General features: G+C 38.2%; 57 protein-coding genes. 11 read left to right on the forward strand and 46 right to left on the reverse strand.

Annotated features, from left to right (window positions below):
• Positions 1–28: 28 nt before the first annotated feature.
• From RBB45_RS18535 to RBB45_RS18720, 38 genes are all read right to left on the reverse strand, one after another.
• Positions 29–664, reverse strand: a complete 636-nt coding sequence (locus RBB45_RS18535) for a helix-turn-helix transcriptional regulator (RefSeq protein ID WP_306010109.1) — start codon at positions 662–664, stop codon at positions 29–31.
• A 107-nt stretch (positions 665–771) separates the two neighbouring features.
• Positions 772–1,356, reverse strand: a complete 585-nt coding sequence (locus RBB45_RS18540; protein ID WP_306010110.1) for a hypothetical protein — start codon at positions 1,354–1,356, stop codon at positions 772–774.
• Positions 1,353–2,048 carry a hypothetical protein gene (locus tag RBB45_RS18545; RefSeq protein WP_306010111.1) on the reverse strand — a complete coding sequence of 232 codons (696 nt, stop codon included), beginning with the start codon at positions 2,046–2,048 and terminating at the stop codon, positions 1,353–1,355. The genes RBB45_RS18540 and RBB45_RS18545 overlap by 4 nt, the downstream gene beginning before the upstream one ends.
• A 198-nt stretch (positions 2,049–2,246) precedes the next feature.
• Positions 2,247–2,837 (reverse strand): hypothetical protein, encoded by a 591-nt coding sequence (locus RBB45_RS18550; protein WP_306010112.1) that lies wholly within the window; start codon positions 2,835–2,837, stop codon positions 2,247–2,249.
• Between the two features lie 121 nt (positions 2,838–2,958).
• On the reverse strand, positions 2,959–6,306 hold the full coding sequence (locus RBB45_RS18555) for a helicase-related protein (protein WP_306010113.1): 3,348 nt from the start codon (positions 6,304–6,306) through the stop codon (positions 2,959–2,961).
• 43 nt (positions 6,307–6,349) lie between these two features.
• Positions 6,350–6,520 carry a hypothetical protein gene (locus RBB45_RS18560; protein ID WP_306010114.1) on the reverse strand — a complete coding sequence of 57 codons (171 nt, stop codon included), beginning with the start codon at positions 6,518–6,520 and terminating at the stop codon, positions 6,350–6,352.
• Complete coding sequence (locus RBB45_RS18565) at positions 6,498–7,421, reverse strand: ArdC-like ssDNA-binding domain-containing protein (RefSeq protein WP_306010115.1); 924 nt, start codon at positions 7,419–7,421, stop codon at positions 6,498–6,500. Before RBB45_RS18565 ends, RBB45_RS18560 begins: the two co-directional genes overlap by 23 nt.
• 204 nt (positions 7,422–7,625) lie before the next feature.
• Complete coding sequence (locus RBB45_RS18570; protein WP_306010116.1) at positions 7,626–7,889, reverse strand: hypothetical protein; 264 nt, start codon at positions 7,887–7,889, stop codon at positions 7,626–7,628.
• A 156-nt stretch (positions 7,890–8,045) separates the two neighbouring features.
• Positions 8,046–9,767, reverse strand: coding sequence for an adenine nucleotide alpha hydrolase family protein (locus RBB45_RS18575; RefSeq protein WP_306010117.1), 1,722 nt, complete (start codon positions 9,765–9,767; stop codon positions 8,046–8,048).
• A gap of 216 nt (positions 9,768–9,983) precedes the next feature.
• Positions 9,984–10,631 (reverse strand): hypothetical protein, encoded by a 648-nt coding sequence (locus RBB45_RS18580; protein ID WP_306010118.1) that lies wholly within the window; start codon positions 10,629–10,631, stop codon positions 9,984–9,986.
• 240 nt (positions 10,632–10,871) lie between these two features.
• A complete protein-coding gene (locus tag RBB45_RS18585) occupies positions 10,872–11,924 on the reverse strand; it encodes a DUF6094 domain-containing protein (protein ID WP_306010119.1) in 1,053 nt (350 codons plus the stop codon).
• Positions 11,921–12,307 (reverse strand): DUF3846 domain-containing protein, encoded by a 387-nt coding sequence (locus RBB45_RS18590; RefSeq protein ID WP_306010120.1) that lies wholly within the window; start codon positions 12,305–12,307, stop codon positions 11,921–11,923. The genes RBB45_RS18585 and RBB45_RS18590 overlap by 4 nt, the downstream gene beginning before the upstream one ends.
• 92 nt (positions 12,308–12,399) lie before the next feature.
• Positions 12,400–12,849 (reverse strand): single-stranded DNA-binding protein, encoded by a 450-nt coding sequence (gene ssb, locus RBB45_RS18595; protein WP_306010121.1) that lies wholly within the window; start codon positions 12,847–12,849, stop codon positions 12,400–12,402.
• A gap of 36 nt (positions 12,850–12,885) precedes the next feature.
• Entirely contained in the window at positions 12,886–13,197 is a 312-nt protein-coding gene (locus tag RBB45_RS18600; RefSeq protein WP_009790718.1) for a DUF6018 family natural product bioysynthesis protein, read from the reverse strand.
• A gap of 493 nt (positions 13,198–13,690) precedes the next feature.
• On the reverse strand, positions 13,691–13,858 hold the full coding sequence (locus RBB45_RS18605) for a hypothetical protein (RefSeq protein ID WP_306010122.1): 168 nt from the start codon (positions 13,856–13,858) through the stop codon (positions 13,691–13,693).
• Positions 13,848–14,396 (reverse strand): hypothetical protein, encoded by a 549-nt coding sequence (locus RBB45_RS18610; protein ID WP_306010123.1) that lies wholly within the window; start codon positions 14,394–14,396, stop codon positions 13,848–13,850. Before RBB45_RS18610 ends, RBB45_RS18605 begins: the two co-directional genes overlap by 11 nt.
• A gap of 198 nt (positions 14,397–14,594) precedes the next feature.
• Positions 14,595–15,467, reverse strand: coding sequence for a hypothetical protein (locus tag RBB45_RS18615; protein WP_306010124.1), 873 nt, complete (start codon positions 15,465–15,467; stop codon positions 14,595–14,597).
• A complete protein-coding gene (locus RBB45_RS18620) occupies positions 15,464–16,003 on the reverse strand; it encodes a hypothetical protein (RefSeq protein ID WP_306010125.1) in 540 nt (179 codons plus the stop codon). Before RBB45_RS18620 ends, RBB45_RS18615 begins: the two co-directional genes overlap by 4 nt.
• Before the next feature lie 321 nt (positions 16,004–16,324).
• Positions 16,325–16,693, reverse strand: a complete 369-nt coding sequence (locus RBB45_RS18625; protein ID WP_306010126.1) for a hypothetical protein — start codon at positions 16,691–16,693, stop codon at positions 16,325–16,327.
• Positions 16,694–16,928: 235 nt separating this feature from the next.
• Complete coding sequence (locus RBB45_RS18630; RefSeq protein WP_306010127.1) at positions 16,929–22,052, reverse strand: PKD domain-containing protein; 5,124 nt, start codon at positions 22,050–22,052, stop codon at positions 16,929–16,931.
• A gap of 216 nt (positions 22,053–22,268) precedes the next feature.
• On the reverse strand, positions 22,269–23,654 hold the full coding sequence (locus RBB45_RS18635; RefSeq protein ID WP_306010128.1) for an S-layer homology domain-containing protein: 1,386 nt from the start codon (positions 23,652–23,654) through the stop codon (positions 22,269–22,271).
• A 229-nt stretch (positions 23,655–23,883) separates the two neighbouring features.
• The gene (locus RBB45_RS18640) at positions 23,884–24,369 is read right to left on the reverse strand and encodes a peptidase M23 (RefSeq protein ID WP_306010129.1); all 486 of its coding nucleotides are present in this window, start codon (positions 24,367–24,369) and stop codon (positions 23,884–23,886) included.
• 18 nt (positions 24,370–24,387) lie between these two features.
• Positions 24,388–24,768 carry a hypothetical protein gene (locus RBB45_RS18645; RefSeq protein ID WP_306010130.1) on the reverse strand — a complete coding sequence of 127 codons (381 nt, stop codon included), beginning with the start codon at positions 24,766–24,768 and terminating at the stop codon, positions 24,388–24,390.
• 6 nt (positions 24,769–24,774) lie between these two features.
• Positions 24,775–24,954, reverse strand: a complete 180-nt coding sequence (locus RBB45_RS18650) for a hypothetical protein (protein ID WP_306010131.1) — start codon at positions 24,952–24,954, stop codon at positions 24,775–24,777.
• Positions 24,955–25,011: 57 nt separating this feature from the next.
• A complete protein-coding gene (locus RBB45_RS18655) occupies positions 25,012–25,191 on the reverse strand; it encodes a hypothetical protein (protein ID WP_306010132.1) in 180 nt (59 codons plus the stop codon).
• A 53-nt stretch (positions 25,192–25,244) separates the two neighbouring features.
• Complete coding sequence (locus RBB45_RS18660; RefSeq protein WP_306010133.1) at positions 25,245–25,424, reverse strand: hypothetical protein; 180 nt, start codon at positions 25,422–25,424, stop codon at positions 25,245–25,247.
• Positions 25,425–25,638: 214 nt separating this feature from the next.
• Positions 25,639–25,800, reverse strand: a complete 162-nt coding sequence (locus tag RBB45_RS18665) for a hypothetical protein (RefSeq protein WP_306010134.1) — start codon at positions 25,798–25,800, stop codon at positions 25,639–25,641.
• Between the two features lie 27 nt (positions 25,801–25,827).
• Positions 25,828–25,965 (reverse strand): hypothetical protein, encoded by a 138-nt coding sequence (locus tag RBB45_RS18670; RefSeq protein ID WP_009790702.1) that lies wholly within the window; start codon positions 25,963–25,965, stop codon positions 25,828–25,830.
• Positions 25,966–25,980: 15 nt separating this feature from the next.
• Entirely contained in the window at positions 25,981–26,889 is a 909-nt protein-coding gene (locus tag RBB45_RS18675) for a hypothetical protein (RefSeq protein ID WP_306010135.1), read from the reverse strand.
• 11 nt (positions 26,890–26,900) lie between these two features.
• Positions 26,901–27,899, reverse strand: coding sequence for a hypothetical protein (locus RBB45_RS18680; RefSeq protein WP_306010136.1), 999 nt, complete (start codon positions 27,897–27,899; stop codon positions 26,901–26,903).
• A 10-nt stretch (positions 27,900–27,909) separates the two neighbouring features.
• A complete protein-coding gene (locus RBB45_RS18685) occupies positions 27,910–29,397 on the reverse strand; it encodes an ATPase, T2SS/T4P/T4SS family (RefSeq protein ID WP_306010137.1) in 1,488 nt (495 codons plus the stop codon).
• A 17-nt stretch (positions 29,398–29,414) separates the two neighbouring features.
• The gene (locus tag RBB45_RS18690) at positions 29,415–30,626 is read right to left on the reverse strand and encodes a P-loop NTPase family protein (RefSeq protein WP_306010138.1); all 1,212 of its coding nucleotides are present in this window, start codon (positions 30,624–30,626) and stop codon (positions 29,415–29,417) included.
• Positions 30,627–30,641: 15 nt separating this feature from the next.
• The gene (locus tag RBB45_RS18695; RefSeq protein WP_306010139.1) at positions 30,642–31,622 is read right to left on the reverse strand and encodes an SAF domain-containing protein; all 981 of its coding nucleotides are present in this window, start codon (positions 31,620–31,622) and stop codon (positions 30,642–30,644) included.
• A 45-nt stretch (positions 31,623–31,667) separates the two neighbouring features.
• Entirely contained in the window at positions 31,668–33,128 is a 1,461-nt protein-coding gene (locus RBB45_RS18700) for a hypothetical protein (protein ID WP_306010140.1), read from the reverse strand.
• Positions 33,129–33,362: 234 nt separating this feature from the next.
• Positions 33,363–34,142 carry a replication-relaxation family protein gene (locus RBB45_RS18705; RefSeq protein WP_306010141.1) on the reverse strand — a complete coding sequence of 260 codons (780 nt, stop codon included), beginning with the start codon at positions 34,140–34,142 and terminating at the stop codon, positions 33,363–33,365.
• Positions 34,143–34,336: 194 nt separating this feature from the next.
• Positions 34,337–35,224: a 30S ribosomal protein S1 gene (locus tag RBB45_RS18710; RefSeq protein ID WP_306010142.1), complete on the reverse strand. Its 888-nt coding sequence runs from the start codon at positions 35,222–35,224 to the stop codon at positions 34,337–34,339.
• A gap of 252 nt (positions 35,225–35,476) precedes the next feature.
• Positions 35,477–38,128: a type IV secretory system conjugative DNA transfer family protein gene (locus RBB45_RS18715; protein WP_306010143.1), complete on the reverse strand. Its 2,652-nt coding sequence runs from the start codon at positions 38,126–38,128 to the stop codon at positions 35,477–35,479.
• A complete protein-coding gene (locus RBB45_RS18720) occupies positions 38,121–39,413 on the reverse strand; it encodes a replication-relaxation family protein (protein WP_306010144.1) in 1,293 nt (430 codons plus the stop codon). Before RBB45_RS18720 ends, RBB45_RS18715 begins: the two co-directional genes overlap by 8 nt.
• Positions 39,414–40,397: 984 nt before the next feature.
• Here RBB45_RS18720 and RBB45_RS18725 point away from each other — a divergent pair.
• The 7 genes from RBB45_RS18725 to RBB45_RS18755 all read left to right on the forward strand — a co-directional run bounded on the left by RBB45_RS18725 (position 40,398) and on the right by RBB45_RS18755 (position 46,966).
• On the forward strand, positions 40,398–40,766 hold the full coding sequence (locus RBB45_RS18725; RefSeq protein ID WP_306010145.1) for a hypothetical protein: 369 nt from the start codon (positions 40,398–40,400) through the stop codon (positions 40,764–40,766).
• The gene (locus RBB45_RS18730) at positions 40,747–42,105 is read left to right on the forward strand and encodes an FtsZ/tubulin family protein (protein ID WP_306010146.1); all 1,359 of its coding nucleotides are present in this window, start codon (positions 40,747–40,749) and stop codon (positions 42,103–42,105) included. Before RBB45_RS18725 ends, RBB45_RS18730 begins: the two co-directional genes overlap by 20 nt.
• A gap of 399 nt (positions 42,106–42,504) precedes the next feature.
• Positions 42,505–43,473 carry a hypothetical protein gene (locus RBB45_RS18735; RefSeq protein WP_306010147.1) on the forward strand — a complete coding sequence of 323 codons (969 nt, stop codon included), beginning with the start codon at positions 42,505–42,507 and terminating at the stop codon, positions 43,471–43,473.
• 365 nt (positions 43,474–43,838) lie between these two features.
• Positions 43,839–44,705 carry a site-specific integrase gene (locus tag RBB45_RS18740; protein WP_306010148.1) on the forward strand — a complete coding sequence of 289 codons (867 nt, stop codon included), beginning with the start codon at positions 43,839–43,841 and terminating at the stop codon, positions 44,703–44,705.
• Positions 44,706–44,810: 105 nt separating this feature from the next.
• A complete protein-coding gene (locus tag RBB45_RS18745; protein ID WP_306010149.1) occupies positions 44,811–45,413 on the forward strand; it encodes a hypothetical protein in 603 nt (200 codons plus the stop codon).
• Positions 45,403–46,128 carry a hypothetical protein gene (locus RBB45_RS18750; RefSeq protein ID WP_306010150.1) on the forward strand — a complete coding sequence of 242 codons (726 nt, stop codon included), beginning with the start codon at positions 45,403–45,405 and terminating at the stop codon, positions 46,126–46,128. The genes RBB45_RS18745 and RBB45_RS18750 overlap by 11 nt, the downstream gene beginning before the upstream one ends.
• A 1-nt stretch (position 46,129) precedes the next feature.
• Complete coding sequence (locus RBB45_RS18755; protein WP_306010151.1) at positions 46,130–46,966, forward strand: hypothetical protein; 837 nt, start codon at positions 46,130–46,132, stop codon at positions 46,964–46,966.
• Between the two features lie 60 nt (positions 46,967–47,026).
• On the opposite strand, the gene RBB45_RS18760 is transcribed toward RBB45_RS18755, so the two are convergent.
• The 8 genes from RBB45_RS18760 to RBB45_RS18795 all read right to left on the reverse strand — a co-directional run bounded on the left by RBB45_RS18760 (position 47,027) and on the right by RBB45_RS18795 (position 53,719).
• Positions 47,027–47,863, reverse strand: a complete 837-nt coding sequence (locus tag RBB45_RS18760; RefSeq protein ID WP_306010152.1) for a hypothetical protein — start codon at positions 47,861–47,863, stop codon at positions 47,027–47,029.
• A gap of 149 nt (positions 47,864–48,012) precedes the next feature.
• Positions 48,013–48,885, reverse strand: coding sequence for a ubiquitin-activating E1 family protein (locus RBB45_RS18765; protein ID WP_306010153.1), 873 nt, complete (start codon positions 48,883–48,885; stop codon positions 48,013–48,015).
• Positions 48,878–49,879, reverse strand: a complete 1,002-nt coding sequence (locus RBB45_RS18770; protein ID WP_306010154.1) for a cell envelope integrity TolA family protein — start codon at positions 49,877–49,879, stop codon at positions 48,878–48,880. The genes RBB45_RS18765 and RBB45_RS18770 overlap by 8 nt, the downstream gene beginning before the upstream one ends.
• A gap of 29 nt (positions 49,880–49,908) precedes the next feature.
• Positions 49,909–50,616, reverse strand: a complete 708-nt coding sequence (locus tag RBB45_RS18775; protein WP_306010155.1) for a hypothetical protein — start codon at positions 50,614–50,616, stop codon at positions 49,909–49,911.
• A gap of 4 nt (positions 50,617–50,620) precedes the next feature.
• Positions 50,621–51,115: a hypothetical protein gene (locus tag RBB45_RS18780; protein WP_306010156.1), complete on the reverse strand. Its 495-nt coding sequence runs from the start codon at positions 51,113–51,115 to the stop codon at positions 50,621–50,623.
• Between the two features lie 9 nt (positions 51,116–51,124).
• Positions 51,125–51,451: a hypothetical protein gene (locus tag RBB45_RS18785; protein WP_306010157.1), complete on the reverse strand. Its 327-nt coding sequence runs from the start codon at positions 51,449–51,451 to the stop codon at positions 51,125–51,127.
• A 61-nt stretch (positions 51,452–51,512) separates the two neighbouring features.
• Positions 51,513–52,619, reverse strand: coding sequence for a DNA polymerase III subunit beta (gene dnaN / locus RBB45_RS18790; RefSeq protein WP_306010158.1), 1,107 nt, complete (start codon positions 52,617–52,619; stop codon positions 51,513–51,515).
• A 107-nt stretch (positions 52,620–52,726) separates the two neighbouring features.
• The gene (locus RBB45_RS18795) at positions 52,727–53,719 is read right to left on the reverse strand and encodes a Rad52/Rad22 family DNA repair protein (RefSeq protein ID WP_306010159.1); all 993 of its coding nucleotides are present in this window, start codon (positions 53,717–53,719) and stop codon (positions 52,727–52,729) included.
• A gap of 386 nt (positions 53,720–54,105) precedes the next feature.
• Between RBB45_RS18795 and RBB45_RS18800 the strand changes: the two genes are divergently transcribed.
• From RBB45_RS18800 to RBB45_RS18815, 4 genes are all read left to right on the forward strand, one after another.
• A complete protein-coding gene (locus RBB45_RS18800; protein WP_306010160.1) occupies positions 54,106–54,378 on the forward strand; it encodes a helix-turn-helix domain-containing protein in 273 nt (90 codons plus the stop codon).
• Positions 54,350–55,783 (forward strand): hypothetical protein, encoded by a 1,434-nt coding sequence (locus tag RBB45_RS18805; protein WP_306010161.1) that lies wholly within the window; start codon positions 54,350–54,352, stop codon positions 55,781–55,783. The genes RBB45_RS18800 and RBB45_RS18805 overlap by 29 nt, the downstream gene beginning before the upstream one ends.
• 184 nt (positions 55,784–55,967) lie before the next feature.
• Positions 55,968–56,258 carry a DUF4258 domain-containing protein gene (locus tag RBB45_RS18810; protein ID WP_232288033.1) on the forward strand — a complete coding sequence of 97 codons (291 nt, stop codon included), beginning with the start codon at positions 55,968–55,970 and terminating at the stop codon, positions 56,256–56,258.
• A gap of 30 nt (positions 56,259–56,288) precedes the next feature.
• Complete coding sequence (locus RBB45_RS18815; protein WP_306010162.1) at positions 56,289–57,530, forward strand: DUF3854 domain-containing protein; 1,242 nt, start codon at positions 56,289–56,291, stop codon at positions 57,528–57,530.
• Positions 57,531–57,671: the final 141 nt, after the last annotated feature.

A 57,671-nucleotide genomic window follows, 5' to 3' on the forward strand; every position in this document is an offset into this window, starting at 1 on the left:
AAACTCAACAAATAATTGGAAATTTTATTTAAATATGTTGAAGCCAGCCATACATTAATCCCTTTGCAACCGCTCCTCTAATCGTTTTTGAGCCGGTTTTTTTAATAATACCTTTAATGTGGACGGATACTGTCGACTGGTTTATGGAAAGAGATTCTGCAATTTCTTGATTGGTCATATCTTTTGCAGTTAGTTGAAATATTTCCCACTCGCGTCTAGTTAAACCTGGCAGCTGCTGCTTTTCACGTTTATCAAAAGAAGGCATTATATCGTATTCCTTAACAATCATGGCGTCAAAATACATTCCACCTTCTCTAACGAACTTAATTCCATTACGCAATATATCAAGAGGTGAATCGTATCCAACAATTCCCTTCACGCCCTTTTTTAGAAGCTCTCCATTGATATTCCTAGCTTCTTTTCTTACAATGCATAAAACAGGCAGGGAAACTATTGCGCAAGCAGCCAATAGGTCATTCATTTCATTCTCGAATTCTAATGGTAAGAAGATTGCCAGGTTCCATTTATCGTAGTAATTATGTATTAATTTGTATGTGGTATCTAAATTACCGTCTACAATTAGAGCTTTGGGAAAAGCGAGCTCCAATAACCCTTTAAATTTTGTTTGATGCTCAGTGTTATCGCCGATTAGTAAAATGTTCATAGCCATGTCCTTTCTGATGAAAAAAAACACCCCTATAAAGCACATAAGGTTATGTGCTTTATAGGGGTACTCCCTTGAAGTAATTTTATGTTTTATTAGGCGAGTGCCTAAATTAAAGGAAATAGAAAAGGTACTACAAAAGAAAAAATCATCATCATGATTGAAACAGTCAGTAAGTTTTTTGACCACCGGTGGAAATCTGGATGTTCAATTAATCGAAAGCCAAAGCGGAACAAAAAGCTGGCTGCGATTCCTACCAAGCCTATAAAAACAGTAGAGTAGGATAATATTGAAATGACCTGATTAAGAAGGAGATCTACATCATTTGCCGAACGTATAGATAAAATAAGGATCGGCAATCCTCTCAATACAAGCATAACAATAAAAGAATAAAGCATGGTACCCTGGCCAAACTTTTGCCATTGGGCATTCTTAAATAATAGGGACATGATCATAACAACGGTCCCAACAATAAACAATGCGGTTATTAGGGTGACACCCCAGCTGTAAACAGGAGTTATCAATTCTTTGAAGGTACTTGTAATGCCGCTAAACAAGCTTTCTGAAGAGACTGGTTTAATCTCTCGATTTTCTTCCTTAGAAGGCATAAATGGCAAAGGTGCGGAAGCGTTTGCTTGCAATGGTACCAATAGCAGAATCAAAAATGTCAGACACACAAAGATCCGTCTCATCTTCCTTCTGCAACCCTTCTGGTCCTTCTTGAATTATCAAATAAAGTCATTTGAACTGTGCTCATCTTATGATCCCAATGCATTTCACCTTCAACACATGGAATAGATACCTCATATCGATATTCTTCCTTTGCTTCATTATATACAGTAAAAGCCATAGGATACCATTGTTCTTTTGTCCTCGGTGCTATAATTGGTAATTCAAGAGTTTCTAAGAGTTCATCAGCTGTGATTTTCAAATGTGCCTCAACTACTGCCACGTTGAAATTGTGACCTCTGATCTCGATGTTAGATATGTATAATGCAAATGGCATCAATATGCCAAAAGGTTCACGAAAGGCATCGTGCGTATTCGTCGGTTTTTGAGGGCAATCAATCTTTATAGATAGGTCAGCCTCCGGAGAGATACGCCCTTGAGCATTGACAGTGAAGTTTAGTATAAAATTAGTACGGCATTTCTCAATAAGTGGCCGTATATATTGCTTTTCAATAGCTTTCAATTGACTCTCTATCGTCATCAAATAATCTTCTGAAAGAATCATAGATTTAGCGCCTCTGAAGCGTACTAGAATCATTCCATTCTTTTTCCGATATTCAACTTCCAAAGACTTGAACCATATCCCCTTCACTCTCACGGCATGAATTAGTTGTGAAAAATCATTACCATCTAACTCAACAAATTTTGATTGCATATGGTGTTTACCTCCCTAATATAAGGTAATGATACACATTACCTACATATATTTCAATAACTTATCAAATATTGTCATAACATGAATTTTTTTCTTTATATTATAGTTTTTTAGACCTATAAAAATACAATTTTTACCTTGAAATTTAGTAAAATAGATGGGAGGGAATCACTCGATTCTCCCCCAATATATTAAGCGTCAAGCAATTTCTTCATGGAGAATATCCGTGAATTCATCATCTAAAATGATAAATTCAGTGGAACGCTGCTGAAGAATCTCAATTGCTATCACATCAATGCTCTGATCGTTAGATCGATCTACCAACAATGACAAGATATCTCCTTTAGAAAAGGCTCCAAATTTGTTTGCATCCACCCAGGTTCTAGAGGTTCCATCAGAAACATGAAGGTGACCTTGCTCTTCACCCACGACTTCGATTACCCATAATTGTTCTCCCACCGTGTGTTCAGCTATTTTAGATGATGCCTTTGCGGAGAGTTGTGGTGTAACAGCAACCGGCTCAGATTCTTCCATCCAAGATTCCATTCTAAGTACGTCATCTTCATGATTGAATGCAGCTGATATTTCCAGTTCCTGCTCCATAGGACAATCTTGATCGGTAAGTGATTCAGCAAATTCGAGAAAATAAGCGACCTGTTCCGGTTCTGGAACTGATTCTTTGTAATCCCACTCAAGCTCTCCTTCAATGATTGGTGTGGAGTTTATAACCTGTGGCATTCCCCATAAAGGGATCTCTTCTCTTTCCTGTTCACCTACTAGATGATTCATCTGAATCTTCCATGACCAATAACAATCTAATATTGTAACCAGGATAAAAAATAAACATATAGAGAATTGTTCTATTAACCCTAACAATGTATTGAAACCTCCTAAAGTTTTCTCTCGATTCTTATAAAAATAAGTCAAATGCAAGTTGACCATCCGATGTAATCGGCTTCTTAGACTTTTTCTTAGACTTACTTTTACTATCAATCGTAATTATTTTTACCGCTGCAGCTGCTTCAGTATCTGAGGACTCTCTCCGCTCTACATTATGAATAGCCAGTTGGGGTTTTGATAGGTGATATAATATGGCCCCATCAGCCACAAACTTTCTATCAAATCCAAAGGCATGTATTAAATCAATCTCAAGGATTCCATTATTAACGGCAAAGCCAGAAACAAGGCCGGCTTGAATGTTTTTAACAAGTTGTTCTTTCTCCCTAATCATTGCAGTTTTAGTGGTTTGACCAGAGATTTCAATCTCCACCCAGCGTACAAACTGTTCAAGTATCGTTGGATTCTGTTTTTTCTTTCCAATGCCCGCTAAAATCTCTCTTGCACGATCAGAAGTGTGATTGATCCAGTCTTCAGCAGAACCTTTTAGTATGCCTCCGCCCTTCTTCACACTTTCAATGAGCATGGATTGAAGGTCTCCTTCATCACCCAGCATGGCAGACAAACCATCAGATGATAGTTCACCATTTATGGCTGCAGTTGCGCGATTTTTCATAGCGATGATCTGCGCCATCTTTTCCTGGAAGGAATTTTCGTAGGCGAGATAGAAAAGTCGGCACTCTTCAGTCTGGCCAATTCTCCAGCTCCTTTTCGCACTTTGATTAATCGTAAACAGACTCCAAGAAAACTGATAATAAATCAGCGTAGGACAACATAATAAATCCAATCCCACTTTCACTAATTCTTGGCTAACAATACAGACATCGTAACCTTCGTCTTCTATTTTTTGTTTCAGCCATTCGCTCCTTGTATTAGTTGCAGTGGTGTTTGTATCAAGAATACATACCTTTGCTCCAATTTCCTCGAGCTTTTGCATTAATCGAGGCCGAATGTCCCGCTCAGAAACTGAAGAGCCTGTATCCCGAACATAAACAATGGATTTGCGGCCCTCAGCCATTTCTCCCTCAATGATTTCTTGTAATTTCTTTTCTTTTGGAAGCGTACAATTTGTGTCTAGATGAGTCGCTTCCCATACTAAATCCCGCTGTCCAGTAGCTGTTTTCATAGTGGCATCTGGAAAGGTAAATGGGTTGTCAGGGTAAGCAATGCCATAATCAGTCATTGGCATATAAAGCTTATGGCCATCATCCCATGTGTCTATAGCATGTTCAAAAGCGGAAATCATTCCTCTGTAATTGGATTCAAGCTCTTCCGATAACGGAACAAAAATGGTAGGGGTGTCAACCAGCTCCACTGGATCAGGCCATACATCTTTCAACCGAACATTAATTACATTTTGAACCATGTACCGTCCGAAAATGAATGGTGATATTCCGGGTAGAACCTTTTTGGTTGTCCTATGATTTCCGCCCCGAGAATTTGTATTTGTGTATTCAGCAGAGCTCTCTTTAGGTGTATACGTGGTTTCCTCGATATTCCCATATTCTTCATTAAACCGGCTGACTTCCTCGTATTTGTACCCACTGGCAACCATATCTCTCGGGAATAAGCGCCAAAGCAGATAATAGACATCTTCCGCCTTTCCTCCGAAGAGCGTCCCAGTTCCGGCAACCACTTTTTTGGATGCTTTTGCTAAGGATCCCAATGAATTTCCTTGGGCGGTCATGCCACCTTTTAATTCATGAACTTCATCAACTAGAGTTATGTCAAAGAAATTCTTCATTCTTCTACGGATGTACTCAATGGCTGCCAACCTTCTAGGCATTCCTACCACTTTTTTATAATCCGGCACCTCAGACTGTATTTGTCTTAAGAGACGTGGATTTTCTTGGTGAATGGCATGAATAATACGGGTTTCTAACTTAGCCCATTCGGCAAAACAACCAAATTTAGTCGGTGCTTTTTTAGTCCACAAAGACTCACCACAATGAAAGCAAAAAGCATTAGCGGGTTTTACGCTATTGGATAATCTTCTTGATTGGCCAAATTCGCTAGGAGTCATATTATGAGTCTCTTTTACTTCTAGCTCATTGCCTTCCTCATCTATATCAGTTGAGATGCTTTCGACAGTCTGATGAGGTTTCCCGCACTTTGGACAATAATATCCATAACGATAAGAAGTTAAATCTTCATCCAGCCGCTGCTGCGCGGTATTCTTGCTGACAAAATGGACGGCAGGAACTGACCTGGCATCTCCTCGCATCGTCGTAAAGGAAATGACAAAGAATGTTGGTTTGACAGGCTTGGGCTTTCCTTGCTGTATCCATTTATTATGGTAAGCGATTAATTGCTCTGTTTTATTTATGACGTAAACATCCGCTTCCGGTAGAAGGGACTTTATCTCTTCTGGCCACTTTTTGGTAAGGCTAGGAGGACACATTAAACATACATGGTAACCACTCTTATTTTTGGCTGCATGGTAACCATCAGCTATAGCGGTCATTAGCCGGCTTTTCCCAGTAGACATCTCTCCCTGAATAATGACAGCCTTCTGGGTACGTAATCTTTTTGATACGGCTGTAGCTGCATGTGCTTGTACAGGAAAGAGTTGTTGCGGGTATTGTTCAAAATGTTCTAGTGCCTCATCAGTTAATGGATTGTGTTCAGGTTCTATAGTTTCAGACAATTTTTTGACCATTGCCTCATTGTTTTCGAGTAGATACTTAGGTAGATCCTTGATTTGCTCTATATGGCTTCCATCTCCATGTTTAGGAAACTGAATCAACCGCTCTTTTAATAACCTTTCAATGAAGAGATCTGCTTCCTCCTCGGTTAAGTTAATCGAGAAAAGGAATAAACCGTTTGGAAACAATTCATTGTCTTTATATAATTGATGTTCCTCCAGGTGGCCTGTACGGATAAGTTCAGAGAGAACGATGTCTTCCCATTCCGGGAGGATATACAAGCCAAAAGAAGGCCCACCAAGCAGCTGAGCAATATCACGAGCAGGTTTCCCATCGAACGAAAGAACATATTTACTATTGTTCAATACATCTTCATGAACGATGGCCAGGGCTTTTCGGTTCTGACTGAGCGTCATCGCGAATTTTTGATATTTGCCCTTCTCCGCAAACAGAGCTTTTTCACTCTTGAATGAGTAACTGGTCAATTCCTTAGTCCCGTAACCAAATTTAAGGCCTCCATGTATTCCAATATCAATAGCGCCCTTTAAGGACTGCAATGCAGAGTCGCTTCCACTTACAATGGTAAAGAGAAGCTTATCTTCATGCCGGCCGCTTTCTTCAAACGCCAGGGCATAACAGAATACTTCATGCCATGCTTGTTTTAAATACACCTGGAATAATTTTGGGTTATCTTCTGTCTCTTTTAAAAAGTTCATCACTGGACTCCTTTCAATAAAAAAAGCAATTCACCATCTGATACTACCAATTTTGTAGTACATCAATTAGTTGAATTGCTTCCGCCTCATCTTTTGCGAAGCCGATCGAGTCGGCTACACAGACCTTTATTAAGTTTTCACTTGGATTCAATGGATCCTTTCCGAGAAAGACTACCTGGGCCTCCTTAGCTTCAGGCTGAGATTGGGCAGTCATTCTTTTCCCCTTCTCCAGCAGCTAGGGCCTGGCTTTTTTCTGCCACTCTTTCAAAGTCCTCAATTAGAAGGTTAGCTGTCTTTTGCATGATCTCTCCATATTTCATGAGAGATTCCCCTCCATCTTTAGACCATCCGTTAACATACTCAAATGAGTAATCAGATGTGTCTAATCCAAAATAGGAGCATACGATAAATGCCACACCCTCCGCCACACATTCTCGCTCTGTGGCTGTAGTACCATTAATATTCCGATGTACTCTGCTATGAACAAGCTCATGGACACCAGTTTTAGCCCGATGATTGATTGAGAGTTTAGAATCAACCACTATGGCATGATTGGTTATGCTATAGTAGCCATTTGCTCCGTCCGCATGTTTGATTGTAACGGGACAATCATCTTCTTTAGCCAGTTCTTTAACCCACTCAAAAATGTCTATCGCTTCCTGAGATTCTCCGTCTAATGTTAGCTGGATTCGATCTGCAGGCAATGGATCTCCTTCTGTTTGAGAAACATCAAATACAGGCACACCCAAAAAGCCTATTAGTTTAGTCTCTTCTTCTCCAGTCGTATCATCTTTGACTTTTTTAAATCGCGGGGCCAAAATCCTAAGGGATTTTTCCCCTTTCTTAACATTACGGCCCAACTCCTTCCAACGATTAAAAGAAGCGATGAATCGTGCTTCAGGCAATTGAATTCTAGCCAGCATGATGTTCCTAAAAGTATATTTAGGCATTAATGCTTGCATCTCCAATAGTGCTTTAAATCTCTCGGGGTTGTATGTAAAATTCTTTACACCCTCATCAAGCGATTGAAGCAACTTCTCCACCTGCTCTTTTTTTTCATCGACTGTACGGCGTTTAAACGCGGCTTTCGTCATTTTTCTAACACCCTTTCCCAAAGTTTTTACTCCTTCTTAAGACAAAATAAAAAGGCCTTTGGGCAAATTGCTAAAAAGCAGCAGGAGATAAACAGTTGCTGCTCTTTTCACAATAGCGCCCAAAGGCCAGATAGTATTCGTCACCGCAAACACATAAAGTGTTGCAACATAAAAAGAAAGAAGAAAGTATGATTTAATTATAATGGAAAAGCATAGAAAAAACTACTAAACTTCGACAGATTCTAGTGGACTGCTTAATTGGTATCCAGGAATGGGATTAAAATTCACTCCTTTCTCATTAAACCCAAATTGAATGGACGTTTCCAGAAGGAATTCGGCATCGTCCTCGTTCATACAAAAACCTAATGTACGAACCTGGCTGGTGTGATGATCAATCACAACAATTTCAATGTTCTCTTCAGTAAATAAGAACCCAAATTCAAAAGTGAATAGTTTTTCTACTGCAGTATAATGTGCTACTTTTTCCATACTCTCTTCCCCTTTCAAAAACAAAAAAGCTCTTTGAAAGTCCTCACGAATAAACGTGTGGCTCCCAAAGAGCTTTGAATTCTAATTCTTAACCCGCTGACACAAGATGTGTCGCATCTAGGATTATTATATCGATTCACTAGAAAAAGGGCAATATTAAACTTTGCCGACTAAAAGATGTTCAGTTACAGGTAAGATAGGTCCGTATCCTAATGTATCTAAGATTTTATTATACCTAGCCAGTAACTCCACATCGTGGTCAGGCTGAGAGATTAAGGTCTTGGCTGCGGCAATGTATTTCTTAGCATATGCGTCCCAATCCCACGCCTCTCCCTTATATCCGGGATAAAGCCAATTATCAATCACCTTTCCTGCAGCTTGTTCAGTTTGTATGCCGGCCTGGCAAACCAGAAACGCCGCTGTGTTATAAACAAATTCTTCCTCAGGACCGAAATCATAAAAAGTTAAATTATAGTAATATGATTTCCCTGTTTCTTTTTGCCGTTTACTCAAGTATTCAAGCAATTCATCTTTACCCAAATCAAATTCACGCGTAATCCAAAATTGAGGATTGCTATTAAGCGTTTCTTTTTCGTTAAGGCAAAACTGACTATCGAACACAACCGCGCCATCATATTCAAATTTTCTTGGCTGAATAAGTTGAACGTGGTATCCTTCTTCCCTCCACACATCCAGAATGGACTGGATCTCATCCTGATCGATTAATTTAAGCTGAGTAACTTGCTCAATATAGAGAAGATATTCCAACAGTAACTTTCTACATTCAAATGTAAGTGATCCAGTGGAATACTCTATTTCTTCTGCACGATCAAATGACTCATACTCATTTGTTTTCTTTGCTTGAATTCCATCATTCGAACAAGTACTTTCAAACAAAGAATACTGGTTAGAGCTTCTTCTCACATTATCTAATCTCTTCCTGCTTTGTTTAGCTTGAACTCGTTTAGTAGATTCTCTGTAACGAGCATCGTTGCGAATCGACATTAACAGCTTTTTGTATTCATATAGATGGTGCGCAGCAGAATTCCCCTTTTGAATTTCTTCCTGGAGCATTTTGTCCTCCTTTACGAAGGTACAAACCCAGCAGCCATTACGGCCGCCCCCACAGGAACCCTGTTGGCCGTCCGTTTTCAATGAACATTCATATACTCCCTCTGGGTAAAACTCTTCTAATTTTGACAGAGGCATCCCCCACGGCAGCGTCTCAAAATCAAACAAGTAAGCCCAAAGAGCGGAGCCGTCAATAAACCTTATGGGGTAATAAGCACAGACTCGATCATACCTGCTATGTTTTCCAAACTTCTCTCCGCTGCCAGAGAATTTATCCATTGAGTTTTTCCGTTGGATGGATTCAGCATCTCTTGTTCCAAGAAATAAATAAACATCATGCTCATAATTCAAGCCGAATGTTAGAGTCTTTTGGATGTTTTTAATAGCCCTATCGATAGGTGCTTGTTTAAGCTTTCCTGTGCACCAGCGAAACCGTTTCGATTTCGGAACAACAGGAGGATTTCCTTTTCCCAGGACATTCCACCAGAACCGTTCCTTCATATCAGGAACTACTTTAATTACTTCAATAGGAAGTTCATCCTTCTTTGCTTGCTGTGCAACCAATTCCAAACTTGTAGAGATATAAGCACTCATAGCATCCATTTCAACCAATGTATCACTTGAAATGACAAATACCTTTTTGGTCCGCTGCTCTTTCGGAATGGTTAAAAGTGTTTCCCACACTAACAGCAGCATCAGAGTGGAATCCTTACCGAAGGACGTAGATAAAATGAATGGAATATCTGTTTTTAAATACAATTCTTTTATTTCCTTTTTGATCTCTTCAAACTGTTTATAAAAACTCATACAGATGCCCTTGAGGAAATGAGATTAATTTGTCCATTCCGCTCCGGGCTACCCTCCTTTATAGTAAAAAATAAAAAGGCCGGAACTAGAGTAATAGTCTCTTGTTTCCAGCCTTTAGGTCTCGGTTTGTATATTCAATTAGAATCCAAGGAAAGATGCCAACTAAGTGCAGCCCTCCTCGAATAAGACTAGTTAATATTCACGTGGTTTTTCTTTTTAAATAACTTCTGATAATCCGATATTTTTTAACTGATTGTAAGCCTTTTGTATATTCTCATATCCGTAGTAATCAATCGGTGCAATTTTATATGTACCGGTTTCATCTAAAAATGGATTAGTGATCTCGATTCCATTGAATTGGAATAGTGATTCCTGTTTATTGGATTCCCACACTTTTTTAAGTTCCTGTGTAAGAGGAGTTTGTCTCATGACTGCATTCTGCCAGTCCATCAACTCAAGGCAATGCTCCTCAAAATCTTGAAATGGATATCCCTCATTCAATACTTCATCCCAATTGTCTTGTAGCTCAGAAGCTGCCTGGATAAATTCCCGCAGTTTCAATCTGGCTGTAAGCCTACCTCTTCTTAGAGAATCTTTAAACCATTTTTCATCGGATACCTTTTGAAAGATTTTAAGAGTCATTTCGATACCAATAAAATCTTCTAGCTGGTCCCAATCAGTGGTTTCCCAAAGTAAGATGTCAATTAAATCTCCTTCATAGTTGAATGGATCCGGTAAGCTAAAGCCAACAATTGAATCTTCACTGACTACGATTGTTTTAAGTTTCCCACCATATTGAACATTAATCTGCAGGACCATGCAGCCACTACCTGCGTTCAAAGTATTCATTTGGATTGCTTTCATATGAATTCCTCCCATGTTTGCTGTTTATGACAATAAAAGTTGTAAACAACAAGTATGATTTTATAAGGCACGTCCGTTCTGCAGTTTGCTGGTACAGAAATAAAGTTGGAAACGCAGTTGCGATTTTTCTATTGCTTTAATTTAGAAAGCCTTGATAAGGCAGCATTCTAAAGTCTGCTTTTCCAACTTTTATATGCCATTTCCAACATTATTTGTTTTCTACAGATGTTCTCTGTTTTCTTAGACAAGTTTTTTAACTTTACCGCTCGGAAGTATTAATTTTACGGACACGTCTCGCTTCGTTTTAGACTTGGTGACAGAAGAATGTTCAGTCTTCTCTTCCGTTACTACCTTCGAGACGACCTCCATTCCCTGAACAGCATGGAGGGTATCCCCCTCACCAATAATTCCATTCACCGCTCCAGATGCCAGAAGTAATGCTAACTGGCCAGTTGCAATATTTATAATAGGGTTACCCCCTACTACTAATTGCCTTGGCTTGGTGCGTTCTATAAAGGCATGAAATCCTTTGTTATTTTGGATAGCAGAAATAAAGTCAGACTTACTTTCCAATTTTGTATAGAAAGTGGTTATTTCTATTTCTGCTGAAGGAACTTCCCAATTTTTTCTCCCAACCAACTGATCAAGGGGAGTTACATGTTTATTAATGTGTTCCTCTTGGTCCATCAATTGAAGAAAACTGAAGAGCTTATCATTCAATGATTTACTCGCGGACTCTTTCTTTTTCCCGATGAATACACATTGCTTATATTCTTCATATTCTTCGTGAGAAAACTTAGTGATGGCAATATCCTCAAATTGACTGGATAAGAATCTTGCTATCTTTTTGTCCGCAAATCGGTACGATGGAATGATGTAGACCATAATTCCATTAGGTGCTAGATACCTGGTGTTTCTGACGAGCTCCGTATATTCTTTTCGTTCGGATTTATTATCACCCACGCCTAGCATGGTATGGTCATAGGGAGGGTTTAGAAAAAGCAGACCAAAGACATTATGTGAAATGACCATGCTTTCTATAGGCGCCTGTATAACTGTATCCAGGTGCTTATTTGCTTCCGCTGCCCTTCCTTTATCCAATTCAACACCATAAGTACGAATCTCAATTTCCTCGTGCCCGTTTGTAAGCTGATCTAAAATAAGACCTTCTCCACAAGTAGGATCAAAAGCAGCTGTGTTATGGGGGAAAGATAAAAGTTTTCTTAAATACGCTCCCTGTAGATCGGGAGTACGGAAGTAACCGGCTTTTATCTTATTTCCAATATGACTCATGCGATTGCCCCTCCATTTCGAAGATCAATGGCAAGCACATTCATTCCATTTTTCAATGCTACATGAGCTAAATGTCGGGCAATCCATTTCTTTTGAAAATCCGTCAATGAAATAAATTGGCCGGCCTCGGTGACTCCAGTTAAAAAAACGGGCCCGAAGACAGGGTGATGACTAAATGGTTCATCATCCCATAGCATCATAAGATTGATATTTCCAGGTTCTTTTTCTGCCTCATCATTTACAACTAGATAAATGTTATGAGGAAGTGTTATATGCTCTTGAGTGACTCCAACAATTTGATAAATATCTTCTTGCGAAGTGACCTTATTACTTTTCCACTTGAAACTCCCGTTTTCTTTAACCAAAATGTCAATTGCTTGCATTTTCTGTTCCCTCCACATCAGATAAAAAAGAGCATCCAGGGTTAGTGGATACTCTTTTCTATTGTTCTATTTAGTTCTCGCTTTCCAATTTCTCAGAAAGGCAAATCATCATCAGAGATATGCTCTCCTTCAAAATATGGATCAGCATATGGATTATTATTACTATTTCTCCCTGAAGGAGTATTGTTACTCTCCGGCCTGCGCTGTTCCTGAGATTGATTATTTTTCTTGGAATCCAAGAATTGTACATATCTCGCGATTACTTCAGTCACATAGACCAGCTTACCATCCTGGCCTTCATACGTCCTTGTTTGGATAGAACCGTCTACACCTGCGAGGCTCCCCTTTTTTAAGAAATTTGCTACATTTTCTGCAGGGGTTCGCCAAACTACACAATTTATGTAATCGGTTTCCCTTTCTCCACTTTGATTCGTAAATGTACGATTTACCGCAAGTGTGAATGAAGCAACAGGTACACCATTTGGAGTGTAGCGAAGCACAGGATCCTTAGTGAGACGGCCAACAAGAGCTACCATATTCATTTTAATTTTCCTCCTCTGCCATTTTGGCAACAATTTTTAATAAATGTCTTCACCGAAGAAATAATGGAGTAGCTTCTTTGAAATCGACTTTCGCGTCTTTGCCGCTCCAAAATTCCAATGCTTGTCCCCTGTCATTTTCCACATAATACGCTCGTCCTCAAAGGAATTAATCATTTCTTCAACAATACTTTGCGCTTCAAATCTAGCAGCACTCTTAGAATTTTCTTTCAAGGAATAGATACGTTTTTTTCCATCTGGAGTACGAATCTCCATACGGTAATAACGACAATTAGCACTATCCCCCAACAATAATCCCTCATTAAATAATTCAGCTAATACTTTAGCCATGTAAAAAACACCCTTTCTCAAAGTTTTTCTTCGCTTATTTCTTCTTAAGAACGCAAAAAAGCCTTTGAGAATGCTTGGTTAATGAACATAGTTCAAAAAACACAAACAGCCCCAAAGGCTTAAATATTCGTTCACCGCACACATGAAATGTGGCAAAAATACATTAAAAGAAAATAAGACTCTTTTATTATAGCATTATTAAAAGTAACAATAAAGAATTATCTACCAATTTACTTATTCCAAAAGCTGCAACTGCAGCAGTATTCCTGAATCATGTAAGACCACCCCCATGAACCGTGAACCGTCTCACATTGATATATCTTTAATTTTGTAAAAAATAGAGTGTAAACTAACCCGAATTTGTCGAGATTGTCTACAATCTGAGAGCTAAACCCTTATGTAGTAAGGTTTTAGCTCTTTGTCTTCTTTATAATTATTGGAACATAAAAAATTTATAAACCTTTTAAAAGGCGAGCCAAACTACTATGATAATTTAATCGTTTTTATTAGTTCTTTTTGTTTCAGTTCTTCTTTCAATATTACTATTTCTCTTGGTACCTTCAGAGAAAGCATCGCGTCTGACTGTAGTTGTACCTCTGCCACCTAATGAAGGTGGCCTACCCTTTCCTTCACTGAAAGTGTGTATTTTTTTATTTGACATGCTTAATTACCTCCTCAATAACAAAATAAATTACAAAAATTAAAAAACCTATTGTTACTGATGTTAAACCTATATCGTAATATTTTGTTTTCTTATCTAGTATGGTTTTGTTCCCATCTATGGCTGTCTTATATGTTGCAGCTAGTTCAAGTTTAACAGTGGCAACTGGGTCCTGAGCAAAATCCAAATCGACTATATTCGAAAGATTAATCTGCTCGTAGTCTCCACTTTTTATAGCTCTTAAGAAGTAAATTATACCAACTGTAAACGATGTAAGAACAGAAAACCTTAATAAAATTGAATATATTAGATAGCCAGTATCATGAATAGGTAGTTTATTAGTTCCTAAATAAGTCAAATATGCAACTAATATTACTCCTCCAAAAGCCAACCCTATATTTGTCTTATTTTCATACTGGATAAAACGAGTTTGCTCTTCGGCATAAACTGTTTTTGCTGTGTCGAGAATTGCATCACAGGAATCACTTTGATATTGAGGTTCGTTATTATTAGGTACACTTTGTGCTGGTTGACTCATAGACACACCTACATTTTACATTTTTTCTTATATTATACTACATAGTTAAGTGCTTTAGAGACAGTGTACTTTCTGATGCTTAAAAAATTCGCTGCACTTTAATTTTTATTATGTTCTGTGGTAACCTTCTCTTTTATCCCTGCAATAAAAAAACAAGTAAATCAGAATGATTTACTTGTTTAAATTGAAATATCTTGATTACGCGAACCTTTTTAAACTAGCCTGGATCTGCTTATTGCGATGAAAGTTTACAGCCTTTTCTTCACTGCTCATGTCCATTACTACAAAGTCTAGGCGTATATCTAAAAGTTTTCTAAATGGAGAAACCATTGACTTAGGAATGAGGCCCTGTAATATCAGCTGTTCAAGTTTTGAAATATCAACCTTTCCATAAGAAACAATTAATTCCTCTCCCATTTCGTTAAGGATATTTTCTATATTCCAGGTAGGGCGATTGGAAAGTAAAGAAACACTACCATACGGAGTTGTAACCTTGTATTTTTCTTTAAGAACCGGGCATTGTTCAGCAGCTTTCTTAAAGTGTTCATATTCTTCTGCATAGGCTTTGAAAGTTACTGTATTATCCCGGATCTCTGTTACAAGTTCCTCGATGCTCTGACCTCCAAATAAATAGTCATGTGTCCTTATTTGTCTTTTGCCATGCTTATTTAGCGTGGGGCGCAAATAATACGTGTCTGGATTCTGATAAGGGGTCAAAAGGTGGTGTACATTACAACCTTCCTCATTAGCCTCTTTTATTTTTTTAACATCTAGTTGGATAGCTTTCGCTGCAATGTTTGGCTGTACATAACAAAGTAATTCTTCGATCAAACCAGCATGGTTGGTTTGCCATACATTTTTACGTACAAACTTTGCTACATAGTTTATTTCTTTAAATTCGTGTCTTTTTCCCTCATAGTGATAAAGCATTCCCCTGAGGGCTTCTTTTGATTGGTCTAAGAAGGTCTCCTGCTGCTTTAATTTTTGATAAGTTCCCGACTCAATTAGGTTGATAAATGCTGCTGCCGCGGAACCAGAAAGATTGCACTCTTCTTTCTCTGCTCTTTTCATGACACCTGCACTCCTTCCTCTTTTTCCATAAAAGAAAAGAGATTAAAATCTTGCGGTTTAAACATATCAACCACAGATTTAATCTCATACATTACTCTCGCAAGGTCAGCGCGTTTTATGAGGCGGTTTTTAACTTGCAATATAACCTGCCCTGTAGGCATTATGACAATGCCAATACCTTGATTCTCAAAAAGCCCATAAACGGAACCTTTCTTATATTTAGCTTTAGCAGCTGTTTTGACTAACTCACTTTGACTTTTATCTGTTTGAAGAGTGTATTCAACGCCGCTAATGGTGGGGGAAAAACAACCCAAAGCATGATCGAATAAGTACTGAAAAGAGTCGGGGTTCCCATTATAATAAGCTCTGTAACCCTGAGACTCTCTGCCTACTACAGAAAAAGGTTGTATGATAAACCGATATTTCTCTCCTTGATAGACAACTTTATGATCCCTGTGAATGGTAAAGTTGAGGGGTTCAAGCATTGGGAAAAGCTCTTGTTCTTTTTCTTTAATAAAAAAGCTCACTTTAAACATGATCCGTCACCCATCCTTTTACAAATGAATACTTCAAATTCTTCTTCCAAAGTAAATGATGACAACAATCTTTTCTTACTCTCCTGGTTGGTTGGTTTGGCTGATGCTGCATTTTAAACACCCTTTCTCAAAGCTTTTTACTTTTTCCTTTAGAAGAAAAACAAAAAAAGCCTTTGAGCATGTTTGGCTTCATAGCAATAGCTATGTTCTCAAACAGCCCAAAGGCTTTATGTATGTTTTACACCGCAAATCCTATCAAAAATGGATTGCAAAAGAAATTTAAAGGAAAAAGTATAGTTAAAGAATAACAAAAATTTCCCTTTATCTCAATTTCTTTTTACATTCATATGTGAAGATCGCAGATGGTTCGTATTCAGATTTTTGTATTAGAGTGTCCATATCTTCTTTGCTCAACTTAATGGAAATATCACCGTTCGGAATTTTGTGGGTATAAAGAGGAGCTTTTTCTAATGGAGTCTCAAGAATCTTTGAATATAAGGGTTTGATCTGTTTTCGTATACCTGACCCAATACTTTGAAATGTTTTCTGAGTGATGCCTGCAAACAAAAAGAGGTCACTTTTCCCGTTTTCTTCAACTATATTCTTGGTTCGAATATAGTAATAAAACGTGTAGGTATTGACTGAGGGTTCTTCATTTGTTTTTCTATACTTGGAACGATAAATACTCAAAATTAACCCACCTTCTTTTTATAAATAGAAACCTTGAAGCTGGTTATCTATCGCAACCTATCAAACAGAAAAAATTCTCTTTTTTTGGTAACAGCTTAATATTATTATATATATTTTTGTATGGTAAACAAGGGAACGTTTGTTCTTGAAAAGGGGAATAAATACTCAACAAAGTAAAAAAAATACAGTATTAATACAAAACCTCGTAGGATATTTTTCCTACGAGGTAAGGATCTTAAAACCTTCGGTGGTAATCTTTAGAGTCATATATGCTGCCAAATATCTCAATAATGTATGTTCCTTTTGATTGGACATAAGGATTATTTTCTGGATGATAACCAGTAAATTCAAAGAGATATTCGCCGTCGGCGATGTTTATAAAATCCTCTCTCCATAGCTCCGCTCTCCAGGTATATTCATACTGATTTTGGCCAATTAAATTAAAAGCAGAACTTGGGATAGAGATTTCCCCTATTTTCCCTCCAAAATTCACTTTTCCCTCTACTCGTTGAGCGGGAGTCGTCTTTAACTCAATAATAAACTTTTCACCTGCATGGAACATGTTAACATCAGCTTCATAGCCTTTCCCCATCCAGTATTGTTTCCAGTCATCCGTGTGAGTAACCAATGGTGTCAAATTAGCAATATTGACATAGATTCTCTCGGTTTTACTTGAAGAGGCGCCGAGATTATCTCTTACCGTTAAAGTGACATCGTAATAATCCTTTTGAGCAACAAATGTAGGGTATTTTTCTGTTGTCCAATAAGTCGAACTATCTTTCCCTCGGATCTGCCATTGGTAGGTTACGATTGTTCCATCTAAATCATAACTGCCATCAGGATTAAGTGTAAGTTCTTCTCCTAAGAATGGTTTAAATGGTTCCCATACAAATAAAGAAACTGGCGGTTTATTGGCTGGCTTCGGTGTAACAATGATCTCCTTATAAGCAGGCTGCTTTGATTTTAAATTTGTATCATCCCACACGTTTAAGGTGACTTTGTATACCCCTGCTACAGCATCTGGGATGGAAGGTTCTTTCTCTGTTTGTGTGGTTATAGTACCGTCTGGTGCTTCAATCGTCCATTCCCACCTGGTTACTTGGCCATCCTCATCATAAGACAAATCATTTAGATTTACTGTTTGCCCTTCAACAGGTAGCAATGGATCGTAATCAAATAAAGCATATGGAGCCTGTGGTCCTTTTATAACGTTAAAAATTTTAGAGTGAGTACCCTTTAGAGAAGGCAATGGTGCTGGTGGTTCATCAAAAACCGTTTGAGTCACTCGGTATTTCCCCACTCCGGCAAATTGAGAGAAATTAATAGGTGCTGATCCGGTATTCCAAGTCTGAACTACCATATTAAGTTCACCTAATAATTCAACTTTCCAGGAGTAATTGATGAGGTTATGCCCGTCAGGATCACTAGAATTATCAGTATAGATAGCTGGTTCATCCACATAAAGAATGTGCGGGCTAGTCGAGTTATTAACACATGATATAGTCGACTTATCAATTATTGTCCGGCTTAAATCAAAACATGATTTAGGTGGATTATTATTCAGAACTGTAATTTCACGTTCATAAAGGTCACTCTGTAAAGCCGGTGGATATTTTGGAATATCCCATACAGTTAATCCGATTATATATCTCCCTGCTGGCAAATTTATAGCAGCAAAGTTAACAGGAGGTGTACTTCCGGTCCAAACAATCACTCCATCGGATTGTCTTTTTATCGTCCAATTATAGTTGGTTAATGGATCGCCATTTGGATCGTAGCTGCGGTCGTAGATAAAGGATTTTTTCGTTGGGTCCTTTAACCGGTCTGTCCTAAGTACCGTTGAAGGTGAATCGAACAGAGCAACAGGCTTAAGGTTTACTGTCTTTGTGGACACCAATTTGGTTGTATACCCATAAGCACCATCAATATCTTTTACTCTCAAGGTTATATAATAATCTTTCAAGGGTTCTAAGAATTCAGGTGGGGCTCCTGTATGTTCTACATCATCAACGACGTACTTTTCCCAAGAATATTCCACAATTCCTCTTTCTGCTATTCCTAAACTGGACCAATTGTATTGATGATCCGGGTCATAAGACTGGGATGGATCTAAACTTAATCTTAAAGTTCCAGCCTCCACCTCCGCGGTAAAATCAGCAATTGGTCTCCGATGGACATTTATCTTATACTCGCGAACTATCTCCTCGTCAGACCATTTCTGGTATTCAGCAAAGCGGAGATCATTACCTATCTCTGCTAAGGGATTATCCTTCGCTCTGAGCGTGACAGAATAGGTGCCCACTTCATTCAATTGGAGTGGTTGATTAATATACAAACCGCTTTGCGCAATAGGCGACGATGGCGCTGCATCAATTTCTCTTCCATTTACAGAAGTGGGATCATGGACAAACTTCCATTCACGTTGTAATTCCGGATCATTTTCATAATCTTGATAAGCGGTTGTGTAATCCAGCTGATCCCCAAGAACAATGGTAAATGTTTCAGAGTCCTCTTCAATCATAAATTTGTTCAATAAGTAGTCCTGGATCAACTGAATGTTCTGCTGCAGGCTGGAAGTATTATATTGACTGAATGTGCCAGTCCTACCTGTACTACTTATTAAGGACTGCGCATCGCCCCTTAATGAATCATTCGAATTACTCCAGAAAAATATGTTGTCATCCTGAACTTTTTTCGTAACAAGATTCTTCTTGCTTGAGTCGTTTATCCAGGTCCAGGGTTGATGGTCCATCCTAAAATAATACTTATAGGTCGCCTGATTAAAGGAGAAGGAATTAAACCCATCTGTAAAGTCTGTGGTATCTATTTTTGAATCAATTCCATCTGGGTCTGTTTCCGGGTTTCCCGGCCGGTTATCAGGACCACAGCCTTCATTCGTGTAGCTAGTAATCTCAAACCGATTATCGGGTACATAACTTCTTAAAGATGCCCAATATTCAGTATACCCTGAAGCGTTAGCGGCGTTTGAACATGGGGGCGCATGTGAATGTTCAACCGGAACCATTTTTTGCTCCTTATCACTCCACGCCCAGTTTACTTCATAACACCATGTAGCAACAAAGTTACTGCCGCTGCTGGTTACTTCCCACCCTCCGCTATAGGGAGAGGTGCCAGAATAAGAGTCGTAAACATAATATCCGCGGTCAACCCAGTTCCATACTGGCACATTGGTTGCACATTCCCCATCCAGGTCTAGAATCTCAAAGTAGCAGCTATTCACTGAGACAGTTGCATCGAGCCCCTTCTTACGGAGATCTGCCTCTAAGGAGCCGGCGTAGGCAGTCAATTTATTCTTGGCAGTAGAATCCACGTCATAATAGTAATGATCATAATTCCCGCCGCCTCCACCATTGTTCACTCCCGCTCCCTCTCTTGGCCCTGTTTTATGCTTTAGGGCAGCAATATCCATTCCCCCAAAGTCTAAAGCCAAATGAATGGAGTTTTGGCGCTTAACACCAAAATCAATAGCAGGAGGAGCATTGTCTACTTTAACGCCTTTATCTGATGTTGGGATGTTAAAGTTATCTGGATCCAAGTAAACAGAAACGGTGCCAGCTTCGTCAATGACATCTGAAGTATCGGTCAGATATTCTTCCGGGAGAATGAACTCCTCATAGGTGGGTGCTCCGAATGCTTCTTTTACCTCTAGAGAAAAGCGATAGTTTCCAACATGGTTCGTTTTGAAGGTAATGGAAGACTTGTTCCCGCTGTCGAGTATTTCTTTCCCTCCGTCAGCTGCAGTACCAAAAATACCATCGTTATTTGCATCAAATTCCTTGTACCATATTCTTTGAGCAATGGTATCCCCATCCATTGAAACACTGCCGTCAGTTAGAGTAATCGTAGCTTGGTTTCCATCTGACTGGTCTCGTAAGTAAACGGCCTTATCGACAGTAAACCTGGCAAAGGGATTTTCATCCGGCCTGACTACTAATTCTTTGATCAAAACCTCTGATTCCTCATTAAATTTATTGGTCACAGTCAGGTGAAGTTCATAGGTCCCTGGCTTCTTGAACAATACTTTTCTTAACGAAGGATCTTTATCAGGTCGTATTTTTACATCTTCATTTGTAAGCCCGTCAGATATCGGTACAATTTTCCATTTGGTTAATGAATATTCAATCGGTGCAAATTCGATCGGCGAAACTAAGTCAGATGCTTTTGCGTCAAAGGTTAACGCTCGATTCTGTTTCAGTTCCCCTTCCATTTTTACCTCGGCTTTTGGAATGGTGGGCCAAATCTCAAAAGTATCGCTATCGCTAGCTGTTTCACCCATATTATCTTCAACAACAAAGTCTACCTGATGCGGGGTCTTTTCAGTTACCCGAGAAGAATTCCATGTCTTCCCGTCTATTGGCACCCCATCAACATAAAGTTGCTCAGATACAATCTCGCCATCTGGATCAGGATCATAGGCTCCAGTAGTAAATGTAACGGTTTCCGGCCAGTAAAAATAAGGTTCGACATTTACACTGGCAATCGGTTTTGCATTTTCTTTTTCCGGCGGAGGTGGTTTCACATTCGATCCGATGTTAATCTTGTGAGTTTTAACAGTCTGTCGTTCGATACCATCTGTGACAGTTAATGTTAAATTATGTATACCTTCAGTATCAAAGGTATAGGGTATAGACCGGAATGATGTATTGGCTAATCCATCAGCAGAGTCTACTATCTTGCCATCAACCGCCAAATCCCATTTAATTTGAGATCGATAAGGGTCATATTCTTGAGCAAATACATGCAAAAAGATTTCTTCACCCTTTTTCGCGGTACTTGGTGTTGTTCCATAATCATTTGAAAATCTAGCTGCAGGATATTTTGTAGCGTTGAAAATAACTTTTACCTTTGGAGCGCCACTTTCATCTACCTGGCCAGGAACATCAACTAAATCCACACTTGCCCCCGCTGCTCTTCCAATATCACGCGACCAAACCCATGTTTCTGTATTACCGGTGCGGTTTGTACGGGCTATTTGAGTCTTTCGTACTTTGGATTCCACATAATCAGGATTACCATTAATCGCGGTAGCTATGGATCGCAGCTGATTAGGATAAAAGAACGTATAACCCAATTTTGAGTCATTGGCTGCACGTAATATTACGCCATTTAACAACTTTCCCGATTTTTCTCCCTGGACTAAGGTATCACTAGAACCAGTATAAACAAGATTTTGCTCTGGGATCTCTGTGTTATTCGTTCTGTAAAAATCTTCAGGACTGGCATTAGCATAACTCCCTATTAAAGCAAGAGCATTCGCTATCTGTGGGTTGATGAAGAGAACTGCACAAGAAAAAATCAAGAAACCCAAATTGAATTTCCTATTCAATTTTTTATTCATCTTCTGGCTGATTCACCCCCTAAAATCTAGTATTTTATTTTTCAGGGTAAAAATAAAAATACCCCACCAATAAAAGATAAAGCAATGCTCATCTTTTACTCGTGGGGTATTCCCATTAGGTATAGAGATATGGAACAAGAAATTTAATTTTTCCTTGTTCCATATTAAGTTAGCACATGAATATATTGACTGTCAATCTATGCTCTCAGTTGGAATTTAACGGCTAAAGTTAGTTATCTCAATTCGTTTGAATTCTGGAAGTTCTTTAGTATACAGGCCGATATGCTCAGCAATTTCTCTTACGGGTCCGTATGCTCTTCCTGACTTCAGATTGACTGATTGAGACAACACTACAGTTTTCCCATTGATAATAGCGTTTTTGCTGCCGTTTGATAGAATGATTTTTTGACCGTTATAGGCTATTTCCAATCCGCCTTTTGCCATTGTCACCCCGGTTGCATATTGAAAGGTCTTGTATAGATCTACAACATAATCGGATTCTACAACAGTTGGATTTTCAGCCAGAACATCCCATTTGACATCCTCATGTCGGTATATGACAAAGTCATTATCATATCGATGAATATCAATCAGAAATTGACCTTTTTCTTTTGGTTGGAAAGGCATTGTATCATACACGGCCCTTTCAGTAATAGGAAAATCTGTTGCCATAAAAGGTGAATCCTTATAAGAGTTGCCATTATAGGCGATGACTTCTCTCATTGGGTAATCAATATAATTTCCTGCTGTACTACTAATAAACCCAGGTAACATAAATGCAAACCATTCATCGGGAGATTCAGTATATTTACCGAATACAGGGTCATGTAGCTCTTTGTAGTACCTCTCAAGCATATCCTCTACCACAATTTTTGCTTCTGGCTTCCAAAGCCGTTGGACAAAAACATGGTTATGTTGAGGATAGGCTGCTTTTAGCTCTGCAAGGCTCATGCTTCGATAATCTTTATTCTCCGAAGGCTGAGAAGGGCTTCCTCCATCAACAACCTGCAGCATGTTGAAGATGTGTTTAGCGGTTTCTGCGCGGGTCCCTATTGTAATAGGTTCAAATTTTGTTCCGCTATATGCTCCCATTACTCCATAATTGTAGACTCTTTGAACTGAAGCCCTTGCGTATGGTCCAATTTTTGAAGCATCACTGAAATTTAAGCTTTTTGTCTTTGTATAAGAGCCTTTGACTTGCATGGCGCGATCGAGCATCACTGCCATATCTTGACGTGTTACGGAAGTTGAAGGCTTAAACTTCCCATCAGCAAAGCCTTTAATGATCCCGGCTTTGTAAGCTCGGCTCACTCCGTCATACAGCGCGGCGCTTTTGGGTACATCCTTAAAATTACTTGAAGCAGCGGGTAAATTGAGGGCCCTTGCAACAAAAGCGGCAAATTCAGCACGGTTCACTTTGTTGGCTGGTCTAAATGTTCCGTCTGCGTACCCTTTAATAACACCCTTGTCTACTAATTGAGTAATTGCATCTTTAGCATAATATGTACTAGGAACATCTTTAAATTTAGTGTTTGCAGACACATTTAGAGCGGAGGCAGAAATTATTGTTCCAACTAACAAAGCAGTAAACGTCTTTTTCATTTTCTCATCTTCCCTTCTATGTTGTTTTTATTATCATTTATAATATAATGTTATATTTATTATAACCCTAAAGCGGGACTTTTTCAAGAGACAATATGGAAAAACCTAGATTAATAAGCATATAATTCTATCTTAACATTAATTAGATATTAAAATGGTGCCTCTAATAAAAGAAGCCTACTCGGCTTGGTATAGAAGGAACTATACAAGTCAGTAAGGCCATGACTGCTTAGGATTTGTACTCGTAGACAATAGCCTGACGAATAATTTTCTTTTCTCCTGTAAAATACCTCGGGCCAGTTGTTTCAAGAACCACCACGATTGCCGGCCCATCAACAACGTCTACGATGTCATATTGATCATTTATATAATTTGTAGGGAATTCAGGTGTATTGTTATCATCCAGGTAATCCACAAATTTAATCTGGACGGTATCTTGAAAAAAACTACCTGTTTTAGGTTGAAGGGAAGCATCTAATAGTAAGTTTTTTTTCAAACTTTCTTCTAAAACCCTCCTCGCTTCAGACTGATCAAAGACAATTTTCCCGTTCACCAATTCTTCGTTACTTATTTGTAGCCCGGCATCATGTGTAGCCAATTCCAGTGAATCTCTTAATCCTCTAGTAGCCGTTGAATCAAAGGTGAAATTCAGCTGCATAGTCATGATTCCTGCCCAAATTAAGCACAGATAGAAGGTTCGAAGACTTGTACCCATTATAACTTCCCTCCCTTCCTAAGAAACGTATTCACTCATTATTTCCGCTTTTCTAGTTATTTCGGTTGGACCCTGATTAAAAATATTCAAAATGAACATCGGGCCTCTAGGAACACTTATTTCTACCTCCAGGTACTCCCCTCGAGTTTGAGGGGAGGAATCCGGAGTCGTGATTTCTATAAGATTGCGATCAAACTTGTAGTCTTGCTCCAAGGTATCTTTCATGCCTTCAACAATCTCTTGTGTAAAATATCCTTCTATCGCTGCTTCCTTAAGCCCTTGCTGAAGGACTAGAGCCACGACTTCCCTATGCAGAGAGTCAAGGTAAACGAAAAAAGGGGTAAACATAATTGTGAGAGCTATAAAAAGAGTCATCCATTTAGCTAATACTGTACTCATTAGTCATTACCTTGCTGAACGCGGTGAGCCGGTTGTAGGCATTTCAACCCCTTCTATGGTCGATTTATAACCTCCCGCCCCCGTGATCTCACTATCTACCATTTTATATCCAACAAAAAATAGAAGAGCAGAAATAACGATAACGGTTAAAGCAATTTTCATAAATTGAGATATACTAGCATTCATTGATAAGCTTCCCCTTCCAAATAAATATTTATTTCAAAATAAACGCTGGGTTATTTTCTATCTGGCTGTACGAGGTGCAGATGTTGCAGGCATTTCAACGCCTTCTACAGTCGATTTATAACCGCCGGTTCCTGTAATTTCTGTATCAACCATTTGATAACCGACAAAAAATAAAAGAGCGGAAATAACAATAACAGTTAAAGCAATTTTCATAAATTGAGATATACTAGCATTCATTAATAAAACTTCCCTTCCAAATATATATTTTTGATTATCGCTGGGTTTAGTGTCTATCTGGTTGTACGAGGTGCATCGGTTGTAGGCATTTCCACGCCTTCAATTGTTTTTTGATAACCACCAGTTCCTGTGATCTCATCATCAACCATCTTATAACCAACAAAGAATAATAAAGCCGAAATAACAATTACAGTTAAAGCAATTTTCATAAATTGGGATATACTTGCATTCATTTATAATTTCTCCTCTCTGACTCACCTGATTAATGGTAAAACTTTGAACTTACTTTACTTTTATTTGGTAGTTTTCAATACTGTCGTGGACTTCTGTGTTAGTTTCTTTTAAAGATTGATAAACGAGGCCGATTACTAAGGTGGATAGCACAACCATTGTCATAGCAATTTTCATATAAGTGGCCAAAGTATTGCTCAATGGTATTCAGCTCCTCTAAGGTAAATTTGAGAGAATATCATTTTCTTTACTCTCGACATGTTCCTTGTATTTGTCACTTTCTGTGTCTAACAAGTTATAAGCGACAAAAAAGATTAATCCTGAAATAGTAACAGCTGTTAAAGCAAGTTTCATGAAGGTCGCTATGGTAGTATTCATACGACCAAACCTCCTTAAGTAGCGATATTAAATCATCCCTTGCATGATGACATTGATCTTATCAGCTATGTCGCCCATCACCCCCATTAATTTGTTCCAAAGGAGTGCGGAAATGATTACAGCGGTAGCAGCAAGCTTCATGAAAGTTGCTAAAGATTCATTCATTAATCATCAACTCCTTTATAACTTTGAGTCTTTCATGAGATAGGAAACCATGAAGATAATCACTACAACAAAGTTTAAAATGATTAACCCATGTGTAGCTTTGATCGGGAGCTTGGCCAGATCTACATACAGTTTTCTTTTCCTTCGGTAATTTTCAATCTGACTATTAATAAACATATCTTCCATCCCTTTAAGGGAAAGAATTATGGTATCCCGCTTGTTCTCATCGAACTTTTTTAAAACATTGGCTAAGCTTTTTGCTTCGTTGGTACCAATTTCCTTAGCAAAAATGTCTAAAGCATAATCAGGGCCATTATCGCTTGTCCAATTAGCCAGGAGCCTTGTAATGGTTCCATCCAGCTCTTTGAAATAGGGTTTTAGCGTCCGGATTAGAGAGTAAGCATTAATCCTCGTTTGCTGCATCATTTCTATTTCACTGAGCAGCATGTCATAAAGTGAAAAAAGCTCCGAATTCCGTTTAGCCTTTTTGTATTCAATCAATCTTTTAAGGATGAATCTTGTGAGCGAAAACGGAAATGCAGCGGATAGAAGTGTCATGACAGATACAATTATGGCAATGGATATCAGCGAAATAGTGCCTTTGGCCATATAGGGATAAGCAATATAGTTGATGAAAAGAAAGGCCAACAGGATCCAATATATGATTGTCCATCGTACTCCGGTAATCCCAAGCGGATAGCCGGACTCTTTAAATATTTCTTCAGCCTTTCCTGTTTCCGCCTGGACCTTTAATCTATTTTGTCGTTTGGCTATCTCTTCTTTAAATCGAAGTCTCAAATGCTGCTTTTCCACCCGGCTAGAAATGCCTGAATAAACCAGGTAACCTGAAACTAACGCAAGAATAATAGCGATGGATTTTATCAATATAGGCAGGAACTTATATAAAAACATGGTTTCGTTCAAGCTCTTTCCTCCTATAGGTCATTCTTTGGCTTTCGGATGATTAACCCAACTAACAGGGAAATGACCACCATAATAGTTGTAAGAATAAATAACATTAAAGTTGCTTTCTCTCCAAACTGTAAAGCCATCCAGCTTTGGGGCTTAGTCATGAACTTTGCTCCTATTAAAGAAATAGGAAATAAAATGACCGTTAAAGTTGCATCCACGAAAGCATCGTAAGAACTGGCCTTCTCTTGTTCAAGCATTTTTTGATTATTAATCATTTGATTCTGCAGCTGTATTAAGGCACTCATGACATTTTCCTGGTGAAGGTAAGACTTTAAAATAATGTTCCCCAGGCGCATGGACCAGGAGTTTCCACAGGTAAAGATAAATAAGTCTATACTGAGTCTCATCTCTTCTTCTGTACGCGCAGTCTGCAGATCACTGATCAACCGAACAAGGATACTTCTTAGCTCCTTTTCGGCTATGTGTGATTGAGTTACTTTTAAGGCTTGATACATGTCACTGCTGGAGGATCCATAAGCATGAATGATTAATTCCACAATCTCAGTTAATTGATTTCCTACGGCGTTCCGAGTATTCCGTAGCTGCACATGTAATATGATGTAGGGAATAATGGAAACAACGGTCCCGATAATTAGGCCGAGAAAAGCATCTTGATATTTTACAAGGATGAGCGAGAAAGTTAGGAACCCAATAAGAAGGGATAAGACAATAAATGTCGAGACTCCCATGGTCCATTTCTGGCTTTTTGTATCAGCTTTTTTAACTGAAGCGAGAAGAAAGTATATATGTCTGTACAAAGGAGATCGTTTATTTATTGGGACCTCCGTGGTAGCAATTTTTGCTTTTCTTACCTGTGAGCGGTACCGCGCCTGGTAAAGTCGTTCTCGTATAGGTACATTTAATATTTGGTAAACGGTCCAGGCTGTAATAGCAATAAGAAGAATATAAAAGGCGATATCAACAAATTTAAGAAATATGCTGCTCCTGAAAAATTCCGTCATATTAATATCCTCATACCAACGCAATGCCTTCATCAGTTAATGAGATATCTTGAAGCTTTTCCATAGGGGATACCTGTTCCCTTTGCTTAAGCAATCGCAATAAATTTTTGGTTTCCTCCAGATCCTCTTTTGCCATTAAATTGAGCAGCCTAGAACTGATTTTTGAAGAGTAATAGTATTTGTCATTGAGTTTGGAATATCTAATTAAATCCTGGGTGTAATGCCTTCTCTGCTGGTTATCCCAGATAACCTCTGTTACGCCTACAACCCTTTTCTTGCTGCGGTCCCGCTCTGTATCCATAGTAATAATGATGTCTATATTCCTTGCGATCCGTTCAACCTCTACTTCAAACCGGCGGGTTGGAAACTCATCTAGGGTCAAACGGGCCAATTGTTCAACGACCTGTTCAACATCTGTAAGGTGGAAAGTGGACAAGCTGCCTCTTTCTCCCCGCTCAGTCGACTGGAGATATGCTTCAATCTCAAGAGACCGGATTTCTCCAACCACTACAAAATCATGCTCCATTCTCAAAAGTCGAGGAATGGCTTTATGTAAGTCCCCTTCTTTGGCTTGGATCTCAAAGAATAACCGATTAGGAAAGTGCTTGCTAAGTGCAACTTCAAAGTGTTTTTCCAGTACAGCTCCTACAAAGCTGTCATCTCTTTCTCCTATAAGGGTTGTCATAAAAGTAGACTTAGCAGACCGTACACGTCCAGCTACGATCATATTGGCCATAGTACGAGCCAGTGCTTGAAAAATAGGAATATCCTCTTGCGGTATAGTTCCGCGGGACGCCTGATCATGTAAGCTATACTTATTTACAATGAACCGGCGAATCATAATGTAATTTTCTCTGGACCGCGGAGGCTGGATCATTGTTATCCTGGAGCCGTCCTCTCTTTCAATTTCCAGTTCTGGTGATTCACGATTAATGACTGAGTCAGGCCGGCGAATAACAAAAGCTCGTTTAATGCGTTCGACCACGGTTAGCGACTCAAACTCTTCTTCCTGCTTAACAAATTGCCCATCGATATCAATCCACAGTTGAGTTCCGCGGATACAGCAGGCTTCAGACTCTGGGTACCTCTCCCATTTTGCAAGGACACTCAATCCCCAAATTTCGTGAAAAATGGCTTCTGATAAGGAATTAAAAAAACTTGGATAATCCTTGGATGTAATATTTTTGGTCCTAAGTACTTTCTCAATTTCCGCTAGAAAGTATTCGATTGCAACTTTGTCTCCTATAATGGCCTGGTGCTGGCGCTCTAACCATTCAGAGTTAGTCCCGCTGCTTGCTTCAGAACTTACATCAATAATTCTGTCTAAACTTTCTTTGACAATTTTGCAGAGTTCTTTAAATTGCTTTTTCTTTTCATAGCTGTAGTCTTCAATAAAAGGCTTTTTAATACCCCGATCCTTACTTTCTTCAGCCATCCATTTAGCCACATCAAATGGATTTTCGCTTACATTTTCAGTTCTCATTAATTTCGTCATCATTTCACCCCCTATGATTGTCAATTAACCGCTTTTTTCTTCCGAAAGAAGCCCAAGAATCCACGTTGCTGAAACTCGTTTTCTAAGTCTGTTCTATATGTCAGATTTGCTCGTGTAATGATGGAATTTAAGATGGTTCTCAATGAAAAAGGATATTCCTTATTATTTGTAACAGTGTGAAGTAGCCTTTTTTGAGCGATTGCTGTTTGGCCATATACATTTTCATCTGGGATAGTGGCTAATAGGTTCATATCAAGCTCTTCAGAGATGGCCTTTTCTGTAATTAACGTCATGTCTGGAACGAATCTATTCAGGATGAGCAGGTATTCGTCTGCCTTTCCTCCAATAGGTTCTAACAGCTGGTGAAAGATGTGAGGCCAATACCCTCTAAAACCTTTAGGCTCCTGGGTTGTAACAAGGAATTTCAAATCAGATTGTTTATAGGCTTGAGCAAAAGCGGCGTTATCAAAGTGTGTACCGGCATCGATCAGTATGACATCAAATACTTTCTTAGCTGTGTCTAGAAGGGTGCTGATTTCTTCGGTTTGATAATACCGCTGCAGCTTAATGTCACGGTTACCGGCCAGATGATAGAAAGAATTAGGATAATGGTGAACTGCCATCTGCAGCTTCTCTTCTGTTATTCCGCCTGTTTTAAGTTCAATCTTTATATCACTGAGATACTTGCCTTCATAGGGCAAGAAATAATCAGCGGGGTCCCAGGGGTTTAAAGAGAGCACTAACACTTTTTCATTTACTTGTTGGGCAAGGAGATCTGCAACATTTAAGACAGTTGTGGAAACACCTGCTCCACTATGCGTTCCAAAAAAGCTAATAATACGATTTTTGTAGACACTTTCCTTTGCAAATAAATGCTTTTCTACTTCCTCTTCTATTTGCTTTTCAGATAGGAATTCAGATAAAAGAACAATTTGATGAGCGGCGCAGATCATTTGAAGATTTTTCATTTGCTGCTCATTAGTAACTTGATAAAACTGATAAAATACAGGTATTTCTGGATACAGCTTACGCAGCTCTTTTAGTTCCGACTGTGGGAAGCATTTACCGTCAATCACAATGGCCTTACAAGAAATGTTTGGCTCTAATCTTGGCATCTGGACAAGCAGCGTAACTTTAGAAATGGCTTGTAAGCTTTCTTTTAAATATGTGTTGTCAGAAATCAGGTATATCTCAAAATTTGTTCCTACTTCGTCAAATAAAGTTCTAGCCAAAGTAACCCTCCGTTCCTAGTTGTAAGAAATATAAAGCCTGTAACCTTGTTCCATATATTTTTTCATTTGACGGTATTCATCTTCCGTTAGAATTACCTCTAAGTCAGTTACCGGGCCGGTTGATGTTAGTCGCTTTTCCTCGGTGCTGTTTTCACCGTTTTGAATCTCATTTCCAGCGCCGTCTTTTACATAAATGATTGGAATATCTACTAATAGCGGAATGTCCCCAAATTCAATAAGATTTTTCCACTCATCTTCCGTAAGGTTTAAATCATTCATGATGCGATTGCGGTAAGCTTCTTGTTCACTTCCGGGAATTTCTTCACCTTTGATGGTGGATTCCACCTTGGAAAACAACTCTTCTGTTTTCTCTAAGGTAGCTGCTACATCTTCTAAGCTTTCACTATCGCTTGGTACTTCCACCTGTTTTTGTTCAGCTATATCAATGCGCTCTTTTTTATATTTTTCATTTTCAAGTTCCCTCTCTGCATTGGCTTCCTCAAGTTTTGCTTTCTGCTCGGGGGATAGACCTTGGTAATTTACATTTACAGAAGGTTTTGCAGTGTCTCCCTCTGGTCTAAATAAATAGAAGTCAATATGGTCTTTACGTCGTATGGTAGAAGGGCTCGCATAGATCCAGGAAGCCGGGATTGGGCGAATAGCCTCCCCCTTTTCTGGGTCTGGGGTAAAAGGAATAAATTCTACATCTCTCTCAGAAAGAATAGAATTCCCATAAAGCTTTTGTTTCGCTTCGTAGCCAACAACATCGTCCATTTTATAAACCGTTCCCTCAACTAGGGTTGCGCGATTTCTCTGTTCCATCATCAGTAAATCTTTTGTTATAACCTGGTTCTTTTCAATCACAACACCAGGTCGAACGATTGCTACTTCTACACTGTCGATTTTGTCTTTGATGACCGTATCCCACACGATGATAAAGGCTATTACAAATACGGATAATAAAACCCCTAGAGTAATTTTCAACCAAGGTTTCATGGTCCTCCTCCTTTTATAAGGTTCTTAGATGATAGATGATTTTTGTTACTTTCCTACTTTTATCTTGGGTAACCAGTTCTTTATATGAAGATTGGCTTTCTTTTGCCCGGTTAATGTCTCATCAGGGAAGAGATGCTGCATTAACCCACCAAAGACATCATGCTGCACCCTAACTGCTTCCCTCCCTTTCCATGAAAAGGTGGCCTTTAAATGGGATTCGAAAATCCAATCCTGGTTGATAACAGGAATAGACACATACTTATCAGGGGGGAAAGCGTCAGCTGCAGCTTCTACATAACGATTAGCTATAAGGGTGGTCCGCTCGTCTGTAATGATTTTATGGATCCAATTGAAATCTGGAGAGATTTGGTTTTGTTCAAACCACTCCATGTTTGAGATATCACAGTCCATAACAACCAATACATGAGAGGCAATGGAAAGCAATTCATCATAAATAGGCCGCTGACGATCTGCTCCAATATCAACGATGAGGATAGGCGTATCTCCTGCACTCAGAAACAGTCGGAGGAACTTCTCAATGGAGATATCTTTTTCCTCATAAGGCATTTCTAGAATTGGATTTAGAGCTTGAATTTGTACCCCTTCTACTGTCCACTTTCGGTCAATATCTATATTCGCGTTAGGTTGGCTCGTATATAAGCTTTTAAAGTTAGGAACTAACAAATGGCCACCAAATCGATCGTATGTATAGGGACGTTTAAAAGGATTCTCGAAGTAAGTGATTCCTATTTTTCTCTCAGCAATCTGATAGGCCAGCTGGTGTGATACAAAAGTAGAGCCGGATCTTTCAAACGGACTGATAACAACTACAATTTTTCGATCAATTGCTTTTGCGATTTTCTCTGTCCTAATCTTGCTGGGCTTATGAACATGTATATGGAATTCCGGCTTCGGCAATTTTAATGAAGGAAGTTCTACCTTCTTTCTAGACTTGCTAGTGGGTATATCAATAGGCTTTGCTGGTTGAGTGGCATGTTCAGTAAACTCGGTTATTTCATCCTCTATTCCACTTTTCTCCGCTTGCTCTTCCAGATACTCCAAATTAGCCAAATCAATATCCGTAACTCCTATTTTTGCAACGTTTGAAAATTTCGGGGGCTCTAATATTTGATTAATTAAAAGCTGTGTAGGAATGCTCCTGGTATAAAAAATATCTAAAACATTCCTAGCAACCAATGAGCCTAGTAAAGGATCCGTTCGCTCTCTTTCACAGATATAAACAATCCGCAGCGAGTCATTGTATTGGAACCTCCACTGTTCAATCATTCTTAGTATTTCCTGGTCGCGGTCTCTAAGTTCTTCATGATCGCTTTCTAGATAGGAGTCATGAAGAAATATGATGGCCGGCTTCTCATATTGAATGACTTCCTCTAGAAACCGGCGATGAAATACCTCTTGCTCAATAACATCAAACCCGCTACTGACCAAATGATTCCTAAGAATAGAAGTCATATTCGGTTCTCCAACAGCAAGCAGCACGCGCACTCTTTTCACGCCTTTCTAATACAAACAAAAAATACCCCACGAATAAAAGATAGATGGCTTTAATGCCTATCTTTCATTCGTGGGGTATTCCCATATATAAGTAGATTAAGTTTTAGTTTAGGGACTAGGGAAAAGAAGTTTCCGCTTCTCCCCCTAGTTCTCTTCTCGAAGGTAAAAACCTTGAGAAAAGGTGTTTATCTTAAACTATCATATGTTGAAAATACTGTCAATTGGTTATGGATTTGATTTTTGAAGGAAAGGTAATCGAATTCTTTTCATTTCGCCATTGTCGAATGTCAGGAATGCCTCAGACATACCTTTTGATTCATTGATCCATTCATCTACAACCACCCATATTTGAAACGGAAAGCGATGTAATCCAATCTCTTCATGAATGAATTTGGCCATACTTGCTGATGAAGTATATAAGCAAACTACCTGGACTGCAGCTCTCCCAAACCCATCAACCTGCAGAAACTGATCTCTTTCATACAGATAGCGATACTGTTCAAGCTTCGAGCGGAAGTACCCTACAAAATTTTGAGCCATTTGTGGCCTTTCCAGAATGAATTGTAATTCCCCTTTAGCGGTTTCTAGTTTTGCGACAGCTTGCGGCTTCATATATTTCGAGCTTCCACCAATATAAGGATTCCACTTCCAACCTCTAAGGACTCTTGCTTCGACCAATAAACACCTAAGTTCATTTACAGCGACATACCTTTGAATGGAGAGCGGCTGCTCACTCCAAATTTCAGGATTTTTAAAGTTATCTTTTGGATATAAGTGCTTCATCAGCTTGTATCCAGCAATTCCTAACGTAAATGGAGCTGGAGGCTTGATCGTCTCTTCTCCATCCTCTTCAATAAAAGCTAATCGACATTTATGCCGTTCTACAAACCCGTATTTTCTTAATCGCTTTAGGATACTACTTGTTTGAGAGAAGCTTTGCTTTTTGGATAGGTAGCGGCGCAGCTGGTTCTCATTTGCACACATCGCATCTCCAATGACTTTCATTACTGTTAAGGCCTCTTCATTTAACCTTCCCTGTTGAACCATCTCTAAGCCTTGCTCGACACGTGTGATAGCAAAATAATTATCGGGAAGCGTCACACGTGACTTGAAATTGGGGTGGTCCCAAAAGGAGATAGAGTTATCTTCCCTGGGAAACAGCTGGATAGCGGATGTTAGCACATCTTCAGATTGAACCATTACTCAAATAAAAACGAGCCGAGATCTTTTCTTTTACGCTTCCCTCGTGGGTAATCAATAATCATTAGCTTACCCTTTCGTTCTTCTGCATTTATGGAACGGACCCGACATGTAACAATATCCCCGATTGATGGTTCTTCCAGGCTACGAACCTTTCCAGCCTTTAGTACCACCCCATTCTCCACTTCTACGAACAAACCATGGATTGGATGCACCTCTGATACCTTCCCTGCGATGAGCTGATCTTTTCTTAAAGTAAGAATAAAATCATATGGATCCGGAAGCGCCATTTTACGGGATACTCTTAACAATCGTTGCTCAGTATCAAGTAGTTCAATCTTTACCTGAATGGTTTCCCCCACTTGAGCATCTACAACGTCTCTTTCATACCAGGACCATTCACGACGATACATATAGGCATCTTGGCCATTTAGGCGGACATAGATGATACCTTTTTGTTGGTTGTATCCAGAGACAACCGCGTCGAATACTTCTTTCTGCAGCTGGCCTTCTTCTTCGAGCATACTAAGTTCATCCCAGAAGGAGTCACGAATCCGTGCAGCTGCTCTTTTTTCCGAAAGTAAGGCAATTTGGTGTTCCAGATTCAAATCGGTTATAACGAATTGTTGGGTTGTACCAATAAACCTGGTTAATGACTTATACTCTCTTTCGCGGAATTCAGACGTTACACAATATCCTGTAATTCCAGCGGGCAGCTGAACAATTAACGTTTCTTCTTCTACATGAGATTTGTTGCCATCCTCTCTTACTACAGGGAGCTTCATGTTCATGGAACTCCGGATGACCCCACTCACAATTTCCTGGTTACGAAACTTTTCCGCTAATATCTCTAAAGAATCTTGATCACTCCATGATTTCACAACCATGCTATTCACCCTTTCTTTGACTTCCTTGTATTTGGATTATTATTCATGAGAACGCGGTACATCTTTTCATAAATGGTTTGATTGGCGCCAAACTTTAATAAAAAAACACCCCTCAATAACCAACTTGAAAAGTCAGCTAATTGAGGGGTGTTCCCTATTGTTAATATTTAGTTTTAGTTCCATGAATTACTTACATTGTACAAACCGTTACATGGGATTGCAAGATTTTTTTAGCCGGCAGGTCTATGAACATCACATTTCCTCATAAAGTGACTTGGTTAGGTCGGCAGCAAACTTATTTTCTTCCTCGCTTGGTATGCTCGGCTGGTAATCTTGTTTATCATCGAATGCCGGTTCAGAAACCTTCTCACTTTCTGGTGGAGAATCATGAATAGAAGAATCAGTTGTTTCCTCTTCATCTTCACTAGCTGCCAGAGTGGCCTGTGAGTGATTGGAATCTGGCATTTCCCAATCAAGGATCTCTTCCTCGACAGCAGCTGGCTCTTTCTCAATAGGTTCCTCACTTTTTTTATATGAGGGAGCGGGAGGAACATATACAGTATAATTCACTGAATTTCTCGGACGTGGTTCCGCTTTGACAGAGAGCGCCTTCTCCATTGATTCACTATCCAAGGAAAATGCATTCTGGCTTTCAATTTCGTAGGTTTCAGCGTTCGCCCTTTCTGTTTCCTCAATGCTCTGTACATTTTCATTTTCTATCTCATCTAGTGTGTTATCTGTATTCTTTGACTGGAGGTAAGCCTTTCGACTATTGAGCCACATTAGTAAACTTTCCTCATCTACCTGGAACTTTGCTTGTTTAAATTCCTCTTTGGGAACAAAGTTTGCTTTAATCTGGACAACTGGCATTGGTTTGTTGTTGGAAACAATTTTTACTGCACATTGAAAAGCTTCCTGGAACATGATTTCACCGCTTGTCATGGCCTGCTCTCTTACCTTTTGGAATGAAGAGCTTGTCCGAGATCCTGGGTCCTGTTGAAGAGGCGATACGGTCATTTCACTTTGCCCTTCTCCATAGACAAATTTTTCTCCAAACAGTTCAGAGAAATATTTAGCATCAAAAGCAGGTACATCCCCGTAAACCAAACGGTTCCTCATTGTACCGATTAAGGTGGTCATATAATATTCACCGAATTGATCAGCTAATTGAGCAATCGTCTGCTTTAACGTAGTGATAATCACCTTATATTTCCGTGATTGAGCGGGAAACTCTCTGAACGCGTTATACAGATAGTCCGGTGCCTCGTCCACCAAGATATGGTGGAAGGATGAAACCATTGGAGGTCTCCGAAATGCTGCATTCTGTAAATTCATTAAAACAATTTTCCCTAATACCCTGGCTAAGTTCACCAGTTCCCCTTTTGCGGTATTCACCAAAAGGACCCCGCCAACTTCCATGTGCCTGTCAAAGTCAAAATCACTCTTTCCAAATAGGACCCTTCGGATTAATGGATTAGCGCCGATATCATTTAGAATGTTCCTTAAACCTTGGACGTGCTCTGCTTTGGCATCAACATAGAGGATTTCTCCTTTACTATCTCTTTCAGAGTGCCCCAGTTTAGAAACTTTCGGGATCAGATTAAGATCAAACCACTCATCAATTCCTTGCACGATTTTCCAATAGTTGCGCTCATCTCTATCTTCAATCTGATCAATTTGCTGTGGCAGCGTTCGTTTTAATTTGACGTGCATTTTATGAACGGTCTGAGGATTGTTGTACATGTCCAGCAGCATATCAAAAGTAACCTCTTGGTCCGGGTCATGTAACTTTAATAAGTATATATAATGCTTCAGGTGATTCCTTTGAGCCTGTTCAAAAAAGAAGTTTCCCCCATCCTTTGAATCATTTAAGCCGGCTATAACCTGGGCAAAGACCTCAGCGGTTTTATCTACTGGCCCTCTCATAGGATTAATACTGGGAGTATTCGGATCGAGAGGATTTATATAAGTAATAGCATCATCTGGAATACCATGAGCTTTTACCAGCTGGTATGCTTTTTGGCACAAATCATTGGATGGTTCAATAATGGAAATACCGCTTAAGTATCTCCCTCCCACATCTTCTGTTCGAAAATCCTCTCTTTGGGATAATTCAGGATAATCATTTATGTATCGTGTCATATGATGCAAATCCTGATTAATCATAGGGAGAGCCTCTGCAGCGGTTTTACCAGTACCTATACTTCCAATTATCATGGTATTTAACGTTCTATCTCTGCCAGGAAGAACCAACATCTCTCCTGTCTCTGTATTCTCGCCCAGCTCAATATCTGGCCATAACTTTTTTTGTTCCAGTTTCGAAAATCTTTGCAGCCACTTCCCAGTCCATAAAAAGTCAAAGAAAGCCGTATTTAGTTCTTTATCAAACTGAATATACTTGTTCATTAAAAACAGGGAGATAAAAAACATGACAATCATGGGGATGAGAAGAATTAAAAGATAGAACCCATGAGTCTGTTGAAAAACAATAGATTCAAAAAATCCATCTGTTTCTATTACATTGGTCAACCTTTCCTCAAAGAATGGAATTACATTTACTTTTACTTTGCCCATTCCATAAGCAGCTAGATTTCCCCAAACAGTTAAAATTGCAATCAGAAAAAAGGATACCTTTATAAATTTACTCTGATAGAAAGTGATTCTGGTACTCACAAGCCAAGTCATTATGACCAATATACTGACTAGAATCATATACACAGGACCTATACTCAAATCTTTGCCGAGAAACCCGTTTCCAAATATGATCTCCCGATTATATATTTGAGTGGCTATTAGTGAGTATATGGTTGACCATGCACGAATCAGAAAATAAACGGAAGCAAGAACGAAAAGAGTTGTCATCGTTAAAGGCAACCGTTGCTTCCAAATGGGTTGCTCATTCAAATCTATTCCACTCCCTTCTAAACTGAGAAATAGGTTTTAACATTTCGGGATAGCTGCCAATCTGATCCTCAGAAAGACTCCAAGTATCTCGGAATGTATACCAGCTATTTTCCCAAAAGACCCCATGTACCTCTGAACTCATAAAATCCTTATCCTTATAGACCATAATCAATTCATCTAGACGTTGGCCGTGTATCAGTGTTCCTTTTGTCCGATGATGATTGTATCGAATCCTTTGATAAGTTTGGACATTCCCCTCTTCAGCATAAATTAAGGCAATATAGCGTGTTCTTGTTGCTTCATTTAATTGAAGTGTGAAATCTGCCTCTAATTCTCTTACACGGTCAGACCCATAAGCTGTTTCTTTTGCTAAATCTTGAATCTCGAATTTACCTTTAGTACGGCCTTTTAATTGTTCAATCCATTCATCAATGACATAGCCTCTAAATTCTTGTGATAATGGTTCACTTCTCTTAAGAATTCGCACAATGAGCTCCGGGGTTCTTTCCGCAGTAATGACATAGATAGAAAAGTTCTTTGGCCAGTTTTGACAGGGTGGCATATTTTCTTTTAAAGATGCTATGCGTTTAGAACGGTCAGAAGTGAATGATTTGCTGACAGTCTCGTCCATGACAGAAAAAACAAGGATTACATTCTCATTAACTGTCTCTGCAAAATGGATGTACCTATCAACTTTAGAGGATATTACTTCTAAAGTTTGCCGCCCAGAATCCACTTCTAGATAAACGGTTCGATTTCTTCTTTTAAAAACCCAATCAGATATTAGAACATTCCCATTATTATTAAGCTCCGGATCATCGATTCCTCTAGTATGTTCAAGTGCTAAATCTTCTGACAGTCCGAGAACTTTTGTCTGGTTAGCAAGGTGCGACGCAGCCAGCGTATGAGACTTAGGAATCTTAAGATAAAAAATTTGTTGATAGAGCCTTTCAGCATCATCACGGGAAATATAATTCGCTTTGTGCAGCGCTTCTAATCCCCTTTTTCCTATTTTGTAATAATAGGTTTTTAAATTAGTAGGGCTCACTCTTTCTTCCATTCGCAATAATATGCCGGCACTCACAAGTCGGCCCAACCTTTTTGCAATGGATTTGGTGTGCGGAGCATTTCGGAAGACATTCCGAAAGAAATCGTAAACATCTTTTACCTGCAGTGTTCGATGGATTGTGAGTTCATGTAAAAATAGTATTTCTTCCTGTTTTAAGACGATCCTTTTGCCATTTGTTCCGAGCGGGACTGTTATAGTATTTGTTCCAGCGGTCATATCACCATTCCTTTCAAAAAAAAAACACCCCGTCCACGTGACGAATACCACCTTAAGGTGTACGTCATGAATGGACAGGGTGCTCCTGGTCATTTGTATTTAATTCGTAAAAAGTATAGCAGAATACAGGTGTTAATACTAATAAATTTCTAAAAATAGAGCGAAAAATAGTCCATTACCTTATGTACGTGACATGTCCTACAGAATTATTAATTAAGCAATAAAATTTATTGTGAAAATCAGTTTATAAAGGAGTTGACGATATTACTATTGTAGGACTTTATTGGGTACTTTAAATCTTGTTATATCGCTAAGGAAATATACTACTCTAGGTAGAACCTTCAGAGTAGTAGACTTTTAAGGTCTCTAAAGTATACTACTCTGACTTTCACAATTCCTCTTGATTCTTTGCTTAATATTTGTACCAGGCTACTCATGGATTTAGTTCAGGTTTTTGAGCACTTAAAAACAACAATAGGTATTGTTTATGTCTTTTTACCAAATAATTATTAATAAATCATTTCAAATAATTATTAATAAAGTATCTAGTTATGCTATTTAGGATTATTGAAGATGATTGGAATAGGCCCTGGGGCTGCTGCCATTTTAGATCGTTGCAGCGGAAGCAGAAAACCCCTTTGGTTAACGGGCCCTTAAAATTAATGTAGTAATTCAATTATTAATTAATGGCGATTATTAATTACCAATTAGTATCTAATCTTTATTGTGACATTATGCTGCAGGAACTAATTGTAAAATCACTATAATAGTTATTATACCAATGGTTTCTTTTGTGCAGCACAATTGTGTTACACAATGAATCACTATTGAGATTTCCACTCAATTTAATAGTTAAAATAACAAATATTATAAGAGATACTGATAATAATTGCTTTATTTTACCGGTTTTTCTATAATGATTAATAAGTAAGCACAATAGTGCTGCATAAGGAATCATTAAAATAATGGGAGGTGAGAGGGAAATTGGAAAAACCTGAAGTAACTTCCGAAAGATATATTGATCTCGATGAAGTTATTTACGACGAGTACACATTGAGATTTTTAAGAAAGAAACTTGATGAATTTGCTTTAGAAATTTTACGCCAAGTAGCACTAGAAAATAAGCAGCATAGAGGACTGGCGAAAACGAGACTCGAAGATTATCGGAAAAAACGTCCTAAGTATGATGATACTTTCCTTATACTTGAAGCTCAGGGGTTTATTGAGACAAAGAAGGATGGCACATCTAATCCTTATTACATAACCATTCGAGGACGACAATTAATTAAATTGCTTACAGAAGAGAAGAAACTAAAAAAAGAGGTGCTAAATTATGAACATATCACTGAATAACAATGGCAATTTAGGAGCACTTAAAGCTTTATTGTCTCCTCATGTATTTTCTAATGAGGTTAGCAAAGAATTATCCAGATTTCCTTCTCAAACAATTATTGGTTTAGGCCAAGGTGGTGGACGAATTGCAGCTGAGTTAGCCAGGTTTGGTTTTCCAACCTATTTACTCAACTCCTCTAAATCAGATATGGAGGAACATCGAAACTTAATCTCAGAAGAGAGACGGATCGTGACCAAAAGTGAAGAGTTCCCTGAATTAGAAGGAACAGATAAAAATGCCCAGTTAGGCTACCAGATTGCAGTTGAAAATAAAGAAATCTATAAGAAGGTTGCATTAAGCGAGGATGTACAAAACGCAGAGTTTGTTTGGGTGACGGTTTCATTAGGAGGAGGTACAGGTAACGGTGCCTTAAAGGTAGCACTTACCTACTTATCACAAGTCCGTGCCCACCATGCATTACCTGGGGGGAAAATCCCACTAGGAGTAATCTGTTCGTTACCTTCCTCAGAAGAAAGGGGTTCTTCATTTAGACAGAATGCCCTTGCTGGAATCGCACTCATTCAACAGTTTATGAATGAAAACAAAATGGGTAATGCATTGGTTATTGATAATGAGAAGATGAAGGATTATTATGCTAACAATCCTTTGAAAACTTATGGCGGACACGAAATTGACGCTAAATCTTATAGTAATATGGTAGTGGCCAGTATTTTAGCTGAGGTTTCCACACTGCCTTTACTTGAGGGGCGTTCCGTTTTTGATAAAACAGAATTACTAACTACTCTTTCTACCCCAGGTTGGTTATCTATTTCAAAAAATACTGAAGTAGGTTCAGATGACAATCTGGAAAATAAAATTCATACGCTATATAAGAACAATGAAGTATTAGCTGATTATGAAGTAAACAATGCTTTGGCCGGTGCCATAGCAGTAATGTATCCTTCATCAAAAAATATATCCCCAAGGATTGCGGATGATGTTTACAAGTATTCTTCAGAGCTACTAGAAAGTAAAGTAAACTTATCTATTAGTACAAATAGTAAGGTTAATTCACTTACATTATATGGTCTATCTGTTCTTCCTGCTCCTTCAACCAGGGTCCATCAACTTAGAGAAGAAAAAGATCAATGGATCAAGATTGAAAATGAACAAGAAGAAGCAAAGAAACGCGCTGCAGCTACTTTAAATCTTAATGAATTTGATGATTTCTTTTCTGCAGGTAATAAAGTTTCAAGAAATAAGGGTACACTAAGTACCCTGGACGATGATTTCGGACCAAATAATCAAGAGGAAAAGAAATTAGTCACTGAATTAGATGATTTGGATCTAGATTTTTAATTACTCCCCCTTTAAGGGGGGCTTTTTTTTGTTGAAATCATTGGCAATAGAATCAATAACTTAGTGTTATCAAGGGATAGAGCATACATAAAGAAAAATCTATAATGCTAATCAGAACTTATACATTTATCTAGAATAATCCACAATAAATAAATAATAATTAATAAATACATGAGTGATTCAAATAAATTTGAAATTGATTACAATTATTGTAGTCATAATGTAATTGATTTCAAATTATTAATAATAAATAGCAAATCTAACAATAATAATTTTTCAAATCATCCACAATAAAAGTCAATAAATGTTGATATCGCTTGATTAATGGGGATTTATTAAGTATTATTGCAATAAGCAGTAACCTTGTTATAACAAGATTTATTAAAGGGGGAGAGTTCTTTGGAGGTCTCCGAAAAGATTGAACAATACAAAGAATTATTCATAAGTGATCCTCTGTATGAGGAAATCCGGCAAAGAGATTTAGAAGAAGAACTGTTTAAACCCTGCAAATTATTTGAACGTGTTATCTTCAAATCCACTTATTCAACAAAACAAGCAGCTGATTTACTGGAGATTCCAGGTAAAGAGCAAACATTGCTTAACTTCCTTAATCGCAATGATCTTAACGATTATATTGACATTGAGAGGCAAGGAAGTAGGGGTTTTTACAGATATAACTACATAACTTTATTTCAATTTAAGATGATCTTATTGCTTTCTGACCATCAACTATTACCCTCAGAAATTGCTGGTTTAATTGGTTCTCATGCTATCTTTTCTGAGCCCCGCAAAGTAAAGAGAAATAGCAATAGCAATGTAACCCAGTTGGCGCCAGAAAGGAATTTTGAAAACTTAATTCAACAAAGTAATTATCGTTTACTCTATAAGTTGGCCAAAAGAGACCTTGAGTTATGGGCTTCTGAGATGAGATTGATCACAAACCAAATTGAGAATATAGAATTAAATATTTCTATGTATGAAATGATTATCGAGGATATGTCTCACAGAGATACCGCATTAGCGAATAGCACTAGCAATGAAAATAAATCCTTTTGGTCCAAGCTTTTCGGTTCAAAAACAGATAACAACCCTGCGCCGCCTGCCCGGGACATGACAAAATTCCTTACTATGCTAGAAGATTTAAAGAAAAAGCATGAACGACTAATTAAAGAGAGAGCGGAACATGATGAGAAGAAACCTGAGTTAATTGAAGCTGAGCAAGAAGCAAGAAAAGTGCTATCAAATTTACAAGATCCTGCAGCTGCACCTCAACAGTTAATACACTCTAACCAAGAAAATCTAAGGTACAACATAATCGACTCAATAAATAGCAGTTCGAATGATGCGACGGAGGGTGAAAACCTATGATAACTAGTAAGCAAGTAAATCTAGCCGGTTGGGTTTTTATTGGATTGGCTGCAATCAATACGATTGTTTTTGCCGCGATACAAATTATTAAATAAGCTGTGATTTTAGCCTGGTGATCTAATCATCGGGCTTTTTTATATATGAAGTGGTTTTTGATTTTCTTTTTTACTTAAATCCCTTGCCGGCCATTTGTTTTTATAAACACAACCCTTATGTAGTTTTTTACATAAGGGTTGTATTTATAAAAACATTAAAAACCCGCCATTAAAATGAAAATATACCTATTTCAATTGTTTCCTTTAACCAGATAATGAGAAAAAAGAAAAGTATGGTACAATCGAGAAGAAAAAAAGGGAGGGAATTTTATGCCATATGGTTACGAGGAGTATAGGCTCTCTAAAGGGATTAGTCCCAATACAACCTATGTTGAGGTTAGATTAATAAAGAGTTTACTAGCATTCGTTAATCATAAATATAAAAGATCAGTGGAACCACGTGAAATCCTTCCTAGAGATATTAAAGAATTCCTTCTTGAGCAAAAAGCCCAGGGTTTGAAAGACAGTACAATTCTAAGAAAAATTGGTACGATCGCTAACTGGTATGATTACATGTGGAAAATAGGGAAAATTGAAATTGACTTTATGACTAAATTTTCCTTTCCAGAGAAGTTAGAAAGAAACGTAGAAGTAATTAATCTAAATTATAAGTATTTGCTAAAGAAGAAAAATGAAATCTTAGACTCCACCAGCTTGCTTCTGTATGCAAAAATGCTCTATATCCTATATTTGAGAGGGTTTAGAGTTAGAGATATTGTAAGAATTCAATTAGTTCACATAGAGGATAAAGGTGATTCCATTATTCTTCAGATACCTAAAAATAACGGCTGTACCCAGAAAGCAGTATTCTCTGACAAAGAGATACCAATAATATTAGAGTGTATTGAAAGATCTATCTTTAGAGGGACAGAATATTTACTTTCCTCTAAAAAGGGGAATAAGTATGTACCCCTTCAATTAGGCTCGTTAAAGGATTATTTGAATTCTATAAAAGAAATAATAGGGTTTTCATTTAGATCTGAGCAAGTAAGATTGGCGTATGCCCATTATTTATATACTTACGAGAATAAGAGAGTCGAAGACTTACAGGAAATATTGGGTATGCCGATTTCTTCAGCTTCGATTACTCTAAAAGAGGCTCTTGAACGTGTTAAACAAGTAGAATATAATAATTAGAAGAATATTATATAAGCGGAAATGGGAATACCCCACAGTTATCAAAGACCTTTCTTTGTTTAACTGTGGGGTTTTTAGTTTTTTATAATTAGAGAGGTGGTCATTATGACAGATAAAGAAAGAGAGCGATTGGAAGATATGATTATCGCGATACTCCTTTCACAGCCAAAAATACGACATGAAAAAAACGGCAGGAGCTTGTTTTTTAAATTGGATCAACGAAAAATAGTGATTTTTTTAGACTACCTGCAGCGTTTTAATATAAAGTCTCAATTTAATTTTGATTACGACTCTATGGAAGGCCAAATTTTCCCCTCAGTTATGCTTGAAAATGTGCTACGAAAATGGGTTTGCCATGAGCACATCCAGGTAGTGGATCCAATCTCTTTACGATTGAATGCCTATTATATATGGATTGGCCTATTTGCAAAGAAAACGCTTAATAGCGTTGCCATTCCGACTGATTTAGATATTGGTTTGCAGCATACTTTATCAAGACTATTCAGGGAACAATTTGAAACCGATTTAATTCCTGGTAACCTGATGCAGATTAAACCTTTTCGAAGGGTTATGCTAACCGCCATTAAAACAAATAGACCAATGGAAGAAAGCATGGAGTTAAGTTATCTGCTGCCGCATAAAGAAAAAGATGAAATAAAAACACTAGTAGCAGAATGGGAAGAGGAAAGGTCCAATTATGCCTTTTAAATCAAAGTTCTTAATCTGTATCTGCTTATTACATTCAACTCTATATTTAACTGCCTGCATGTCATCTCATATTGAAGAAGAGATCCAAAAGACTGAAACAGAAAAATCAGCATCCCATGATCAAGCAAAAGAAAAGGAGTCTTCACAGGACAAGGTAGAACTTTCTCCTGAACAAAAAAAGTCTTTGGAGGCTTTAGAAAAAAAGGATCTTGAAGAATCCTTATTTGAGAATGATTTAGATTTACGTAAAGAATTAGATAAAAACGTACCAGATGCCAAGCCTTCATTTACTGACCCTGAAGAATTTAGTCAGTATATCAGTTATGTATTTTTCGCTTACTATAAGGGGGATATGAAGCCAGAAGAATTTGCAAACCAATTTTTAAAATATGCTCACCCAGAATACATAGAACAGCTTCCTAATAATCGTGAAAATCAGATTGAGACCTTTAAAGTCCTTCAAGAAACTTATTTAGATCAGTTGCACTCAAGTATCAAAAACTACGTCATTACAGATATTGATTATCAAGAGCGGGTAGGGGAAGCAGCATTCTACCGTAAATTCATCTTGGAAAACGGAGAAGAAATGTATTCTATCACTATTTTGAAGCAGCAAGAGGATAAGACATGGAGATTGCTTGAAGATAGTCCCGCTCCACCATACGAAGTTGCTCCATTAATGGAGAAACAACAAAATAAAGCTGAGGAGAGATAACATGAATAGTTTTGACGAATTTCAGAGTCAAGTATGGAATCATTTAAAGCGGCAATTTGATCAGGACCCCGAATTTGTTGAAGAATTAGAATCACTAATTCATTTCTATGGACGTAAATTCCTATTGAAAGCTTCAGACCAGGAACAAAGAAACCTTATTGAATCTAAATTACCTGAATTGGTTAAAAGTCAATTCTTCCAGGGCTTTTACATCATGAGATCTATATTACTTGATGAAGAAACACATTTACCGGAAGATGTTTGGACTTCCCCTTTAGGAATAGTAAGAAATGAGATTCCTTTATTATTTGATAGTATTTTTAAAAACAACAATGACTGGATCCAAACAGAAATGGGCCAAACAATTGGAATGCAGCTGATACAAGGTTTTGATGGAGTGTACGATCTTATTCAACAAATGAGAAGGGATATATCGTTATTTGGAGCATATAAGGCCTTTATAGAAGATAGCCGATATAAACCAAATACCTCTCCAGAGAAGCTGCTATTGGGCGAACCATTTGATTTATGTTTCTTAAACCCTCAGGTCTACATGAAAACACAATTTCTAACAAGTGAGCAGGAAATATGGGATTTATATTTTTGGTCCTCCATGAATCATAGTGAAGGATGGGTCGGTTCTCTTCAGCTATCGAAGATTCCACTTGATGGCCAAGAAATGTACCTTCTTCAATTCTTAGCAGGTGAATCCCTTATCCTGGATGAAGTATATGAAATTCTAAATAAAGTAATTGGCCAGTTACCTTCTCAAGTAAAAGGGATGCTTCAAACAAGATTATGTCACGTAAAAGAGATGAATGTCCTAATTCCAAACTAGGATAGATAAATGCAAAAAAGACGGGCAGAAAGCTCGTCTTTTTTTATGTAGTCCATAATATTAAATTTCTAAGAACTCGTGAAAAATGTTTGCTCCTTGGCTATTGGTAATAGGATTAGGGATATTCATAGATGTAGTAGAGTAAATTAGGATCGGTAGACCGTCTGGATTTTTTACCGGCTTATACTTATAAAACCGCTGGCTTACGCCGCCTTTTGGACCAGTCAACTCCTGGTACCCAACCTTCGTAAAGAGCGACGGATAATGGTCTAAAATAGCGGCCCACGGCATCCCTATACCTAATATATGTTTAACAAGTTTTTTAGAAGCAATGTCCTCTAAGGCATTAATGGATCGGATTGTACTTGGCAGGTTATATAACTTATTTTGATCTTCTTTCGAAAATCCGCCAAATTTATCTGAATGAAAAGGAAAAAATTCTATAGTATGGAGAAACTCTATATCTTCTCCCAATAATCTTCGTACTTGATTTAATTTTTTTCCGCGCCAGTGTTTGTTTCGACCTCCATATTGCACATCATACTCGCGTTCCTTTTGGTGGAATATTTCCTTTGACCATTTCCCTGTATGACGCTCATATATTTGGTAATTGTGAAGAGCTATAGACTCTTCAAGGGTTTCTGCAGGAAAATGTTCTGCTACATTGATATTTGAGATAGGACCAGGATTTATTAAAGGCATTAGAATATCTTTGCTCATATCCTCATTCAAGTAACCATAGAACGGTTGAGGATAATAGTTTAATCTAAAATAATTTCGAACTTTCTTTGAAATACCCCTAAAATCATTATTATCTACTTCAAAAGGAGCTGATAAATCTTGCTTCTTGAATTCATCTTCCCAATACCTATACAAATCAGTGACTCCAGAAACCATAAATACACCACCTACTCTAATAGTGAGACATATTAATCCAAATTACCTATATATTTTATTACAATTTATCATTCAATTAAACTAAATCTTGGAAACAAATAAAAATCCGTCTTTTAAAAGACGGATTTTAGAATAAGAGAATCATTATCTCAATGACTCTGTGTATCTGTACTTCTCATATAACCACGCTTTGCATGGAAAAAAGTAATATGAGAACTTATTATTTTGTCCTCGATTAGCTGTGTAAGAACGTTCAAAACTGCAAGGGCAGCAAATTTATTGACAATGAGTCGCTGCGGCTCTGATGCTGTTAGCTCCGTACATGATAATTCACTTGGTCTAATTTCGTCTTGGTCGTTAAGGATATCCGGAAAGACTTCTGCTACAGGAGCCTGTTTAAAAAAGTTAAGATTAACCCCCGTGACGACTTGCCCGCTCCAACCACTATTTTGAAAGGCTGCTAGCTCCTCTTCATTCCATTGTTCTTTAGGCCTTTGTTGCCAATCTTTAGGAACAGTAGCGTTTTCGTTGCCTGCATCAATGTAAATACAAGTATTCAATTGTTTAAACAGATCATGCATGACTTTACGAGTAAAATTATTATCTACGGTTCCAATAATGATAGGTAGATAAAGAGTATTGTAACTCCTATCGCCTGTTTCAAGATATTCTACTGAAAAAAGATTTCTCAGGTCCTGTGTGGTTTCTATATATTTCTCGCTATATGAACCAATATCTAAGTCATATGCAGCGGAATAGCGACGAGCTAAAACATCAGCCTTTTTTAGGCCTACCTCATTGGGTAGAAAGAGTTGATTCCCTAAATTCTTCTCCTCAATTACATCTGGATCAGCGATGACATAAGCAGCGCGGATCTTAGAAGTGCTGAGGAGTTGAGCTATGTGTTGCACTAGGTATCCGCCCGTTCCGCCCGTTCCTAGCTGACATATTAAAGGATAAATCTCCTTATATTGATACCAATTTTGCTGCGCAGCAGATAATACATTCACTGTTTTACTCATTTTGACTCACCACCTCAATTTTATCCATATCGAATTCAGGCAAATTATAAAATGGCCACTCAAACACCGTTTCGGGATTTACTTCCTTATGACCATGAACCTCGGATATAAATTGGCGGAGAAATAACTGTGGAAAGTAATCTTGCGTTCTCCCTATTATCCCATAAAGCATTCCAGGCACTCTTTCAGACTCGTTATCTTGAAAAGAAGGGGTAGGGTGCATAAAGTGATGGGAATGAATCTCAAGCACTTTAAATGCGTCTCCTAAGCGTTCAACGATTCCTTGCCCTGTTTCAGTTACAGTCACCCAATATTTATGGACCTTCTGGTTTGGAATATCTAAAAAGAAACTCGCTGAATTAACATCATAGTAAATGTCTCCATGTACCTCTAGAGATAATTCACCATAAATACGGGCTATTGCAATAAAATCTCTTAGAAGAGAAAAAGGGATTTTCTTATTCAAGCTAAAAAGAGATTTAGAAAAAGCGCTATCTGTTGATAGCACTTCCTCCATACAATTTCCCTTCTTCTTTGCCTTCATAGTGATTACTAAAATGTTTTTTTCCTTTAGATAGATGATCTCTGTATGACTTGCAACAAGTTCTGGATAGTCTTTCTCCATTCTTTTTCTGAGCATTTCCGGTTCTAAAGGCTTTCGTTCTGGGTCAGATCCCTTCTTAGTAACGAGTAACCCTTCCGCAAGTTCTTCTGGTGTAAAATATGATGTAATTTCAATTGATTCACCATAATGCCGGATAATAGTTTCCTCATTCACCTCAAACTTAGCTTCTTCAGCCTTCTTTGCAGCAGCCTTCTGGTCACTTTCCTGTTTGGCCTTTTCAGAAGCTTCCTTAGCCTTTTGACGAAGTTCCTCTTGCTTTGCTTTCCTTTCTTCCTCGGCTTTTGTCCGACGTTCCTCTGCCTCTTTCTTTTTCTTTTCTTCATGCTCATCCACTAAATTAAACATTGAGAAGATATCTGTTTGTTTCATTTTTCATCACTCCATAAATTTTTTTTAGGTTAAAAAAGGTCTCCAAAAACTTTATTAGCAGGCATTAGCCATTCATCATCAAAAGGTTTGTTTTGAATATCATCAATTAACTTTTTGAACAGATGAATTCCCAGTGTGGTCCTAACTCCATGATCCTCATTGAAAGGAGCAGAAATAAACCAAAGGAATGCTCTTTCTAGGTTCACTAAAGAATTTATTTCTAGCCGCTCATTCTGTCCCCAGCAAACAATCCCATTTTCTTTACCAACATTCGGATAAGGAAATATAAATAAAGGGGTCTCATTATTGACCGGATTACCATTGTTTAGAACTGCATACAAACGCATTTCCTTAATCGTTAGAATTTCTTCGGATTTTACTACCAGGTACTGTACCACCATTCGGGGAAAACCGAGGGTATAAAATGTATCTGGTTCATTTCCATACCGAATATCCCATTGCTTCATAGGAATCTCCATCGTGACACGTTCACTTGTTTTTGAGGTATTCGCAGAGTATCGAATTGTTCCAACGGGAAGAGGAGGGGTACTGTTTTCATGTTGCCGCTCCCCATCTGCATCTAAAAAATTTTCTGGTTCATATTTCAATGCATGTAAGAGATCCTCTATCCTTAAATAAAACGGCCCTTTCCTTACTCCATTATCATTAATCTGATGAGCAAGTACGGGGTAAGTGGCATTTGTTGGACAATCGGACACTTCAAATTTCCATCTCATTAAATTACACTCTCCCTTTTTCTAGGTTTAATAGTTCAACTATTAGACTCAAAGCATCTGTATAATCAATGGGTCCATCATTTTCGTCTATAATCAGGACCATTCCTCTTTCAATCGGATAAATCTCTCCAAATCCGGAATACCAGGCTCCCATCGAATATCCACCAATAGACCAGGTTTCAAAAGTGTCTATTCGATCGTCTAAGATGACTAGGACGGCTACACAGTCAAGATAAGTAGACGAAGCTCCCGCCAGGTCAGTCCAGTATTTTTTGTCTTGTTCTACATCCTCATTGTCCGGAGGATAAAACTCATACTCTTCCACTAACTCATGAATAGCTATCGAGAAATTTTCCCAAATTGGATCAAAAGAAAAATCGTGAGTAACCTTATAATGGGTAAAATTCTTCATATCCACCCCAGAGTCATAAGCGATCTTTAATAAACCAAGATTATTAAGAGTTGTCTGCAGCATATAAAAATCATCTCTAGTTTCCATCAGTTCACCTCATATAAACGGAAAGGGAGAAGCGACTCGTAATTTAGGTGCTATTACCACCCTCGAGATTTTCCACCCCAAACTCAACATCCGACTATATGGATGATTAGGATCTATACTTATTTCTCCGTGCATATCCTCATCCGTAATTGCATTTTCCAACTCGTTATAAACGTCAATAACATCATCAAAAGAGAAGGCATCAAAGTTAATACCGCTTATATCCGGTCTATTGATAACCGTCATTAATACATAATTTTCATTTGACTCGTTTGAAACTTTATCAACCTTTTTTTCTTCCAGTACTCGGGAGAAATGATCAAAATTCAATTCCATATTTTCCAGTCCTCTCTATAAGAGAAGGAGCGTACAGTCAATACACACGCTCCCTCAATGATTAGTTTGATTGCAGTCTCACTGGCAAAATAAGTTGGAGTTCATTTATTTCCTCTGAAAGAGGCTGAATCACAAAAGGACTCATTCCTCCATTAAAACCAATTGATATACTTTTAGATTCAATGGATTTAAGAGCATCTAACACATATTTTGCAGAAAAACCAACTTCCAAGGATTCTCCCTCAAAGGATTCATAAGCAATTTCTCTTGAACCTTTGGCAGTATCTCCAAGTGCAGCCAGCTCTACGAATAAGCCATTAATGCTCAACATGACTATCCCTTCTCTGGAAATCGAGGACAGCATGTCAATTGAATCAAAAAACTCTTCTCGATTGATCACCAATTTCTGTTTAAATTCCTTTGGGATTAAACGCGAAGTATCTGGAAAGGTTCCATCTAGCAATCGCGTATAGTAAATGGTATGTCCATTTGCAAACGCAATGTTTAGTTCAGTCGGAAACACCAATACCTCTGTGGAAAAATCAAAGGATTTCAGCACTTGTTCGAGCTTTTTAGCATGTACAGTTACACTCATGGTTTCTTCGGAATGACCAGTCGTCACTTTCCCTAATCGATGGCTATCAGTCGCAACAAAATTATTCCCATCCTTACTAAATGACATATGTATGCCTTGTAAGATTGGCCTGAGTTCCGAGCTGCTGGCAGCAAATGACGTTTTGTTGACAATGTTGAAGAATTCCTTCCCCGAGAAGATGATAGGGTTAGAGGTTGATTCTACAGCTACCTTGGGATAGTCCTCAGCATCCATAACACCGAACTCTAGCCTTGTTTTCGTCGTCTCCTGGGACACAATGACCTTTTGATCTATAAGCTCAAAGGATATACTTCCCTTCATCTTTTTTGTTACATCGAAGCAATCCTTAGTAAAAACTGCGCTTCCTTCAGACTCAATGTTAACCGCGCCTTCGTCTAGCGGAACACGATGGATAATACTTTCGGTTCCATCACTGGCAGTAAACAGAAGGCAATCCGCCTTTGCCTGGACTAAAACTCCAGCTAAAATAGGAATGGAGCTTTTTGTATTTAATATTTTCTCTATTTTCTTTACGGTGTCTTGCAAACGATCTTTCTCCATTTTGAATTTCATGTATTAATTTCTCCTCTCATATTTACAAAAAAGTAATATGTTTGTTCATAAAAAAAACGATAAAAAAGAGGGGAGAAGTCCCTTCTATTTTATCGTTGTCTCTCATCTCAAACGGCCTGTTGGGAATTCCCTTCCGGTACCAATTCGAGAGTTTCTTCTGCTATTTGTTTACTCATTTTAAAGTAAAGTGAATGGATGCTTTCCAATTTAACCTTACAAGTAATCTGCGCATAATAAATCATGTCATCCTCATTTAACCCCAGCTTCCTACATTCGGTTACATAAAAATTAACCGGCAACAGAACCTGGTAAAGTTTTCTGAGCTCCTCTGTTGTAGCAGTACCAAAATTTATTGATTTTCCCTCATTTGCTTTTTTCAATAATGGGACTGGAAAACCATTTGGTATCTCTAAATACTCACAAAGCCGCTTAACCCGCTCCAAAACCATTTCCTTTTTCTGGTCTTCTGTTAAGTCTTGCTCTTGCTGGCTAGGCTTCCGATTGTTGTTTTTACTTTCTTGACTCTTTTTCTGCTCCGGTTTTTTCGTTCCTTTAGGGTCTTGCTGCTTTTGCATGGCAGCTGGTAAGGCCCAGTTAGGAAGGGTAGGAGGATTGAAGTAACCTTTTAATTGCTCCTGCTTACCGCTAATCTTAAATTTACCGAAAACACGATGTTCACCACTGTCCTGAAGCGGTACCCAAAACTTTGGGAGCCCATAGAGATATCTTCCAATCTTGAATTGGACAGCAGCTCGTTTCAGAGCATTAGAGTGACCGCCCTTTACTCCTTCAATATCACTGACCTCAGCTGCATCGGTTCGAGTAATCCACTCGTTGCCAATATAAATGGACAATCGGCATTGAAATGCCTCTTTACCTCCAACCTCGATCTTATCGAAGTGACTTTGCCAATGAGTTTTACACACATCATCAAGTCGATTCATTACCGAGCGCGAATCAATGTACGGTACCACTAAAAGCTGTGTTCCATTTTGTCCTCTTGATGCACTTTGAACCCTCCATTCAATTTCCTTAGGTTCAAACGGCTCAGCTAATGCCTCCAATAAAGTTTCTGGATTGACACTACAATTGCTTGTCATTAAAAAACACCCTTTCCCAAGATTTTGATTCCTCTCTCCTGTGTAAAAACACAAAAAAGGCCTCGGGCAATTTGTAATAAACAGAATAAAAAACTCTGTCATTCACAAAGAGCCCAAAGGCCTATAATGTATTCATTCACCGCACACTCAAAAAGTGGCTCATTAAACATAAAAGAGAAAAATCTAAATTTATTATAGCGTAATCTCCCAATATTAAAAAGAAAAATAGTAATCTTTTCATCCATATCCTGATTATGTTATATTTATTGGTATCACAATAATAAATATAAATGGAAAGCAAGTACTGCTCATACCCGTCGAATGAAACTTCGAATAGGTATGAGCTTTTTTACTTTCTAAGCACTTATATGAAGGGAAGAAATCAATTGATAACCAGATTAAAAGATGTTGAAATCAAGTCTGATTTAGATCGTCTAGTCCTTCTAATTAAACATTTGGGGATTAAACAATATGAATTTGCCAGGGAACTTGGTTATAGCGCTGTTTATGTTGAAAGCGTTATAAACGGACGCTCCCCTTTGACAGCAGCTTTTCATAAGAGAGTAGATTCTTATCTAAATCGAATAGAAACGGAGCGACAAACCTTTGCAGAAAAAGTGTCTAGTTTTTTTGACGAAGACTATCCAAACGATAAATGAAGTTGAATATGTTGAGTTAAAAAATTTCCTTCAAAAGTTAGATCTTGAATGCTGCTTCTTTGGACAAAGAGAGGAATATGAAACATGGTACGAGAGGGAAGGGGGAGATGAGATAGCCTTACTCATTTATGATGGGGAAGAGGACTATTTCAAATCTACGCTATATAAAAGGCACGAAGATGTATTCATACTCTGGCTGCATTCCGAAACGCCTACTAAAACCAATAGCAATCATATAAAAGAGTTTACATCCTTTATTGATTTATTTGATTTCCTTGAACTATCGTCAACAGGTGAATCAATACCTCCAGAGTTTAAGCAAAGAGTAATTGAAAAAAGAAAACCAAATCGAAACTCAAAAAATCCTGTTCATAGTGAACCCAGCAGCAAAGTTCCTAAACCGAAACAGCAGAAAAATGCCCTTCAAGAAAAGAAAGCGGAAAATCCCCCTAAAAATGTTGTTGTTTCGGCAGACACAAGTCATATGCAAAACAGAGAACAAGCTGAGAGGGAAAAACCCGCTAAAAAAGACGAAGAAGTAAGTCAAAATCAAGATGATTTGTACTACAAACGCTCACGAGATTTGCAAAAACAGTTATTCATTAATTACAAGAGAAATGAACATAAGATGATCGGCCTGTGGTCACCGGTTCATCGAACTGGAGTTACTTCGTTAACCATCAATTTTGCTTTCTTTTTATCAACACAGAGAATATACACTGCTGTTTTGGAGGGATTAACCGAGCATCATATGTTAAAAGATTGGCTCCTAAGATATACAAAGGTGCCAGAAAATTGGGTGAGTTTTTCTCAAGCCATTCATACAGATGGAGCAGCAGGCGATTCTGATTGGACCTATAAAGATGTGAAATTCCTTCCCCTGGATCAAAGCGATATTAAATTAAAGTGGAATGCTGCATCCCTTGAATCTTATATGACTACAACAAAAATTGTAGATGTTACCCTGGTTGATATGCCTACGGGGAAAATGTCTGATTACTCCTTACATTCACTTCAGTATTTAGATGAACTTTGGATATTAGCAGACGATGCATATCAAGAAACTCTATCCTGGAAGAGTTATATCGAAGACATTACTAAACACTTAAAAATCCCCATATATCTCATTTTTAATAAAACATATGAGTTTTCTCAAACGAAGCGGCTAGCCAAGGACTTATCAATTCCTTTATTAACTTCCTTACCAGCTATGCATCAAGAGGTAATGAAGAATTATTATGAAGCAGCACCCTTAATTTCTAATGAGAATGTTGTGAACCAATTGACAGTTCCATTTACAACATTGGCAAAGCACTTATTTGGAAAAGACTTTGAGGTGAAAATGATTAATTTAAATACATCTATGACAAAGAAATGGATGCGTTTTTTTAAACAGTTGAAATAGTCAATATTGTCATGGTACATTAAATCTATATTATTTCATTTGGATTTTTTGCCACTTAAGTGAGCGGTCATGAATAAAGCGGTCTCTTGGACTATGACGAGTGTTCCAAAAAAGGAACATTACTTTTCATTGTCTTTGGGCCGCTTTTTTCTTTTTTACAGAAAAGGAGGAGAAGGGTTTGAAAATGAAAGACATAAAAAAAGCATTAATGACTAATCAGATCCGCCTGGGAAAACACACATTCCTGCGAATGGAAAAGCGTGGTTACACAAGGAAAGATATTATTTCTTGTATTATGAGTGGGTCCATCGTAGAAAAGCAGACATATAACAAGAAGCCCCGAGTCCTAATTGAAGGAACAGACTTTGATCAACAGCCAATGGCTGCAGTTATTGGGTATGATGATCAGCTGGAAAGTCTTATGGTGATTACTGTTATGCCACCCTTATCCCACAAGTTTAAAAGAGTAATTTAAAAGTAAAAACAGAGAAAAGGTGTGTATGTAATGTCTAACTTGAGAAGAACAAAATTAAAGGACTGGTTTGAGTTTTATCGAGAAACTTGCCCGGTCTGTAACCACCGTGGTGGATGCATGATTAACAGTAAAGGTGACACTGTTGTTTGCATTAGACATGAAAGTGACATCCAGTTTTCAAAAAACTTTCCATCATGGATTCACCGATTGCGCGAAAAAAGAGAACGGATACCCGCTGAAGATGCCGCCGGTACTTTTATTGAAGGAAATGAAAAGGCAGCGGCTGAAGAGTTAAACAGGGTTTTCAAGGAACTTATCGATTGTACGACTTTGTCAGATGCTCATTATGACCATTTGTCTTCGCGCAAAATGCTTAAAGGAGAAATTACTTTAAGAGAGTATCGCTCGTTTCCAGCTAAACCGTGGAATGTTGTAAAAAGGATTTCAAAATCATTGCAGGTAGAGTCCTATAAAGGCATTCCAGGCTTTTATCAAACTAATTATGGCTGGTCCTTGTCAGGAAGGGAAGGAATCCTCATTCCTTATAGAAACCAGTTTAATGAGATTGTGGGCTTCCAAACACGAATTGACAACCCTCCGAATGATGTAGAGGTTTCAGTTGGTTCGATACCAGGTCTACAGGCCCGAGTCAAACAACAGCCAAATCTTGTTCAAATTATGGTGAGTGGTGAAATCATTGAAGAAGTGGAACTAACGCTCAATAAAAACCATATGGTTTGTTTTGAAAAGGGAATTGGATTCGTAAAATTGGTGAGAGGTCAACGTTATTTTTGGATATCCTCTGCAAATAAGAAAAATGGAACAGGTGCAGGGGATCCAATGCCCGTCCATGTTGCGGTACCAACCAAAGACTTAGCTAACTGGACTCCAGGAGTACTGCATAAAGCTCCATCCGTTTGGATAACAGAAGGAGCTTTAAAGGCCGATATTGCTGTTGAACATATCGAAAAAGTTTATAGCAAAGAAGAGCTCACCGAGATTGGTACCACTTTCTTGGCCATCGCGGGTGTAAATACATGGTCTAGTGTTATGCCTATCCTGAAAGAGATGGGAGTAGAGCGTGTAAATATTGCTTTTGATATGGACTCAATGGAGAATCCCCAGGTTGCTTATTATCTAAAGCAGTTAGCGCTCGCCTTAAAGTCTGAGGGATATGCTGCGAACCTAGCAGTCTGGTCCTCTATTGACGGAAAAGGGGTGGATGATACCCTTTCAAAAAAAAGGTTTCCTACTCTAAAAAAATTATTTTGAGTTCAGTAATAAGGAGAATGTTTTGTATGACATAAGAGGTATCGCATTCGAGGATAAAGTGATTAATATGTCCATGGAAACAAGTAACGAGAAGAGGCTATTGGCAATGTAGTACAAACTTATATTATTAAGGGGGTAGCG

Origin of the sequence: Bacillus sp. MMSF_3328 (assembly GCF_030733525.1) — a bacterium.
Taxonomy (GTDB): Bacteria; Bacillota; Bacilli; order Bacillales; family Cytobacillaceae; genus Bacillus_AB; species Bacillus_AB infantis.

What these genes read in the sequence shown, in the direction of transcription:
- RBB45_RS18665 (WP_306010134.1), bottom strand. Translation starts at nt 25,800, where the DNA reads ATGAATACTACCATAGCGACCTTCATGAAACTTGCTTTAACAGCTGTT.
- RBB45_RS18705 (WP_306010141.1), bottom strand. Translation starts at nt 34,142, where the DNA reads ATGAAAGTCATTGGAGATGCGATGTGTGCAAATGAGAACCAGCTGCGC.
- RBB45_RS18550 (WP_306010112.1), bottom strand. Translation starts at nt 2,837, where the DNA reads ATGAATCATCTAGTAGGTGAACAGGAAAGAGAAGAGATCCCTTTATGG.
- RBB45_RS18785 (WP_306010157.1), bottom strand. Translation starts at nt 51,451, where the DNA reads ATGGAATTGAATTTTGATCATTTCTCCCGAGTACTGGAAGAAAAAAAG.
- dnaN (WP_306010158.1), bottom strand. Translation starts at nt 52,619, where the DNA reads ATGAAATTCAAAATGGAGAAAGATCGTTTGCAAGACACCGTAAAGAAA.
- RBB45_RS18745 (WP_306010149.1), top strand. Translation starts at nt 44,811, where the DNA reads ATGACAGATAAAGAAAGAGAGCGATTGGAAGATATGATTATCGCGATA.
- RBB45_RS18645 (WP_306010130.1), bottom strand. Translation starts at nt 24,768, where the DNA reads ATGAGTACAGTATTAGCTAAATGGATGACTCTTTTTATAGCTCTCACA.
- RBB45_RS18750 (WP_306010150.1), top strand. Translation starts at nt 45,403, where the DNA reads ATGCCTTTTAAATCAAAGTTCTTAATCTGTATCTGCTTATTACATTCA.
- RBB45_RS18660 (WP_306010133.1), bottom strand. Translation starts at nt 25,424, where the DNA reads ATGAATGCAAGTATATCCCAATTTATGAAAATTGCTTTAACTGTAATT.
- RBB45_RS18590 (WP_306010120.1), bottom strand. Translation starts at nt 12,307, where the DNA reads ATGCAAGCAATTGACATTTTGGTTAAAGAAAACGGGAGTTTCAAGTGG.
- RBB45_RS18755 (WP_306010151.1), top strand. Translation starts at nt 46,130, where the DNA reads ATGAATAGTTTTGACGAATTTCAGAGTCAAGTATGGAATCATTTAAAG.
- RBB45_RS18770 (WP_306010154.1), bottom strand. Translation starts at nt 49,879, where the DNA reads ATGAAACAAACAGATATCTTCTCAATGTTTAATTTAGTGGATGAGCAT.
- RBB45_RS18580 (WP_306010118.1), bottom strand. Translation starts at nt 10,631, where the DNA reads ATGAAAGCAATCCAAATGAATACTTTGAACGCAGGTAGTGGCTGCATG.
- RBB45_RS18605 (WP_306010122.1), bottom strand. Translation starts at nt 13,858, where the DNA reads ATGTCAAATAAAAAAATACACACTTTCAGTGAAGGAAAGGGTAGGCCA.
- RBB45_RS18730 (WP_306010146.1), top strand. Translation starts at nt 40,747, where the DNA reads ATGAACATATCACTGAATAACAATGGCAATTTAGGAGCACTTAAAGCT.
- RBB45_RS18780 (WP_306010156.1), bottom strand. Translation starts at nt 51,115, where the DNA reads ATGGAAACTAGAGATGATTTTTATATGCTGCAGACAACTCTTAATAAT.
- RBB45_RS18610 (WP_306010123.1), bottom strand. Translation starts at nt 14,396, where the DNA reads ATGAGTCAACCAGCACAAAGTGTACCTAATAATAACGAACCTCAATAT.
- RBB45_RS18710 (WP_306010142.1), bottom strand. Translation starts at nt 35,224, where the DNA reads ATGGTTGTGAAATCATGGAGTGATCAAGATTCTTTAGAGATATTAGCG.
- RBB45_RS18535 (WP_306010109.1), bottom strand. Translation starts at nt 664, where the DNA reads ATGAACATTTTACTAATCGGCGATAACACTGAGCATCAAACAAAATTT.
- RBB45_RS18600 (WP_009790718.1), bottom strand. Translation starts at nt 13,197, where the DNA reads ATGGCTAAAGTATTAGCTGAATTATTTAATGAGGGATTATTGTTGGGG.
- RBB45_RS18585 (WP_306010119.1), bottom strand. Translation starts at nt 11,924, where the DNA reads ATGAGTCATATTGGAAATAAGATAAAAGCCGGTTACTTCCGTACTCCC.
- RBB45_RS18670 (WP_009790702.1), bottom strand. Translation starts at nt 25,965, where the DNA reads ATGAATGAATCTTTAGCAACTTTCATGAAGCTTGCTGCTACCGCTGTA.
- RBB45_RS18720 (WP_306010144.1), bottom strand. Translation starts at nt 39,413, where the DNA reads ATGACCGCTGGAACAAATACTATAACAGTCCCGCTCGGAACAAATGGC.
- ssb (WP_306010121.1), bottom strand. Translation starts at nt 12,849, where the DNA reads ATGAATATGGTAGCTCTTGTTGGCCGTCTCACTAAGGATCCTGTGCTT.
- RBB45_RS18680 (WP_306010136.1), bottom strand. Translation starts at nt 27,899, where the DNA reads ATGACGGAATTTTTCAGGAGCAGCATATTTCTTAAATTTGTTGATATC.
- RBB45_RS18810 (WP_232288033.1), top strand. Translation starts at nt 55,968, where the DNA reads ATGAAAGACATAAAAAAAGCATTAATGACTAATCAGATCCGCCTGGGA.
- RBB45_RS18555 (WP_306010113.1), bottom strand. Translation starts at nt 6,306, where the DNA reads ATGAACTTTTTAAAAGAGACAGAAGATAACCCAAAATTATTCCAGGTG.
- RBB45_RS18765 (WP_306010153.1), bottom strand. Translation starts at nt 48,885, where the DNA reads ATGAGTAAAACAGTGAATGTATTATCTGCTGCGCAGCAAAATTGGTAT.
- RBB45_RS18615 (WP_306010124.1), bottom strand. Translation starts at nt 15,467, where the DNA reads ATGAAAAGAGCAGAGAAAGAAGAGTGCAATCTTTCTGGTTCCGCGGCA.
- RBB45_RS18685 (WP_306010137.1), bottom strand. Translation starts at nt 29,397, where the DNA reads ATGATGACGAAATTAATGAGAACTGAAAATGTAAGCGAAAATCCATTT.
- RBB45_RS18655 (WP_306010132.1), bottom strand. Translation starts at nt 25,191, where the DNA reads ATGAATGCTAGTATATCTCAATTTATGAAAATTGCTTTAACTGTTATT.
- RBB45_RS18575 (WP_306010117.1), bottom strand. Translation starts at nt 9,767, where the DNA reads ATGAGTTTTTATAAACAGTTTGAAGAGATCAAAAAGGAAATAAAAGAA.
- RBB45_RS18740 (WP_306010148.1), top strand. Translation starts at nt 43,839, where the DNA reads ATGCCATATGGTTACGAGGAGTATAGGCTCTCTAAAGGGATTAGTCCC.
- RBB45_RS18630 (WP_306010127.1), bottom strand. Translation starts at nt 22,052, where the DNA reads ATGAATAAAAAATTGAATAGGAAATTCAATTTGGGTTTCTTGATTTTT.
- RBB45_RS18640 (WP_306010129.1), bottom strand. Translation starts at nt 24,369, where the DNA reads ATGGGTACAAGTCTTCGAACCTTCTATCTGTGCTTAATTTGGGCAGGA.
- RBB45_RS18695 (WP_306010139.1), bottom strand. Translation starts at nt 31,622, where the DNA reads ATGAAACCTTGGTTGAAAATTACTCTAGGGGTTTTATTATCCGTATTT.
- RBB45_RS18775 (WP_306010155.1), bottom strand. Translation starts at nt 50,616, where the DNA reads ATGAGATGGAAATTTGAAGTGTCCGATTGTCCAACAAATGCCACTTAC.
- RBB45_RS18570 (WP_306010116.1), bottom strand. Translation starts at nt 7,889, where the DNA reads ATGGAAAAAGTAGCACATTATACTGCAGTAGAAAAACTATTCACTTTT.
- RBB45_RS18620 (WP_306010125.1), bottom strand. Translation starts at nt 16,003, where the DNA reads ATGTTTAAAGTGAGCTTTTTTATTAAAGAAAAAGAACAAGAGCTTTTC.
- RBB45_RS18540 (WP_306010110.1), bottom strand. Translation starts at nt 1,356, where the DNA reads ATGAGACGGATCTTTGTGTGTCTGACATTTTTGATTCTGCTATTGGTA.
- RBB45_RS18650 (WP_306010131.1), bottom strand. Translation starts at nt 24,954, where the DNA reads ATGAATGCTAGTATATCTCAATTTATGAAAATTGCTTTAACCGTTATC.
- RBB45_RS18560 (WP_306010114.1), bottom strand. Translation starts at nt 6,520, where the DNA reads ATGACTGCCCAATCTCAGCCTGAAGCTAAGGAGGCCCAGGTAGTCTTT.
- RBB45_RS18815 (WP_306010162.1), top strand. Translation starts at nt 56,289, where the DNA reads ATGTCTAACTTGAGAAGAACAAAATTAAAGGACTGGTTTGAGTTTTAT.
- RBB45_RS18545 (WP_306010111.1), bottom strand. Translation starts at nt 2,048, where the DNA reads ATGCAATCAAAATTTGTTGAGTTAGATGGTAATGATTTTTCACAACTA.
- RBB45_RS18760 (WP_306010152.1), bottom strand. Translation starts at nt 47,863, where the DNA reads ATGGTTTCTGGAGTCACTGATTTGTATAGGTATTGGGAAGATGAATTC.
- RBB45_RS18635 (WP_306010128.1), bottom strand. Translation starts at nt 23,654, where the DNA reads ATGAAAAAGACGTTTACTGCTTTGTTAGTTGGAACAATAATTTCTGCC.
- RBB45_RS18795 (WP_306010159.1), bottom strand. Translation starts at nt 53,719, where the DNA reads ATGACAAGCAATTGTAGTGTCAATCCAGAAACTTTATTGGAGGCATTA.